Here is a 56,498-nt window from a genome sequence, read left to right as displayed (position 1 = left end):
CCCTGACGGGCGCGCACCGCGTCCCAGAGGTCCTGATCAACGATCCTGAGCGCCGGCACTTCGGTCATAACCCAGTCTTCTTGGGGCTTCAGCCGCGAGACGCGTTTGCCGGTCGAGGGGGCCTTCACAGAGGCGAGCCGGTCCCAGACCAGGCGACCGACATAGAGTTCGTTGTTGAGGATGCCGGTGCCCCGTTCCCGGTTGCCATGGATCGTCGACGCGGACCATTGCCCGCCACGCGGTCCCGGAACCCGCTCGGCGTTCAACTGCGCCGCGATCTTCCTCAGCGAGATGCCGCGCGCATAGTCGGAGAAGATCCGGACCACGACACGGGCCTCCCCTTCGTCTATTCTGCGCTCTCCCCGGACCGCTTCTCCGCGGTCATCGACCCGGCGCACGGCGCGGTAGCCGTAGCTGATTCCGCCGGCCGACCGACCCGCCAGGGCGCGTCCCTTGAGCCCGCGGTGCGTCTTCTTGCCAAGCTCCTTGAGGACCAAGGCGTTCATCGTCTAGGGCAGGCCGATGTGCAGTTCGTTGATCGGGCCTTCGCTCAGGGTCTCGATGGTGACCCCATGAAAAGCCAGCTGCTGGTGCAGGCTCGCAACGTCGGCCTGGTTGCGGCTCAGCCGGTCCAGTGCCTCGGCCACGACGACATCAAACGGTCCCGCGCCGGCGTCCGCGAGGAGTTGCTGGATGCTGGAGCGGAGCAGGCTTGCGCCTAAGGCTGCCCGGCCGGTGTAAGTCTGCACCACGATCTCATAGCCGCGGCCCTATGGGTGCCCGTGTCGATAACGTCGAAGTGGGTCTCGGGCAGGGCGACGTGGACGAAGTGGAGATCGTCATAGCCCGTGCCGCGCCAGTCCTGCCGACAGCCCCCGTTCCGACGACGGCGAGGTGGTCGGCCTTGCGGGCTTCGATGGCGAGCGGCGCGTCCTCAGCTACGCAGCACCCGGCGCAGCGGGTTGATCGCCAGCAGGACGATGCCCGCGATGGCCATGCCGGCGACGGAGAAGTTCTGGGTGCGCATGGCTTCGGCCGCGATGCCGACCAGCGCCCAGGCGACGGCTGCGGGATAGGTCGGCGTGTCCGGGCAGCGGCGCGCGACGCTCAGCGCGAGGATCAGGACCACCGGCAGCATGACCAGCGCCGCCGTCGTCGGGGCGAGGACGCCGTAGCCGCCCAGCAGCACGCCGATCGCCACCCCCGTCGCCGCCGTCAGCCACCCGGCATAGAGGCCGAGCGGCGCGCGCAGCCACAGCCGATCCTCGGGCCCTGCGCGCAGCAGCGCGGCCAGGGCCCCGGCCAGCATGACGACGATCATCGCCGTCGCCAGCGGCGGCGAGACCTGCGCGACCGCGATCCAGAACGTCCCGACCCCGAGGCTGACGGCCAGCGCGGGCCGCATCGCTGCCCAGTCCGGCGCCGCCGGCCGGCGCAGCAGCCCGAAGCCCGCGCTGGCGATCAGCCCGAGATAGATCAGCCCCCAGATCGCGAACGCCCAGCCCGCCGGCTGGATCGGCCATTCCTGATGGACAACCGGAAATTGCGACGGGGTAAAGCCGTTGAACCCGTCCGATGCCAGCGGCGAGGCGGCGAAGGCGACGGTCAGCAGCAAGATCAGGATGGCCATGCATTCCCCCACAGCCCGGACGGAAGATTGGGTCTTTCGGTCGCCCGGAACGCGGAATAGTCTGCCGCAGATGAGCGACGTTATCAACCGTGACGCGCGCGCTGTCGAGGCTGCTGCGCCCGAGGCCTGGGCCGCCGAGGCGGAGGACCACCGGCGCGCGATTGATTCGCGGCTGGCGACGCTGTGCAGCCCGTTCTTGGTCCGCGTGCCGGCGCCCGGCCAGGCGATGACCTCGATCGCGGACGAGCAGGACCGCAAGACCGGACAGCTGTTCGAGGCCGCCTTCCGGGGCGTGGCGCTCCTTCAGCGGTGCGATGCCGTCCAGACCGCCCCCCTCGGCCGGGTCAGCCGCCTGCGCCACTACCGCGCGGCGCTCGACGAGGCGCTCGGCGCGTTGTGGTTCGACGCGCAGCCGGTCGCAGCCTATGCCCGGTCGGTGCTGCCCGCCCGCCCGCCCGGATCGGTCTAAGGGCGATGCACGCGCCCGAGACTCCCGCCGTTTTGACGCTGACCGGCCTGCGCAAGAGCTTTCCCGCGCAGGGCGGGTCCGTCCCGGTGCTGGCCGGCGTGTCGCTGCGCCTCGCCGATGGCGAGACGCTGGCACTGACGGGCGAGAGCGGGTCGGGCAAGTCCACCCTGCTGCACCTGATTGCGGGCCTCGACCGCGCCGATGCGGGGACGATCACCGTCGCCGGGCAGGACGTGACCGCCATGTCCGAGGCCGAGGCCGCGCGCCTGCGCCGCCGGACCGTGGCGATGATCTTCCAGGCCTATAACCTGATCCCGTCGATGACGGTGGCCGAAAACCTCGCCTTCCACGCGCGGCTGGCCGGGCGGTTCGACCCGCGCTGGACGGACGAGCTGGCGGCGCGCCTCGGCCTTGCGCCCCTCGCCGGGCGGATGCCCGACGCGCTGTCGGGCGGCCAGCGCCAGCGCGTCGCCATCGGCCGCGCCATGGCGCTGCGCCCGCGCCTGCTGCTGGCGGACGAGCCCACCGGCAGCCTCGACGAGGACACGGCCGAGCGCATGATGGCCGCGCTGCGCGATCTGGTCGCGGACACCGGCTGCGCGCTGCTGATGGTGACCCATTCGCCCCGGCTGGCAGCGGCGCTCGACCGGCGGGTGCACCTCAGCCACGGTCGCGTGGCGGCGGCATGACGCGCGCGATCCTCGCCGCGCTGTGGTCGCACTGGCGGCGCGCCCCGTTGCAGCTGGCGACGCTTGTGGTCGGCATCGCGCTGGCGACGGGGCTGTGGTCAGGCGTGCAGGCGATCAACGCCGAGGCGCGCGCCGGCTTTGCCGCGGCGGAGGACGGCCTGCGCCTTGGGGCGCTGGCGCGGCTGGTGCGGCCGCAGGGGCCGGCGCTGACGATGGCCGATTTCGTGGCGCTGCGGCGCGCCGGTGTGCTGGTCAGCCCGATGCTGCGCGGCCCGGCGACGGTGGAGGGGCAGGCGGTCGATCTGATCGGCCTCGACCCGCTGACCGCGCCTGCCGGGCTGTGGCCGCAGGCTGGCGGGATCGGGCCGGGGATCGACCCGGCGACGGTGATCCTTGGCGCCGCAGGACCAAGCCGCGCCGGAACCCTGCGCAGCCCCGATCTGCCCCCCGGCACCGCGATCGCGGATCTCGGCCGCGCGGCCGAGCTGCTGGGCCACGAGACGCTTGACGCCCTGCTGCTGATCGCGCCGCAGCCCCTGGGCGCGCCCGATCCGGGCTCGGTGCTGCCGGGCCTGCAGCGCATCGCCCCCGCGGCGGGCACCGACCCCGCCGCCCTGACCGAGAGCTTCCGGCTGAACCTGTCGGCCTTCGGGGCGCTGTGCTTCGTCGTCGGGCTGTTCATCGTGCGCGGCACGATCGGGCTGGCGATGGCGCAGCGGCGGCGGCTGCTGGCGGTGCTGCGGGCGCTGGGGGCGCCGCTGGCGCTGGTCGGCGCGCTGATGGTGGCGGAGCTGGCGCTGATCGCGCTCGCCGCGGGGGCGGTCGGGGTGGCGCTGGGATACCTCGTCGCGGTGGCGCTGATGCCGGGCGTGTCGGCGACGCTGGCCGGGGTCTATGGGGCCGAGGTCGGCTCGGGCGTCGCGCTGCGCCCGGCGTGGTGGCTGGGCGGGATCGCGCTGGCGATCGCGGGCACGCTGGTCAGTGCCGCCGGCCCGCTGATCGCGGCCGCGCGCCGCCCGGTGCTGGCTGCCGCCGCGCCCGCGCGGGGCTGGCCCTGGGCGCTGGGCGGGGCGGGGCTGCTGGCTGCGGCGGCCGGCCTGCTGGCGCTGGGGGGCGGGCTGGTGCCGACCTTCGCCGCCATCGGCGCGCTGCTGCTGGGGGCGGCGGCGCTGATGCCGGGGCTGGTGCGCGCAATGCTGCACGCGCTGCCTGCGGGGGCCGCGCCGCTGCGCGCCTGGGCGGTGGCCGAAACGCGCGATCAGGTTCCGCAGATGGCGCTGGCGATGACGGCGCTGCTGATGGCGCTCGCCGCCAATATCGGCGTCGGCACGATGGTTGACAGCTTTCGCACGGCGTTCGGCGGGTTTCTGGATCAGCGGCTTGCGGCCGAGCTGTATGTCGCCGCGCCCGACGGCGGCACCGCCCTGCGCGCGGCGCTGCCGGCGGGTGTCCGCGCCCTGCCGATCGAGCACGTGGCGGCGCGCGTCGCGGGCCAGCCCGTCGAGATCCACGGCGTCGTCGACGACACCACCTATCGCCGCGACTGGCGGCTGCTGGCGGGCGCGCCGGGCGCCTGGGACGCGGTGCAGGCGGGCCGCGGCGCGGTCATCAACGAGCAGCTCGCCCACCGCGCGGGCATTGCCCCGGGCGCCGCGATCGCGCTGCCCGACGGCCCGGCCGAGGTTGTGGGCATCGTGGCCGACTACGGCAACCCGCTGGGGCAGGTGATCGTCTCGGACAGCCGATATCGCGCGCTGCCGGATGCGCGGCCGCCAGAACGCTTCGCCCTGCGCACGCCCGACCCGGCGGGCACGGCCCGCGCGCTGGCGGCCGCGGGCGTCCCGGCAGAGGCGGTGCAGACCCGGGCGCAGGTCCGCAACCTGTCGCTGCGCATCTTCGAGCGCACCTTCGCCGTCACCGGCGCCCTGAATGCGCTAACGCTGGCGGTGGCGGGCTTTGCGGTGCTGACCGCGCTGCTGACCATCGCCGACCAGCGCGTGCGGCGGCTGGCGCCGCTGTGGGCGATGGGCGTGCCGCGCCGCGCGCTCGCCGCGCTGGAGCTGGGGCGGGTGGTGCTGCTCGCGGTGCTGACCGCGCTGCTGGCGCTGCCGGTCGGGCTGGCGCTGGGGTGGATCCTGCTGGCGCGGGTCAATGTCGCGGCGTTCGGCTGGCGGCTGCCGTTCCAGCCGGACCTGGCGGCCTGGGCCGGGCTGATGGCCCTCGGGATCGCCGCCGCCGGGCTGGCGGCGCTGTGGCCGGCTTGGCGGTTGGCGCGGTCCTCGCCCCGCGCGCTGATCGAGGTGTTCAGCGGTGATGGATAGGCGCGCCTTCCTGATCGCGGCGCTGGCCGCGGCGCGGGTGCGGCCCGCCGCGGCGCAGGGCTTCGCCGGCCTCGGCACGGCCTCGGACGGCTATGCGCTGCCCGACCCGGCGCGGCCGATCGCCTTCCCCGCCGACCACGCGCCCCACCCGACGTTCCGCATCGAGTGGTGGTATGTGACCGCGCCGCTGTCCTTTACCGACGGCACCCCCCTCGGCATCCAGTGGACGCTGTTCCGCTCGGCGCTTGCGCCGCGCCCGGCACCGGGGGCGGACGCGCCGCCGCAGGCGTGGATGGGCCACGCCGCCGTGACGACCGCCGCGCGGCACAGCGTGGCCGAGCGCTGGGCGCGGGGCGGCACCGGGCAGGCCGGGGCCACGGGCAGCCCCTTCGCCGCCTGGATCGACGAATGGGCGATGACGGGCGATCCCGCCAGCGCCCTGCGCCTGACCGCCGGGGGCAGCGATTTCCGCTATGCGCTGGACCTGACCGCCACCGGGCCGCTGGTGCGGCACGGGCAGGACGGCTACTCGGTCAAGTCGCAGGCCGGGCAGGCCAGCCATTACTATTCGCAGCCCTTCCTGAGGGCGACCGGCACGGTCGATCTGGGGCAGGGGGCGCAGCCGGTGACCGGGCAGGCCTGGCTCGACCGCGAATGGTCGAGCCAGCCGCTCGCCCCGGACCAGAGCGGGTGGGACTGGTTTTCGCTGTTCCTCGATGACGGGCGGCGCGTGATGCTGTTCCGCCTGCGCGGGGCCGAGGATTACCTCTCGGGCACGGTGATCGGGCCAAGCGGGCAGACGGCGCTGGCGCCCGAAGACATTGCGCTGCGCCCGCTGCGCCGGCAGGGCGGCGTGCCGGTGGCCTGGCGCGTGCGGGTGCCGGCGGCCGATCTCGACCTGACGGTCGCGGCGCTCAACCCCGGCGCGTTCATGACCACGCAGGTCCCCTACTGGGAAGGCCCGGTCGGCGTCGAGGGCAGTTCCGGCGGGCGCGGCTATCTGGAGATGACGGGCTACCCGTCCCGGGGCTGAGCCGCCGCGCCGGGCGCAGGCGGAACAGTGTGGCGCCCCGGCCCATTCTGACGCAAGGTCCGGCGCGGACAGGGCGGGCGGCAGGCAACGCGATGAGACGGCTGGGCAGCCGCAATGCAGCTTACGCGGCGCGGCGCCGGGCCTTGCTGGAGGCCCTGACCCGGCGTTTGAGGGATCGCGCCAGCGGCTGGCCGACCATGCGCGAGCTTGCCATCTCGGCCGGGTGCAGCGTCTCGACCCTGCGACATTATTTCGGCCGCCGCGAGGATCTGGTCGCCGCCGTTCTGGCGCACATCGCCGACGGCACCGGCGCGCAGATCGCGGCCACGCGCCAGGCCGAGGGCGGCTTTGCCGCGTCGCTCGCGGGCGCCGTCGACCGCGCGCAGGCGGCGCTTTACGATCCCGTCATCTCCGAGTTGCTGGGCATGGGCCTGATCGAGGCCCTCAGCGCGCCGCAGCTGGGGCCGACCTTTCTCGACACGATGCTCGACCCCTTCGTCGCCGCGCTGGCCGAGCGGCTGGACGCGCATATCGCGCAAGGCGAGATGCGGCCCGTCGACACGCGCCTTGCGGCCATGGCGATCATTTCGCCCGTCCTCGTGGCGGCGCTGCACCAGACGCGGCTCGGCGGGGCGGCATGCCGGCCGCTCGACCCCGCGGCGCATGCGCGGCAGATCAGCGCGATGTTTGTCGCCGCCTACGGCACGGGCGGTGCGCCCTCGGCCGCAGCGTCGTAGCCGCGCAGCGCGCCCAGATGCGCGGCCGCGGCTGCGCGCAGGGCGGCCTGCTCCTCCGCCGGCTTGGCCGCCCAGGCCTTGACGATCACCGCCATGCGCGGATTGCGCGCCCAGCGGTCCGCATGGCGCGCGATGAAGTCCCAGTAGAGCGCGTTCCACGGGCACGCCCGCGGCCCCAGGCGCATTTTCGGATCGAACCGGCAGCCGCGGCAGTAATCCGACATCCGGTTCACATAGGCGGCGCTGGCGGCATAGGGCTTGGTTGCCAGCAGGCCGCCATCGGCAAACTGCGACATGCCGAGGGTGTTGGGCAGCTCGACCCATTCGTAGGCGTCCACATAGACGCCCAGATACCAGCGGTGGACCTGCACCGGGTCGGCGCCGATCAGCAGCGCATAGGTTCCGGCGATCATCAGCCGCTGGATGTGGTTGGCATAGCCGGTCGCGATCGTCTGGCCGATCACTTCGGAAAGGCAGGCCATGTCGGTGCGCCCGGTCCAGTAGAAATCCGGCAACGGCTGGCGCGCGTCCAGCGCGTTCGTCGCCGCATAGCCCGGCATCTTCAGCCAGTAGACCCCGCGCACGTATTCGCGCCAGCCGATGATCTGGCGGATGAAGCCCTCGACCGCGGCAAGCGGCGCCCGGCCGGCGCGCCATTCCGCCTCGGCCCGGCTGCACAGGTCGAGCGGGTCCAGCAGCCCGAGATTGAGGTAGGGCGAAAGCAGGGCGTGGTGCATCCACGGCTGCCCGGCCAGCATCGCGTCCTGCGTCTCGCCGAAATGGGGCAGTGCCTCGGTCAGGAAGCGGTCACGCGCGGCCTCGGCCCCGGCGCGGGTGACCTGCCAGCGGAACGGGGTCAGCGCCCCGAAGCTGGCGGGGAAGCGGTCCGCGACCAGCGCCAGCACCTCGCGCGTGACGGGATCGTCCGCGCCGGGCAGCGGGGCGGGCAGGAACAGGCTGGGCCGCGCGGGCTTGCGGTTTTCGGCGTCAAAGTTCCAGCGCCCGCCGACGGGCGCCTCGCCCTCCATCAGCAGGCCCGTGCGCCGGCGCATGACGCGGTAGAAATGCTCCATCACCAGCGTGCGGCGCCCCTCGGCCCAGGCGGCGAAGTCCTCGCGGGTGCAGAGGAACCGGCGGTCCTGGCGGATCAGGACGGGCAGGCCGAGGCGGTCCTCCCACCCCTCCATCTCGGCCTGCAGGCGATACTCGCCCGGCTCGGTCGCGATCAGCAGCGCGGGGCGGTGGCGGGCGATGGCTTCGGCGGCGGCGGTGGCGAGGTCCGCCAGCCCCTCGGGCAGGGCGCGGTAATCGACGGTCCAGCCGGCGGCGCGCAGCTCGGCCGCGAAGTGGCGCATGGCGGCGAAGACCAGCGCCAGCTTCTGGCGGTGGTGATCGACATAGCCCGCCTCGGCCGCGACCTCGGCCATCAGCACGACGTCGCGGGCGGGGTCGGCGCCGTCGAAGGCCGACAGGTCCGGCGTCAGCTGATCGCCGAGGATCAGGATCAGGCGGCGCTGTGCGTTCACCATGCGATCGGCAGCCCGCGCATGTCGTAAAAGCTGCCAGTGTCGGCCGGGGTCAGCCGGTCGATGACGGCGAGCAGCCCGGCGGCAGCCTCGGCCGGGGCGAGGCGCGGGCGGTTCGCGGCATAGCGGTCGGTCATCGGCGTCGCCACCGTGCCGGGATGCAGGGCGACGACCACGCTGCCGGGGCGGGTGCGCGCCAGCTCGACGCTGGCCGTGCGCAGGATCTGGTTCGCCGCCGCCTTGGACGCCCTATAGGCCATCCAGCCACCCAGCGCGTTGTCGCCGATGCTGCCAAGCCGCGCCGTCAGGCCCGCGAATACCGGGCGCGGGGCGCCCAGCAGCGGGGCGAAATGGCGCAGCGCCAGCGCCATGCCGGTGGCGTTCAGCGCGAACTGGGCGGTGAAGGCTTCGGCCTCGATGTCGGCGAGGCGTTTTTCCGGGCCGCGGCCCGCAATCTCCAGCGCGCCGGCGGCGTTGACGATCAGGTCGAACGGCGGCGAAAGCTGGGCCGCCGCCCGCGCCACGCTGGCGGCATCGGTCAGATCAAGGCCGGTGGCGCTCCGCGACAGGCCCGTGACCGCGCTGCCGCGCGCCTCCAGCGCCGCGACCAGCGCCGCCCCGATCCCGCCCGAGGCGCCGAGGATCAGCGCCCGCCTCACCCGTCGTGCCCCGGCGCGAGGGTGCTGCCCATTGCGGCCAGCGCCGCCCGCGCCCGCGCCCGCCCCTCGGCCAGCCCGATCAGCGGGCGCACGGGCGCGGCCGGATCAAGGCCCCAAGCCCGCGACCCCGCCTCGAAATACCCCGAGGCGGGGTCGAGCCAGCGCCGGCGATAGGCGCCGGCCGGGTCGAACTTCTCGGCCTGCAGCGCGGGGTTGAAGACGCGGAAATAGGGCGCGGCGTCCGGCCCGCTGCCCGCGACCCACTGCCAGTTCATCGCGTTGCTGGCCGGGTCCCAGTCGGTCAGGCAGTCGTCGAACCACGCCGCGCCAACGCGCCAGTCGGTCAGCAGGTGCTTGGTCAGGAAGCTGTCGACGACCATGCGCACGCGGTTGTGCATGGTGCCTGTCACGAACATCTCGCGCAGGCCGGCATCGACGAGGGGGATGCCCGTCATCGCACGGCGCCAGCCCTCGGCCTGTGGCCCGTCGCCCTGCCAGCCGAAGCGGTCCCAGTCAGGGCGATAGTTCGCGCGCGGCAGGTCCGGGCGGTCCGCCAGCAGCGCCCAGGCGAAGTCGCGCCAAAGCAGCTCGGACAGGAACTTCTCGGCCCCGCGGCCGGGGACGGCGCGGGCGGCGGCCCAGATCGTGCGTGGCCCGATCTCGCCCACCGCCAGCGCCTCGGAGAGGCCCGAGGTGCCGCCCGGCAGGTCGATCCGGTCGCGCGCGGTGGCATGGTCCTGCACCGGGCGGTCAAGGAACTGATCTAGGCGGCGCAGGGCCGCGCGCTCGCCCGCCTCGGGCGCGTGGGCGGCAAGGACGGCCGCGCCGCGGCGCATGTCGGGGGCTAGGTCGGCCAGCGCCTCGCCCGGCGCGGGCCGCCAGTCGAGGCGGGCGGGGGCCGGGGCGGGGCCCGGGATGCCGAGGGCGCGGGCGGCGCGGGCGAAGGCGGAATAAACCTTGAACGCTTGGTCCTGCGCGCCCCGCACCGCGCCGGGCGGCAGCAGCGTGTGCCCGTCATGCAGGACCAGCGCCACGCCGCGCGCCGCCAGCGCCTCTGTCGTGCGGGTGTCGGCGGCGAGGCGTCCGGCCTCGGGCCAGGCGAGGGCGTGCACCTCGGCCACGCCGAGTTCGGCGGCGAGGGCGGGCAGCACCGCCTCGGGCGGGCCGCTGCGGATCGTCAGCGCGCCGCCGCGCGGTGCAGGCGCCAGCGCGTCGCGGCGCCCTGTGCGGCCAGCAGCGGCTCGCGCAGGAAGACGGCCGTGACCGTGCCGGCCGCGGTCAGGGCCGCGTTGTCGGCAAGGCGCGCATCGCGGCGCACCCCCCAGATCGAACCCTGCGCCACTCCGATCCCTCCCTCGCCCGCGTGCCAAGGATCGCAGGATGCCGGCCCAGCGCAAGGACCTGCAGAGCGCGTGCGGTTGTTTTTGACATGTTTGTGAGATGATCCTGTTTACCAGCCTGCCATCTGGTCCGCGACAGTGGAGCGGATGTCCCCAAGGTCGCGCCCCTCATGCTGATGCAGCAGGTTGATGGCATCCGCGTCGTAGAGCCGCTTTCCCTTCATCGGCATGGCCATTGCGATCAGGGTGCTGCAAACCCCCTCTGCGATGAAGCCCAACTCGGCACCAGACCCGCTGCCCGGCGGGTTAGGGGCGGTTCTTCCAGGCATTCATCCCGAGGCTGCGCGCGGCCGCCGTTTCAAGCGGGATCAGCATGCCCGGAAAAGCCGCAGCCTGCATGGCTGGGCGATCTTGCAACTCCAAACGTCAAGGCGCACCAACAAAAAGCTTCTTGCCCCAGGCTGGTCCGGCTCATACTGCATGGGCATCTTTTCCTTTGCGCCTTGGCGGGATATGGTGCGCCCTGACATGGCAGCGATCCCCCTTGGGGCGCAGCGCCAGGGCTGTCAAAGCCCGTGGGCAAGCCTTGGTGACATATTTCAGGCGGACCAGATGAACGATTCGATGATCGCGGCGCCACTGGCTGGCGCGCTGGCCGCGCGCGGCTATGATACCCTGACCGCCGTGCAGCAGGCGGTGCTCGGGCCCGAAACCGCAGGGCATGACCTGCTTGTTTCGGCGCAGACCGGGTCGGGCAAGACCGTCGCCTTCGGCATTGCCGCGGCCTCGGACCTGCTGGACGAGAACGGTCTGCTGCCTGTGGGAACCCCGCCGCTGGCGCTGGTGATCGCGCCCACGCGCGAACTTGCGCTGCAGGTCGCGGCCGAACTGCGCTGGCTTTACGCCGATACCGGGGCGGGCGTTGCCACCTGCGTCGGCGGGATGGATTACCGCACGGAACGGCGCGCGCTTGAGCGCGGCGCGCAGATCGTCGTGGGCACGCCGGGACGGCTGCGCGACCATGTCGAACGAGGCGGGCTGGATCTTTCGGCGCTGCGGGTCGCGGTGCTGGACGAGGCCGACGAGATGCTCGACATGGGCTTTCGGGATGATCTTGAATTCATCCTGGGCGCCGCGCCGGCCGATCGGCGCACGCTGATGTTCTCGGCCACGGTGCCCCCGGCGATCGAAAAGCTGGCGCGCGATTTTCAGCGCGATTCCCGGCGGATTTCCGCGATGGGCGAGGCGCGCCAGCATGGCGACATCGACTATCGCGCCCTGTCCATCGCCACCCGCGACCGCGAGAACGCGATCTTCAACCTGCTGCGCTATTACGAGGCGCAGACTGCCATCGTCTTCTGCAAGACGCGGGCCAATGTGAATCATCTGCTGGCGCGGATGGGCAATCGCGGCTTTCGTGTCGTCGCGCTGTCGGGCGAGCTGTCGCAGCAGGAACGCACCCATGCGCTGCAGGCGCTGCGCGACGGCCGGGCGCGGGTCTGCATCGCCACCGACGTGGCGGCGCGCGGCATCGACCTGCCGGGGCTTGAGCTGGTGATCCATGCCGACCTGCCGACCAATCACGAAACCCTGCTGCACCGGTCGGGGCGGACGGGCCGGGCGGGCGCCAAGGGCGTTTCCGCGCTGATCGTCGCGCCTGCCGATTACAAGAAGGCGCAGCGCCTGTTGCAGGCGGCCGGGGTGGTGGCCGACTGGGGCAAGGCCCCCTCGGCCGAGGAGGTCAGCGCCCGTGATGATGTCAGGATGCTGGACCATCCGGCCCTGACGACGCCGCTGGAGGATATGACGCCTGCCTTGGCCCTGCTGGAACGCGTGGGCCCCCAGCAGGTCGCGGCCGCCTTTGTCCAGCTGTGGCGCGAGGGCCGTCCCCCGCCCGAAGAGCTGACCGACACGGCCCCGCCGCCCGAGGCTGGCCCCCGGCCGGCCCGCGTCTTTGGCGAGGCGGTGTGGTTTGCCCTGTCGGTCGGCCATGCCGGGCGGGCCGAGGCGCGCTGGCTGCTGCCCAAGATCTGCGAAGCGGGCGGCATCACCCGCGAGGCCATCGGCGCGATCCGCGTGCGCGAGAGCGAAACCTTCGTCCAGATCGCGACCGCTGATGCCGCCCGCTTCAGCGCGGTGACGGAACTGGAGCCGGGCCTGTCGATGCGCCGCCTGGCGGGCGAGCCGATGCTGGACAGCGCCGCAGGCGCAAGGCCGCGCCCCCGATCAGGGGGCAAGCCTGCCGCCATGCCGCCCGCCGGGCGCAAGGCCGCCTCGGCCGCATCGGCCCCGCAGGGCGAGCGCGCCGAACAGCTCGTCCCCGGCAAAAAGCCGCGGTGGACGGCAGATGCCAAGGCGGCCAGAAAGGCCGGTCCCGGCGCCAGAGCCGAGGGCAAGCCCGCGCGGGAGGGCAGGCCGGGCGGCGCGGGCGATGGCAGGCCGGGCCCACGCGGGCGCAAGGGGCGCGGCTAGCTGCCCGCCCTCGGGGCCGGCCGGGCAGCGGCGCTGTCGATCAGTCGAGGGGCCGTGGCAAACCCCGGATCTGCCCCGCAACCCGCGGGGTCAGCCGACTGCCCCAGGGCGACCCGTGGGTTGGGGCATCGGTGACGCGCCCTTGCGGCTGCATCGGAACGGCGCCTCATCACAGGCATCCTGCGCAGCCCTGTCCGGGCGGCCTTCGCGGCCGGCGGGGCGCAGCGCCTCGATAACCAGCAGCCCGATTGGCCCTGCCCCGAACACCGCGGCGCTGTCGCCAGCGCGGATCGAGGACAGCCGCACGGCGTGCAGCGCGACCGCCGAATGCTCGACCATCGCGCCCTGTTCCAGCGACAGCCCTTCCGGCATCTTGTGGACCATGCGCGCCGCCACGACCGAATAGGCGGAAAAGCCGCCATGCCCCCCGGACAGCCCGACAAAGCCCAGCTTGTCGCACAGGTTGTACTTGCCCTCGCGGCAGGCGGGGCAGGCGCCGCAGGCAAAGATCGGCTCGATGGCGACGCGCTCGCCCACCGCCAGGCCCTCGACCCCCTCGCCCAGTTCGGTCACGGTGCCGCAGAACTCGTGTCCCATGACAATGGGGGCCCGGTCATGGCTGAGCGGGTGGTCCTGCCCCGCGGGTATGAAGATCGGCCCGGCCATGTATTCATGCAGGTCGCTGCCGCAGATGCCGGCCCAGGCGAGCTTCAGCTTGACCTCTCCGGGTCCGAAAACGGGTTCGGGAACATCCTCGACCCTGATGTCCCTCTGTCCGTGCCAGCGTGCTGCCTTCATCTGTCATGCTCTCTTTAGGGATCGTGTCGGTCGCCCGCCTGCTTTGGCGGCGGGCGCGCCGATACCAGGGGAGGTGCCGGCCGGTTACAGCCACAAACCCCGACAGGGAAGGGGGCTGCGCCCGCCTTGCGGCCAGCGCGCTTCTGCGGCTGGGCGGTGGTGGGGCGCGATTGCGGCGGCCCGGCGAGGAAGATAAGGTTGCAACCATTGGCTGTGCCGGGCTGTCATGACCAGGGACCAACCGCATCGCGGCGCCCTGCCGCAGGGGAACGACCCTCTGACGATCCGGCGCGCTGGCGACCGGATCGCCTTGGCAGGCCGGCTGGGCATCGCGGCGCTGCCTGCGCCCGCCTCCCTTGCTGGTGCCGCCGAGGCCGATCTGTCCGGCCTGACCGGGCTGGACACCGCCGGGGCCTGGCTGCTTGACGATCTGCGCCGGCGGGGCATGCGGCTGACCGGCCTGCCCGATCGCTTTGCGCCCCTGCTGGCGGCTGTCGCCAAGGCCGTGCCCGAGATTCCGCCGCCCCCCTCGCGCCGCATGCGCCTGCGCGATCTGGTCGAGGGCTTGGGCCGCTGGGTCGTGGGGGCGGGTGCGGGGGCGGCTGGGCTGGTCGAATATCTCGGCCGCTTTCTGGCCGCGCTGGGCCGCACGGTGCTGCATCCGCAGCGTTTTCCGCTGACCGCGCTGGCCCATCATGCCCAGCAGGTCGGGCTGGACGCCGTGCCTATCGTCGCCACGATCTCGTTCCTGATCGGGGTGGTGCTGGCCTATCAGGGGGCCTTCCAGCTGCGCGCCTTCGGGGCCGAGATCTTTACCGTCGATCTGGTCGGCATCGCGGTGCTGCGGGAAATGGCGATCCTGCTGACGGCCATCGTCGTCGCCGGCCGCACGGGCGCGGCCTTCACCGCCGCCATCGGCGCCATGAAGATGCGCGAGGAGATCGACGCGATGCGCACGCTCGACCTTGATCCCGACACGGCGCTGATCCTGCCGCGGGTGCTCGCCCTGGTGCTGATGATGCCGATTCTGGCGCTGATCGCGGACATTGCCGGGCTGTTGGGCGGGGCCGTGATGTCCTGGGGGGCGCTGGACATTTCGCCGGCGATGTTCATGGCGCGCCTGCGCGACAACGTGGCGGTGCAGCATGTGCTTGTCGGCCTGGTCAAGGCCCCCGTCTTTGGCCTGCTCATCGGCATCATCGGCTGCCGCGGCGGGATGCAGGTGGGCGGCGACACGGAATCGCTGGGGCGGCTGACCTCGGGATCGGTCGTGGGCGCGATCTTTGCGGTGATCCTGGCCGATGCGGGGTTCTCGATCTTCTTCGCGCAGGTAGGATGGTGAGCGACCCGATCATCCAAATCCGCGGCCTGCGCACGCAGTTCGGGCCAAAGGTTATCCATGACGGCCTCGACCTCGACGTGATGCGGGGCGAGATCCTGGGTGTCGTCGGCGGGTCCGGAACGGGCAAGTCGGTGCTGCTGCGCAGCATCGTGGGGCTGCTGCGCCCGGCAGCGGGGACGATCACGGTGGACGGCATCGACGTGTTGGCCCCCTCGGCCGAAGGCCGCGCCCGGCTGGGCGGGCTGTGGGGGGTGATGTTCCAGGACGGCGCGCTGTTTTCCACCCTGACCGTGTGCGAGAATGTCGAGGTGCCGATGCGCCCTCTGGACCTGTCCCCTCCGGTCCGGCGCGCGTTGGCCGAGCTGAAGATTTCCATGTCCGGCCTGCCGCCCGATGCGGGCGACAAGTTTCCCTCCGAGCTGTCGGGCGGGATGAAGAAGCGCGCCGGGCTGGCCCGCGCGCTGGCGCTCGACCCGGCGATCGTCTTTCTGGACGAGCCGACCGCGGGCCTCGATCCGATCGGCGCCGCCGAATTCGACCGCCTGATCCGCGGGCTGACCGACGCGCTGGGGCTGACGGTGTTCCTCGTCACCCATGACCTTGACACGCTGCATGCCTGCTGCGACCGCATTGCGGTGCTGGCGGAAAAGCGGGTGCTGGCGACCGGCACCATCGCCGAGTTGCGCCGCCTGTCCCACCCCTGGGTGCATGATTATTTCAACGGTCCCCGCGCCCGCGCGGCCTTTGACCCCGCAACAAAGGCGTGAGCGATGGAAACACGGGCCAATTTCCTGCTGATCGGGGCCTTTGCGCTGGCGGGCTTTCTGGGGCTGCTGGTGTTCCTGATGTGGTTCGCCGGGCACGAGGCGAACCGGCGCTATGACTATTATCAGGTGCTGTTCCCGGAAATCTCGGGCATCTCGGCCGGCACGCAGGTGCAGTTCTCGGGCGTTCCCGTCGGGCAGGTGATCGACCTGGCGCTTGACCCCGATGGCCGAGTCCGCGTCCAGCTGGAGCTGCGCGAGGGCACGCCGGTGCGCGCCGACAGCGTGGCGACGATGGTGCCGCAGGGAATCACCGGCCTGTCCACGCTGGCGGTGTCATCGGGTTCGGCTTCGGCGGCGCTGCTGCGCGAGGGCGGCGATCCGGTGCCGGAAATCCATGCCGGGCGATCGGCCCTGCAATCCATCACCGAAAGCGCCCCGGCGCTGGTCGAACAGCTTTCCGACGCCGCGGCCCGGCTCAACGCCATGCTGGACGAGGGCAACAAGGCCCATGTAGACAGCATCCTGCGCAACGTGGACGACGCCACGGGGCAGCTGAAAACGGCGATAGCCGACATCTCGCAGGCGACGCAGGGGATCGGGGCGGTGGGCAGAACGCTGCAGGATTTTGCCGGCCAGTTCGACGGGATCGGGCCGCGCACCACGGCCGCGCTGGACAGCGTCAGGGGCGCCGCCGACCAGCTTGCCCGCGCCGGCAAGGCGGTTGAGGACATGCGCCTGCCCGCCATCTCTGCGCAGGCCGAGGGCATCCTGGCCGACCTGCGCCGGATGCTGGGCAGCGAGGATGCCGCCGCCCTGCCGCGCTCGCTGTCCGATGTCCTGGCCTCGGCCAAGGCGCTGCTGGACGATCTCCATGCCGCCGGCTCGGCCCGGAACCTGAACGAGATGATGGCCTCGATCCGCCGGGCGGCGGACGGCGTGGCGGGCATGACCCAGCCCTTGGCGACGCGCATCGGGCGCGCCGCGGGGGCGATCGAGACGCTGGCCGGGGGCCTGGGCCAAAGCAGCGCGCTGCAGACCGACATCCGCCGCGCGGCGCGCGCCATCGGCAGCGCGGCCGCCGACCTCGGTTCCATGGCCCGCAGCATCGAACGGCGGCCCAATTCGCTGCTGTTGGGGCGCTGAGCGCCCCTGCGCCGCACTGGAAAGGGCGGGCCGGGCTGTGCCGGCTCTCGCGCAGGGCCGCCCTTTTCCCTTGGACAGACCTGCGCCTTTGCAGGGGCGAGCGGCTTGGCCTTGCCCGCGCAAAGGGCGGCCCGACCGGCTGACCGGCGACCGCGCGCGCCGGTCGGCGCGGCGGATGCTTTGCCCCCTCGTGGAACCCGATCGCTTTGGCGCGTTTGTCTAGCGCCGCCCTGCGGGGCCACAATGGAGCCATCATGACCACATCCCCTGCCGCGCACGCCGAACGTCCCGGTGAAGCCGAAATTGCCACCGCGCTTGCGGCGCTGCTGGCCGAGGGTGACGTGATCCATGTGGCGCCGGCCGAGGGCGCGGCGATCGCGGTTTACCGGGCGCTGCAGATCGCATGCCCGGCCGCCTCATGCGTGCTGGTCCCCGAGGCGGATGCGCTGCCGGGATCAGGCATCCGGGCCACCCCTGCCAATGTCGGGCTGCGCGCAGCCGGCCTTGCAGGGCTGGCCGAACGCGGCGAGGCAGGGCCGGTCGCGCTGATCACCACCGCCGAGGCGCTGGCGCAGGGCTGGCCCGCGCCGCAGGCCGCCCCGCGGATGCTGGACGTGCAGGTGGGCGAGCAAACTCCGCTTGAATCGCTGCGCGATACGCTTGTGGCGATGGGCTACAGGGATGATGACCGCGTGGACGAGCCGGGCGAGGTTGCCCTGCACGGCCGGGTGCTGGATGTCTTTCCGACCCAGGCCGCAAATCCGGTCCGCATCGACGCCGAGGATGGCCGGATCGCGGCGATCCGGCGTTTTGACCTGCTGGATCAGCGCACCCTGAACATGATCGACATGGCGCGGATCGCCCCCGCCGAGGACAGCCCGCGCGAGGGGCCGGCGGTGTCGCTGCTCGATCATTTGCCGGGTGCGCGCCTGGTGATGGATGATCTGGCCGATACCCGGCGCCGGAACATGCTGGCACTGGCGCGCGATATCGGCGGCACGGTCGCTGCCGGCGTGCTTGCGGACGAGGCGTGGGAGGCGGCGCTTGCCGGGCATGAGCGGGTTGCCCTGCCCCCTGCCGGCAAGGCGCCGGATCGTTTCGTAGAAGGGCGCCGTCCGCTGGACGCATTCGCCCAGGCGGCGCGGGCCGCTTTTGATGCGGGCGAAAAGGTGGCGCTGGTCGGGGGCGAACGCGACCTGCGCTTTATCGCGCGCCGTGCCGGGCAGGCGCTGGGCTGCGCCGCCACCCCCGCGCAGGACTGGGCGCAGATCGTCGCGGCCGATCCGGGGACGCTGTGGACGCTGCCCATGCCGGCAGGGCGCGGCTTTCACCGGGACGGCGTTCTGGTGGTGGCGGCGGCCGATCTGCTGGGCAGCCGCGCGCAGCGGGGCGACGCGGCCGTGGCGGGCCTGAACGGCCTGCTGGATGTGGCCATGATCCGCATCGGCGATGTGGTGGTTCATACCGAACACGGCATCGGCGTCGTCGAGGGGATCGAGCCGCTGCCCTCGGCAGACGGGACGGATGGGGGCGATGCAATCCGCCTGACCTATCACGATGGCGGGGTGCGGCTGGTTCCCGTCCTGCAGGCCGATCGCATCTGGCGCTATGGCGGAGAGCCGGAATCCGTGACCCTCGACAAGCTGGACGGGTCAAGCTGGCTCAAGCGCCGGGGCGAGGTCGAGGCCGCGGTCGCGCAGACCGCTGCCGCCCTGACCGAACTGGCCGCCGAGCAGGCGCAGATCGAGGCCCCGGTACTCGACCCCGAACCGGCTGCCTATGAACGCTTTGCGGCCGGCTTTCCCTATGCCGAAACCCCTGACCAGTCGCGCGCGATCGAGGCGGTGCGAGACGATCTTGCCTCGGGCCGGCCGATGGACCGGCTGGTGATCGGCGATGTGGGCTTTGGCAAGACCGAGGTCGCGCTGCGCGCCGCGGCGCTGGCGGTGCTGGCCGGCAAGCAGGTCGCCGTTGCGGTGCCCACGACCGTGCTGGCCCGCCAGCACCTGGACAGCTTCACCCGCCGCTTTGCGCCGCTGGGGGTTGCGGTGGGTGGCCTGACGCGCCTTGACAGCGCGGCCGAGAAGAAGCGCGTGAAGGCTGGCCTCGCCGATGGCAGCATCCGCATCGTGATTGGCACCGCGACGGTGGCGGGCAAGGGGATCGCCTATGACGATCTGGGCCTGCTGGTCATCGACGAGGAGCAGCGATTCGGCACCGCCGACAAGCGCAAGATGCGCGCGCTGGGGGCGAAACATGTTCTGACGATGACGGCAACGCCGATCCCGCGCACCCTGCAACAGGCGCTTGTCGGGCTTCAGCAACTGTCGGTGATCGCAACCCCGCCCGCGCGGCGCCAACCCATCGCCACGCGCGTCGCCCCCTATGACACTGGGGCGCTGCGCACGGCCCTGCTGCGGGAAAAGGCGCGGCAGGGGCAAAGCTTCGTCGTCGTCCCCCGCATCGGCGACATGGAGGCCATCGCCGCAACGCTGGCCCGGCTGGTCCCCGAACTGACGGTTCTTCGGGTCCATGGCGAAATGCAGGCCGCCGAAATCGACGACGCGATGATCGGTTTTGCCAATGGGGACGGGGATGTTCTGCTGGCGACCAACATCATCGAGGCGGGGCTGGACGTGCCGCGCGCCAACACCATGATCGTGACCCGCGCCGACCGCTTCGGCTTGGCGCAGCTGCACCAGCTGCGCGGGCGGGTCGGGCGGGGCGCGCAGCGCGGCCAGATGCTGATGTTCACCGATCCGGGCGCGCAGATACCAGAGCGCACATTGCGCCGCCTGCAGACGCTGGAAACGCTCAGCCATCTTGGCGCGGGCTTCGAGATCAGCGCCCGCGATCTGGATCTGCGGGGGGCCGGCGATCTGCTGGGGGCCGAGCAGGCCGGGCACATGAAGATGATCGGCATCGACCTTTACCAGCAGCTTTTGTCGGATGCGATCCGCGCACAGCGGGGTGAGCCCCCGGCCGGTCGCCAGCCCGACCTGCAACTCGGCAGCGAAGGGCGCCTGCCCGAGGACTGGATCGCGGATGCCGATACGCGGCTGGGCGTCTATATGCGCCTGTCGCGACTGAACGAGGCGGATGAGATAGACCTGATTGTCGATGAGCTTGAAGACCGCTTCGGCCCCTTGCCCGAGCCGGCCGAGCGGCTGATGGCGACCGTCCGCATCCGGCTTGAAGCCCGTGCCGCCGGGGTCGAGCGGGTGGCGGCCGGGCCGGCCGGCATTTCGATCTATCCGCGTGAAGGCCTTGTCCTGGATACCCAGGGGCTCGAGCCGCGCGAGGGGGGTGTTTTCGTCCTGCCCGAGGCGATCGACGATCCTGCGGCGCGCTTTGCGCGCGCTGGCGCGCTGATGCGGGGCCTTGCCGAACGCGCCGAGGCCTGATCGCGGCCCGGTGCCGCCGGTCGGCCCCTTGGGGACGAGCGGTCGGCGCCGGCCTGGGCGCGGCCTGGGGCGGATGGCCCAAGGGCTGCTGCGGCGGTTCTGGCGGGCTCAGGTCCTGGGCGCTGGCGCCGGGGCGCGGCGGCGCTGCCTGGTTGCCCCCGCGCCCAGCAGGTCGGCCAGTTCGGCCTCTGCCTGGGGCGGCAGGTAGAGATAATCCCATTCGAACTGGCCTACACTGGCCAGCAGCCGCAGATCGTGGATCACGAGCCTTCCGTTTTCCAGCGTGCAGGTGCCTTCCTCGCGCAGCTCGCCCAGCATCCGGTTGGCATGGACAGGCGTCATGCCGCAGGCCTCGCCGATATCGGCCTGCGTCAGCGGCAGCGTGAAACCGTCGGTGCCGCACAGCTTGCGCGCGAACATGCGGGCAAAGATCTCGGCAAAGAAATTGGCGATGCGCGCCCGCCCGACCAGCCGCCCCACCCGGAACGCCCAATAGCGCTGGATCGCGGAGTCCATCAGCGAGATGCGCCAGAAGCAGTCGTAAAGATGCGGCATGGTCACGCGCATCTGTGCAATCCGGTCATGATGCAGGCGGGCGCATGTGATGGCGTTGAAGCTGTCGATGTCATGGTCGAGCCGGAACAGCATGAAGCTGGGCAGGTCGATGAAATCGCCGGGGATGTGCAGCGACAAAAGCTGCCTGCGCCCGGTCCAGTCGGCGCGAAAGCGCCCCGCAAAGCCGCTGGTCAGATAGGCGGCATGGCTCAGCGGCTCTCCGCGCAGGGTCAGGGCATGACGGGGCGGGATGGAAACCGGATCATCCTCAAGCGCCCGGACGAATACCTGATCTTCGGGGGTGAACAGATTGGGATAGGACTGATCCAGTGATATTCCAGCAGACACGTATTCCTCCGGTCGGGCGAGGTTGGCTGCTCGCTAACAGATTATCGACCCATATCCCATCATTTCCGTCAGGTCAGTCCCCTGACCGACTCCGCCGGACAGCCTGGCCCGCATCCGCAGGGCCGGCGGATCCATGAGGGCAGGGGGCGCGTTCACCTTTGGTATTCCCAAGCGAGGTCCGTCATGTCCAACCCCGATCCGTCCCGCCCCGCCAGCCCGCCCGGCCCGACCGCCGCCCAGCAGCGAGAGGCGATCGCCCGCTCGCATGAGCCCGATGATATCCACGGATCGGAAATCGCCGCGGCCCCCCTTGGGACCGATGCCGAGGCCGGCAGCACAGGCCCGGCCAGCGCCGCCCAGCGTGCCCATGCCGAGGCGATGATCCGCCAGAACGCCCCGGAGGCTTCGTCCGGCACGGCCGGCAAGCCCGACCCCGCGGCCAAGGGCTGACGCGGCGTCCCGCCCGCCTCAGCGCTGGCGGGCGGGGACGATGCGGCGGCTCAGCCTGGTTGACAGAAGCAGCGCCGTCAGGGCCAGGCAGATCACCGGCATCGGCTCGATCACCTTGCCGGACAGCAGCGCATGCAGGCCCGCCAGGGGAACGGCCAGATACACCAGCCGGTGCAGCCGCCGCCATGCGGCTGCGCCGAGCCGGCGGATGGAAAGGTTGTTCGATGTCAGCGCCAGAGGCGCCAGCGCCAGCGCCGCGCCCATCCCCAGCGTCAGCCAGGGCCGCTTGAGAATGTCGCGGCCCATCAGGGACCAGTCAAGACCCATGTCCAGAACGGCCCAGGCCGACAGGTGCGCGGCGGCATAGCTGGCCGCCAGCAGGCCGATAGGCCGGCGGAACCGTGCAAGATTGATCCGCGACAGCCGCGACACCGGCGTCAGCGCCAGCCCGGCGACCAGCAGATAGAGCGCCCAGTCGCCCAGCCGGTGTTCGATGGTCCGGACAGGATCGACGCCGAGCCGGCCCTGCATCAGGTCCAGAACGATCCATCCCGCCGGCACCAGCCCGATCGCCCAGACAAGCGCGATGGGCACACGGCGCAGGGCCGTGCTGATGCGGGCAGCCAAGGCGGGGTGCATCAGTAATCCCGCGCCAGGTCCATTCCCGCATAAAGCGAGGCCACCTGATCGGCATAGCCGTTGAACATCAGGGTCGGGCGACGGCCGCCCAGCAGCCCGCCGCCGATCCGCCGCTCGCTCGCCTGGCTCCAGCGCGGGTGATCGACATCGGGATTCACATTGGCGTAAAACCCGTATTCACGGGGCTGCAGCATGTTCCAGGTCGTCGGCGGGCGGGTGTCGGTCAGGGTGATGCGGGTGATCGACTTGGCCGACTTGAACCCGTATTTCCACGGCACCACCAGCCGGATCGGCGCCCCGTTCGCCACCGCCAGCGGCTTGCCATAGACCCCCGTCGCCAGCAGGGTCAGCGGGTGCATCGCCTCGTCCAGCCGCAGCGCCTCGACATAGGGAAAGTCCAGCACGCCGCGCCGCTGGCCCGGCATCTGCTCGGGCCGCAGGACCGAGGTGAAGGCCACCCATTTCGCCCCTGCCTGCACGCCCGCAGCCTTCAGCACCCCTGCCAGCGGGACACCGTTCCACGGGATCACCATGGACCAGCCCTCGACGCAGCGCAGGCGATAGATCCTGTCCTCGACCGCGCGGGCCGGGGCGATCTCGTCCAGGGCGCGGCTGCCGGGGCGGTCCACCAGACCGTCCACCTGCACCGACCAGGGCAGGGGCTGGAAGCTGCCGCCATATTCGGCCGGATCGGTCTTGCCGGTGCCGAATTCATAGAAATTGTTGTAGTGGGTGATCTCGTCCAGCGTATTGGGCTTGTCCTCGGCCGGCGCCCCTGCGGCCCCCGCGCCCTGCGGCAGCGCCAGCGTCGCGCCTGCCGCCGCCAGGAAAGCGCGGCGATTCATGAAGACCGCCTCGGGCGTCACGTCTGACCAGTCGAGCCTCATCGGTTCATCCTTCCAAGATGCCTGACCGGATGCCGGGCGCGCGGCCATTGTGGCCCTTGGGCCTGCGCAGCCAAGTGCCCATCGGCCCTTCCTGGCACACGCCCCTTCAAACCTGTGTGAGCCGGCGGCCGCCGCCCTGCCGCGCAAGGCGCCATGGCCCTTGTGCAAGGGACGGCCCCCCGACCCGCCGCTGCCCGCCCCGCCGGCGCCTGTCCTGCACGGTTTTCCGACTGGCCGGGCCGGGCGTTTCCGTTGGCAACACAATTGTCTGCAGCGCCCCGGCCGCCGGGGCGCGCCGCCCTGCCGGGCCATGTCCGGCCCCCTTGCCGCGGCATGGACAGCCTGTCGGGGGCCGGATGACCGTCCAGCGCGACATCATCTTGAAGGAGGCCGCGATGGGGCGATTTCTGCGCGACAACGGGCTGAGCATCGCCCTTGGGCTGCTGTTCCTGGGCAGCCTGGCCGGCATGATCCTTGCCGGCTGGCACCAGGACATCGACGAGGCGCTGCGCGACGGTGCGCCTCTGCCCACGCTCGGCGGCTATATCGTCAGCGCGGGCTTTGTGTCGGCGCTGTTCGAGAACTGGGAAAGCGAGTTCCTGCAGATGGGCGTCTATGTCGTGCTGACGGCGATGCTGTTCCAGCGCGGCTCGGCCGAATCGCGCGACCCCGATGATCCGGGCCGCGGCAATGACCAGCCCGGCCCCGGCATCGGCGGCTGGCTTTACGCCCATTCGCTGGGGCTGGCGCTGGGCGCGCTGTTCATCCTGTCCTTCGTGCTGCACCTGCTGGGCAGCTGGCGCGACTTTCTAGAGGAAGCCATGCGCGAGGGCGAGGCGCCGCAGACAATGTGGCAATATCTCGGCTCATCCCGGATGTGGTTCGAATCGATGCAGAACTGGCAGTCCGAGTTTCTGTCCACGGGGGTTCTGGTGCTGCTGTCCATCATCCTGCGGCAAGTGGGATCGCCCGAATCCAAGCCTGTCCAGGCCCCGGACGCGCAGACGGGCGGCTGACCGCCTGCCCCTTGGCCCTGCGCCCCGGCTTCGCTAAGTCCGGTGCAAGCCAGGGGACGATGAGCATGGACAAGACTTTCGACGCCGCCGCCGCCGAGGCGCGGATCGCCGCGCAATGGGAACGCACCGGCGCCTTTGCCGCCGGGGCCAATGCAAGACCGGGGGCGCCGGCCTTTTCCGTGGTCATCCCGCCGCCCAACGTCACCGGCAGCCTGCATATCGGGCACGCGCTGAACAACACGCTGCAGGACATCCTGGTGCGCTGGCACCGGATGCGCGGCCATGACGTGCTGTGGCAGCCGGGGCAGGATCATGCCGGCATCGCCACGCAGATGGTCGTCGAGCGCAAGATGGCGGCCGAGGGCAAGCCCCCGCGCAAGGACTGGAAGCGCGAGGATTTCACCGCCGAGATCTGGAAGTGGAAGCAGGAATCGGGCGGCACGATCATCGGCCAGCTCAAGCGCCTAGGCGCCAGCCTCGACTGGGACCGCAATGCCTTTACCATGTCCGGCGCCCCCGGCGCCCCGGCGGGCGAGGAAGGCAATTTCCACGACGCCGTGATCCGCGTCTTCGTGGACCTGTATGACAAGGGGCTGATTTACCGCGGCAAGCGGCTGGTCAACTGGGACCCCCATTTCGAGACCGCGATCAGCGATCTCGAGGTCGAGAACCGCGAGGTTCCCGGCCATATGTGGCATTTCAAGTATCCGCTGGCCGGCGCCGAGACGTATGAATATGTCGAACGCGACGCCGACGGAAACGTGACGCTGCGCGAGACGCGCGATTATATCGCCATCGCCACGACGCGGCCCGAAACCATGCTGGGCGACGGCGCGGTGGCGGTTCATCCCGACGATGCGCGCTATGCCCCCATCATCGGCAAGCTGGTGGAAATCCCGGTCGGGCCAAAGGAACACCGCCGCCTGATCCCGATCATAACCGACGAATACCCCGACCCGCATTTCGGATCGGGCGCGGTCAAGATCACCGGGGCGCATGACTTCAACGACTATGGCGTCGCGCAGCGCAACGGTATCCCGCTGTATGCGCTGATGGACGGCAAGGCGCGGATGCGGTCGGACGGGCTGTCCTATGAGGAATCGGCCATGATCGCGGGTCAGATCGCGCGGGGCGAACGCGAGGCTGGCGATGTCAGCCAGATCAACCTCGTCCCCGAGGATCTGCGTGGCCTAGACCGCTATGAGGCGCGCAAGGCTGTCATCGACCAGATCAACGCCGAGGGGCTGGCGGTCTGGTATCTGCACAAGGAAATCGACAAGGAAACCGGCGCCGAGCATCTGGAACGCCGCCCGCTGGTGGACGCCAAGCCGATCATGCAGCCCTTCGGCGACCGGTCGGGCGTGGTGATCGAGCCGATGCTGACCGACCAATGGTTCGTGGACACGGCCAAGATCGTGCAGCCCGCCATCGACGCGGTGCGCGAGGGGCGCACCCGGATCATCCCCGAGCAGCACGAGAAGGTCTATTTCCACTGGCTCGAGAATATCGAGCCTTGGACGATCAGCCGCCAGCTTTGGTGGGGGCATCAGATTCCGGTTTGGTATGGGCCCAAGCTGCATGATGGCGCCGACCGCACCAAGCTGCGCTTCAGCGATATCGTTGACGCGAAAGGGCAGCAGTTCTGCGGCCCTTCATGGAACGAAGTGTCTGAAGCGGCTCGGCAGTACTACGGTCCTAACGTCCAGATTGACGAAACGCAGCACGGCCATGAGGGTGTGCTGCCCGGTTTTCCCCCGTCGGCTCTGCCGGGTGCTGGGGGCGGGGGGTTTGGGAACGACGACACACTTCGTCGAGTGCGGATCGAACGCGACCCCGACGTCCTCGATACCTGGTTCTCGTCCGGCCTGTGGCCCATCGGCACGCTCGGCTGGCCTGAACAGACCGATGAACTCAAACGCTATTTCCCCACCGACACGCTGATCACCGGGTTTGACATCATCTTCTTCTGGGTCGCCCGGATGATGATGATGCAGCTGGCGGTGGTGGATCAGGTGCCGTTCCGGAACGTCTATGTCCACGGGCTGGTGCGCGACGAAAAGGGCGCCAAGATGTCCAAGTCCAAGGGCAACGTCATCGACCCGCTGGACCTGATCGACGAATACGGCGCCGACGCGCTGCGCTTTACGCTGGCCTCCATGGCCGCGCAGGGGCGCGACCCCAAGCTGGGGCCGAAACACGTCGAGGCGAACCGCAACTTCGTCACCAAGATCTGGAACGCCGTCCGCTTTGCCGAGATGAACGGCGTCTTTCCCGGCGCGCCCACCCGCCCCGACCCCCAGCACACCGTCAACCGCTGGATCATGGGCGAGACGGCGCGCGTCCGGCTGGCGCTGGACGAGGCGCTTGAAGCCTATCGCTTCAACGATGCGGCGCTGAGCCTTTACGGCTTTGTCTGGGGCAAGCTGTGCGACTGGTATGTCGAGCTGGCCAAGCCGCTGTTCGACGGCGACCATGCCGCGGAAACCCGCGCCACCATGGCCTGGGTGATCGAGCAGGCGATCACCATGCTGCACCCGGTCATGCCCTTCGTGACCGAGGAAATCTGGGCGCTGACCGGCACGCGGGGCAAGATGCTGGTGCATGGCGACTGGCCCGAATACGGGGCGGAGCTGATCGACGAGGCGGCTGACCGGCAGATGAACTGGGTCATCGGGCTGATCGAATCGGTGCGGTCGGCCCGCGCACAGATGGGTGTGCCGGCCGCCGCCCGGCTGGACCTGATCGTGACCGAGGCCGACGAGGCCGCCCGTGCCGCCCTGGCGGCCAATGGGCCGCTGATCGAACGGCTGGCGCGGGTGAACGCCCCCCGTGACGGGGCGGCGGGGCGCGGCATGATCGCCGTTGCGGCGCCCGGCGCGTCCTTTGCGCTGCCGATCGGCGATGTGATCGACGCCGGCGCGGAAAGCGCGCGGCTGGAAAAGGCATTGGGCAAGGCCGACAAGGATGCCCAAGGGCTGCGCGCGCGCCTGTCCAATCCTCGCTTTGCCCAGAATGCCGAGCCGGAGGTGATCGAGGAAACCCGCGCCCGTCTGGCCGAGCTGGACGAGGACATCGCCCGCATCCGCGCCGCGCTGCAGCAGCTCAAGGCCCTTTAGGGAAACACGCGATGCACTGGTTCGAACGGATCGCCCTGCGCCGCACCGACGAGGCCGCCGCAAAGGGGCAGTTGTCGGGCCTTGCGGGCGAGGGGCGGCCGCTCGACCCGGTGCGGCTGCGCGAATCGGCCGATGACGTGTTGCACCGGATGATGGCCGATGGCGGCTTTCTGCCGCCCGAGATGCAGCTGGCCAAGGATATCGCCGTCCAGCGCGCCGTGATGGATCAGATCGAGGATGAGGCCGAGCGCCGCGCCTTGGGGCGGCGAATCGCGCTGATGGAGCTCAAGCGCGGCGTCATGGCCGATGCGCGCAGGCGCTCTGCCCGCGGATAAGCCGTCCGCCCGGTGTTTGTCAGCACTGCACCGGGGCCGGGGTGCCGTCAGGCACGGGCGGGCATCTGCCGCCGCCGCCCCGGCCGGTTCATCCACAGGAATGACAGCAGCCACAGCGCGGCGATTGTCCATATGTCGATGCAGATCCGGCGCAGCGCCCCTGCGCCCGGCGGGTTCATCGCCAGCGCATCGCCCAGCACCGAAAGCAGCACGCAGGCGACGAACGAGAACAATCCTCCGCGGCCGATCAGCGCCGCGGCCCGGCCCAGCCGCGTGCCCGCCATCATCGCCAGCGCAGGCGCACAGGGAACCGCAACCAGCCAGCTTGCGGCGATGATCGCCGCGAAGCGGACCCCGTCGAGCGACCATTTGTCCACCACCCCGACCGCGTTCCACATCACGTCTGCCAGCCGCTTGCCCCCCGGACCCAGCCGCCACAGCGCCGCCATGCCCAGGCTGTAGAGCGAGACGCCAGCGGCCAGGGCCGTGATCCAGCCCGCCCGGCGCAGCAGCGCAGGCATGAAGCGGCGGCGGAACGCGCCCATCGCCACGCCGGCAAAGAACAGCATCTGCCAGCCGAAGGGATTGAACAGCAGCCCGCCCTCGACCCGCTGATTGGGCAGCGCCGCGTTCAGCGGCACCGCCGCCAGCCACAGCGCGAGCGAACCCGCACCGAACCACAGGGGCCTGTTCAGCAGCATCGGAACCGTAACCGGCGCCAGCCCCAGCAGGATGACATACAACGCCAGCACGTCCAGCAGGTTCGGCTGCATCCACAACAGGGCCAGCGTGCCGATATAGGGCAGCGGATATGTCACGATCCAGCGCGCATATTCGGACCAGATCGCGGTATGGTTCAGGCCCAGCGCGAACAGCCCCCGCGACAGCAGCGCCAGCAGCACCCCGCCGATCACCAGCGCCAACCAGACCTGCGCGGCCCGGCGCAGAAAGCGCCACTGGGCGGTCCGCCGGCCGTCCTGCGCCTCGACCTTGATCCAGACCAGCCCGACCAGAAACCCCGACAGCAGGACGAACAGCTCGGCCGCGTCGAACACCGCGAAATTGCCCAGCGTGAACTGGCGCAGCCAGCCCAGCGGCATGTGGTTCAGCATGATGCAAAGCAGCGCATAGCCGCGCAGCATGTCCAGCCAGGCGATCCGGCTCATCGGGGCAGGGCGGCCCAGGCGGCGAGCAGATGGGGATCGGATAGCAGGGCAGCCTTTTCGCCGCGGTCCAGGAATGACAGCGCCTCGGCCTGCGAGGATGCGGCGGCGATCTTGGCGGCCGCGGCGATCGCGGGCAGCCGCTCGGCCGCCGGACGCGCCGGCAGCGGCGCCAGCAGCGCCCTGTGGCGCGCCATCGCCGCCGGATCGGCGCCAAGCGCCAGCGTCGCCGAGCCGTCCTGCCGAAGGCGGCGGATCTGCGCGCCCGAGGCAACCAGCAGCTCGGGGGTCTGCCGTTCCTCGGGGGTGACCAGCAGGCCCGCCATCCGCGCCCAGCGTCCGAACACGGGCGAGGCTGTCCAGCGCGAGATCGCCGGCGACAGGATCAGCCCGGCCAGGATGGGCGACAGCCAGATCAGCTGGCCCGGCGACAGCATCGCCACGACGGCCAGCACCGCCAGCCCCGAGGCGACATGGATCCAGTGCCGGCTGAGAACCAGCCGCCAAGGCGGCATCGAGCCCTTGCGGACCTGGCTTTCCCAGCCCGAGTTGCGGCCGCGCAGGATCTCGGCGATCTGGCGGGTCTGGATCAGCATCTGGACGGGCGCGATCAGGGCCGACAGCACCGTTTCGAACAGGGCCGAGGCAAGGATACGCGAGCGTCCGCCCGCATTGGCCGCCAGCGGCCGCCGCCAGGCGCGGATCACGGCGACGAATTTGGGCACCAGCAGCAGCCCCATGGCGGCGGCCAGAAGCCATGTCATCCGGGTTGAATCGAATGTCGGCCAGTCGGGGAACAGCTGATAGCTGTTGGGGAAATATTCGGGCTTTGACAGGATCACCTTGGCGGTCAGCGCCAGCCCGACCAGGATCATCGCCAGCCAGACCGGGCTCATCAGGAAGCCAAGGATTCCGATGGTGAAATGCACCCGGCTGATCCAGCTGAAGCCCCTTGCCCCGATCAGCCGCAGATGCTGCAGGTTGCCCTGCGCCCAGCGCCGTTCGCGCACCGCCATGTCCAAGAGCGTCGGGGGGCTGCCCTCATAGCTGGCGCGCAGGTCCCAGTCGAGCCGGACCTTCCAGCCCGCCCGGCGCAGCAGCGCCGCCTCGACGAAGTCATGGGACAGGATGGTGCCGCCGAAGGGCGGATTGCCCGGCAGCTCGGGCAGGCCGCAGCAGGCCGCGAAGGCCCGCACCCGGATCATCGCGTTATGGCCCCAGAAGTTGCCGTCATCCCCCGACCATGCAGCAACGCCGCGGGCGATGGGCGGCCCATAGACGCGGCCGGCGAACTGGATCACGCGGGAAAACAGTGTCTGCCCGCCGACCAGCATCGGGATCGTCTGGATCAGCGCCAGCGCCGGGTCGGCCGACATCCGCGCGCTCATCTCCCGGATCACGGTGCCGCCGACCACGCTGTCGGCATCCAGCACCACCATCTGGTCATAACACCCGCCCCAGCGGCGCACGAACTCGGCGATGTTGCCTGCCTTGCGGCCGGTGTTGTCGGTCCGGCGGCGATACCAGACCGGCAGGGGGCAGGTCTCGCGCAGCGCGGCCACGGCCAGCGTCTCGGCCGCGAAGAAATCAGGATCGCGGCTGTCGGACAGCACGAAGATTTCCGCCCGGTCCGCCATGCCGGCCGCCGCCAGCTCGTCCGCCAGCGCCGCCAGCAGGCCCATGCTGTCGGCCGGATCCTCGTGATAGACGGGCATGACCACCGCGATGCGCGCCTCCCCCGGATCGGCCGGAGTCTGCGGTTGCTGCGCGATCAGCCCGGCCAGAAGCGAGCAGAAGCTGAACCCCACCCAGCCGAATGTCAGCGTGAAGAACACCAGCAGCGCCCATTGCAACGGCTGCACCTGGCCGCCGAAGACCAGCAGCATCTGCCAAAAGCCCAGCGCCACGATCAGCGCGCAGCCTCCAAAGGCGATCAGCCGTGCCAGAAGGACGGATGGGGCAGGCCGCTCGCGCGCGGGGCCGGGGGGCGGGGGGGCCGCAAAATCCTGGACTGGCATGGCCAGGGGCGCCTCGGGGGGGACCGGCGGCAAGAAGGCGCGGTCGCCCGCAGCGCCGGACATGGGCGCAGAACCTGCGGCGCGCGTTGCCGTTCCCGCCTGCAAAGCCGCGGTGCCTGCCCAGCCCGGATCGGCCGCCTGTTCGGGGTTCACGGCGTTATTCCCTGGTCCAGCGATAGAGCCAGGTCTCGCTCATGCGGACATTGCCGCTGTCGAGGCGCGCGGTCAGTTCGGCCAGCTCGGCCCGTTCGGGCCGGAACTCGAAGGCAAGGCGCATCACCCCCGCCTCGGGCAGGCGCATGACATAGGCATGGTCAATGGCCCCGTCCGAGGCGGTCACGCTGGCGACCGGATCGGGCTGATCGACAAAGGGCGCAAGGTCATAGTCGATCAGGAAGCTGCGCGTTGCGCGGCCGTTAACGGCCAGCCCCGATCGGGTCTGCACCACCTGGGCGATCGGCGTTCTGGGCGCGGGCGCCATGCCGATTGCCATGCGGTAGGCGAAATCATGCCGCACCCCTGCGGCGAGCGGCTGGGCCGGCTGCCAGAAGCTGACGATATTGTCGTTGAATTCGGTATCGACCGGGATCTCGATCAGCACCACGCTGCCCTGGCCCCAGTCGCCCTCGGGGGCGATCCAGGCCGAAGGGCGGTCCTGATAGCGCGTCTCGGCATCCTCAAAGGACGAAAAGCGCCGGTCCCGCTGCATCAGGCCGAAGCCGCGGGGATCGCGATCCGAAAAGGCGGAAATCTGCAGCGCCGCCGGGTTCGACAGGCTGCGCCACAGATGCTCGCCCCCGCCGGTCACCATCTGAAGGCCGTCGCTGTCATGAACGCCGGGCCGGTAATCATCGACATTGCCGCGATCGCCCGGCCCGAACCAGAACATCGAGGTCAGCGGCGCAATGCCCGCATCCGCCATCTCGCGCCGCGGGAACAGCGCAAGGCGCGTGTTCACGACCGTATCGGTCCCCGGCGTCAGCACGAATTCATAGGCGCCGGCCACCGACGGGCTGTCCAGCAGTGCCAGAACCGTGAGCGATTCGCTGTCCGGCGTCGGGCTGGTGATCCAGAACTCGCGAAAGGCGGGAAACTCCTCGCCCTGGGCGCTGCCGGTCCCGATCGCCAGTCCGCGCATCGACAGGCCATAGACATTACCGCGGCCGATCACGCGGAAATAGCTGGCCCCCTGGAACACCGCCAGCTCGTCCAGTAGGCCGGGGCGGTTGAGCACCGTGCGCAGGCGGAACCCCGACCAGCCCATGTCGCCGGGCGCCGCCTTTGCCGCATCGGGCGGAAAGCCGTTCGGGGAAAATTCGAACACCGAAGGGTCGAACGGCAGGTTCCGCGGAACGCCGTTCTCGACCAGGTTGATCCGCACCGGCACGTTGAAAAGCATCCCCGGCGGCAGCAGATCAAGGCCGAAGCGGCCCAGATCCCGCCAGGGATCGGCCTCGCGCCTGAAGCGGATACCGCGATAGGCATCATAGCCCAGATCGGCGAAGGGCGGCTCCAGCCTTTCCTGCGGCGGGGCAAAGCCGGCGCGCGCCAGATCGGCGGCCAGCCGCGCGACCTCCTCAAAGCCGAAGGGCGCGGCCGTCTGGGCGCGCGCCCCGACCACCCCGCCGGCCAGCGCCGCGGTCATCGTTCCCAGAAAGACTCGACGTTCCACGGTGACCCCGCCCTTACAAATGCCTTCGGTTGTTAGTCAAAGCCGGGTCAGCCTGCAAGAATGCTGTCAGCAGCCCTGCTGCCCGCCGCATGGGCTGGCGGGCAGCAGGGTAATTGGAATGATGCCGATGGCGGCAGATGCCTCGAATCCAGCCTGTCCGGGATTTCCCCTCAGGGCGGCGCGCCCGTCAGGCACGGGATCAGGCAGTCCGCGGGCATGCCCGGATGCGGCGCCCTTGTCTTGCCGGTGGCGCCATCCCGGGCGCCTTTTGCGATGACTATTCTGCCGCGGCCCTGGGCAAGACGGCCCAGCGCCTGCCGGAGAGCGATTCGCCCGCAAGAGCCTGCGTTGTTCCGCCGGCCGGCGCCACAGCGCGGCGGCCGGCGGGCTGATCGGCGCCCACAGGCCGCCCCCTGCATCTGCACCCTGGCCTGAGGCGAATCCCCTGCTGCGGGGTGGTCAGTAATCCCTTTCATAGAACAGCCCGAGCGTGCTTTCCCCGTCGCTGGCCATCGACCCGCGCGCCGTCACCTTGTCGTTCACGTCGAGGTTGAGGTTGATGCGCGACTTGCCGTCCGCGTCCACCGACACGTCGGTATAGACATTGCGCGAGATGTATTTCCCCGCCCTGACCGAGACATTGCCCTCATCATCGGTCGCCAGGTCCAGATCGTCCAGCCCGACCGAATTGCGCAGGCTCGACACGATGCCCTCGCTGCCCCGGCCGGCCAAGACGGCGACGGCATTGGCCAGCTGCGCCGCCTGCAGGGCCGAGATGCTGTCCAGCCCCCGCCCGAACAGCAGATGGGACAGCACTTCCTCCTGCGGCAGTTCGGGATCGGATTCGAAGGTAATGTCGGGGTCGCGGATGTCGCCGTCCACGATGATGCGGGTGGTGATCGAATCCTGCACGGTCTGCGCGACCAGCCGCAGCACCGGGACCATGCTGCCCTGCAGCTCGATCAGCCCCTCGGTCATGTCGAAGCGCTTGCCCAGCAGGTCGATCCGGCCGCGGATCAGCTCAAGCTGCCCCACCGGGATCATGGCGCGCGCATTGCCCGTCAGGCGCAGCGCGCCGCCCAGCTCGGCATCGATTCCCCGGCCGCGCACAAAGACCTGGTGGGGGGCGTTGATCGTCAGGTCCAGCCGGGCCGGATTGGCGGGCGGCGTCGCCGGGGGTGCGGTCATGCCGGCGATGCGGCTGTCGGCAGAGGGAAACGGCAGCAGCCCGGCCTTGGCGCGGGTCGCGCGCACGGGGGGGCGGTCCTTCAGATGGACCATGTCGGGGATCGTCTTGGCGCCGCCGAACCCGCTCGCGGGGATGCGGATCTCTGTCTCGCCCAGGTTGATTGTTCCCGATACCAGCGGCCCCTGCGCCGGATCGCCCGAGATCCGCACCGTGCCATCAACCGTCGTCTGATAGAGGTTCGGATCGCGCAGCGTGACGCCGTCCAGCCGGGCCGTCAGGTCCAGCCGCGTGCCGCCGCGCAGGTCCACCGGGCCGCTGACCGTCAGACGCCCGCCCCCCGAGACATTGCCCGAGGCATTGACCTGGATGAGGCCGCCGTTCAGCTCGGCGCTGCCCGACAGGTTTTCCACCCGCAGGCCCAGCTTGGGATCGGAAAGCTGGGCATCGGGCAGCCTGACCCGCCCGGTCACATTGGCCAGCGAGGGCGCACCGTTCAGCCGCAAATCGAAATCGACCGGGCCTTCGATGGACCGCACGCGCAGCAGCGGATTGACCAGCGCGGCATCGCTGACACCCGAGACGCGGATATCGGCCGATGAAAGGTTGCGCGCCACCGATCCGGCGATGTTTGCCCGCGTCCCGCCGGGGGCGGTGGCGGCCAGGTTCACCTCATAGGCGGCGGCGCCCTGGCGGACGGTTCCCTTGACCGTGGCGGGGCCGGGCAGGCCCGGCACCAGCAGCGCCAGATCGGACAGCCCGGCATCCACGGCCAGCCCCGTTCCGGGATTGCCGTTCGCCGCGATGCGCAGCTGCCCGTTCGCGGCGTTCATCCGCTCCAGCGTGATCGCCCCCTGGGACGAGCGAACCGCCGCCAGGTCAAAACGCGTCTGCCCCGACAGCAGCGGATCGAGTTTGGCATTGCCGACCCGCAGCCCGCTGGCCGTCCCCTCGGCCGTGATCCGGCGCCCATCGCCGGCGTCGGTCAGACGGGCGCGGGCATCGACCGACCCGCCGATGCCGCGGCCAAGGAATGCAAGGCTCTGGGCCTTCAACGCTGCGGTCAGGTCGGTCCCCCGGGCTGCGAGCTTGCCCTGCGCCGAGGCGCTGAGCCGGGCGTTCTCGGCCCTCGCCTGCTCGATGGTCAGGATGCCGCCCTGTTCGCTGCCGCGCAGCGTCAGCCGCGTGGGGCCGGCCAGTGCCGCATCGGCCTGGGCCTGGCCCAGCGACAGGTCATTGGCCGTCCCGTCCACCGCCAGCCGCCGCACGCCGGTGCCGTCATCGCCAAAGCTGCCTTTTGCATCGATCGATCCGCGCCAGCCCAGCCCCAGTGCCGACAGGTCAGCCAGGTCCACCGATCCGCGCAGGTCGGTGCGCCCGCCCCCGACCGTCCCGGTCAGTTCGGCCCTGGCCTTGGGGTTGTCGATCGCGGCGCGGCTGATGTCCAGCACACCGTTCCGTTCGGTCCCCCGCACGTTCAGCCGGGTTTCCCCCGACAGCATCCCGTCCATGTTGCGCTGTCCCAGCGACAGGTCCTGCCCGGTGCCGTCCAGCGCGATCACCCGCGTGCCGGTGCCATCGTCGGTCACGCTGCCGTCAAGCCGCAGCGCCCCGCGCCAGCCCCGCCCGAAGGCAGCAAGCGAGCGGATTTCGGCATTGCCGGTCAGGTTCGTTCCCGTGTCTGCCAGCAGCCCCTGCACATGGGCTGCCATCTGCTCATTGGTCAGGCGCAGGTCGCGGATGGTGATCGCCGATCCCTTCTGTTCCGCCGACAGGCGGAAATCGGTGGTCCCGGTCAGCGCGCCGTCCACGTCCTGCTGCCCCAAGCGCAGATCCTTGCCGGTGCCGGTCGCCTCGATCACCCGCACCCCGCCGCGTTCGCTGGCATTGGCGCTGGCCTTGAGCGAGCCTTGCAGCCCCATCCCGAAGGCGCGCAGATCGGGCACGTCGAGATTCAGCGCCGCATCCAGCGCGCCCGCGGCAAAGCTGCCCTTGCCATCCGCCGTGATCTGCGGATTGGCCAGGCGCAGCGTCTCGACCGCAAAGGCCCCGTCCTTTTCCTGCGCGATGGCGGTCAGGCTGGTGCGGCCCTTCAGGGCCGTGTCGAGCCGCTCGACCCCCAGCGCCAGATCCGTCGCCTCGCCGGAAAGGGTGATCCGGCGCCCGCCCTCGGCCCCTGTCATCGCCGCCTCGGCGGTCAGGGCGCCGGCCATCGCCGGATCGGCATCGGTCAGGCTGGAGAGCCGGAGGCTTGCCTTGAGGTCGGAGGCCGCGCTGGAAACCAGCCCCTGCGCCCGGGCGGTCAGGCGCTGCGCGTTCACCGTCAGATCGCGGATATCGATCCCGCGTTCGTCCCGGCGGGCGCTGAGGACGATGCTGGACTGCCCGCCCAGCAGACGGTCGATCTGCGGCTGGTTTACGGTGATGTCATCGCCGGTGATCTGCGCCTCGGCGTCAAAGCCGTGCGTCAGCACCGTGTAAAGCCCGCGCATACGGGCATGCGCCCTGCCGGCCAGCGGCCGCCCCGCCAAGGTGGACAGGCGATCCAGCGCGCCGAGATCGGCATCAAGCTCACCCGACAAGGTGATGCCCGACCGCAGCCCGTCGGCGCGGATATCGCCCTTCAGGCCGAAGCCCTCGCCCCTGATGGTCAGCCCCGACAGGTCAAGCGCGTTGCCCTGGGCCAGATCAAAGCCCGTCTCGCCGCTGATGGCCGTGCCGAGCGCCTGCTGCAGGCCCGCATCGGCCAGTGCCAGCCCCTCGATGCCGAAGCGCAGCCGGCCCAGCGCCTGGACGGGGTTGCCCTCCACGATGGCCACGGTGCCGCCCCCGTCAAGGGTCAGCGCGCCGATCCGGTTGCCGTTCTGGGCGACATCCCCCAGGCGCCCGGTCAGCGTCCATGCGTCCGAGCGGGCCGCGTCATAGCCGATCTGAAGGCTGCCCGAATGGACATAGGTCGGCTCGCCTCCAAAGGGCAGGCGCACGGGCAGCGTGGGTGCCCCGGCATCCTGGCCCAGCTTCATCTGCAGGGCCACCGCCTGCGGCGCGCCCTTGTCATTGGTGCTGACCGATCCGGTCAGGTCCAGCGCCTCGGTATGGACCAGCAGCGAGGGGACCGAGATGCGCCCGCTCTCGCCCCGCCAGCCCTCGGCCTCGAGCCGCGAGGTGGTGCCGAAGAAAGGCCGGTTGTCGGGGGGCAGCAGGCTGGCCACGTCGCCGCTGAGCTGCAGCCGGAAGGCCGTGCCGGGGGTGCCGTCAGGCCCTGCCTGCGCGGCGGCCGAGGCGCGCCCGGTGACGCGGTCCACCCCGTCGGTCGCCAGTTGCAGGTCAACCCCGAACTGCCGCAGCGGTCCTTCGCCGCTGATCCGCGCCTTGACCGCCGGGCGGTCGTTAAGCTTGACGATATTGGCGAAAAGCCCGCCCTCTTCCTCGTCCAGCGCCAGATCGAGCCGCAGATTGGTGGTCGCGTTGGAATAGGCGGTGTCCAGCGCAAAGACGCCGTGCTTGCCGTCCACGCGGTTGATCGCCAGCCGGGCCGCGCCCTCGCCCCCTGCCAGGTTCATCGAGCCGTCGATCGAGACATCCGCCGCCTCGCCGAAGACAGGCTGCCCGATCGACACGCGCCCGGCAGCGATGCGGTCGATGGTGATGCCGACCGGCAGCGTCGGCAACGCGAATTCGCGCACCTCGGCGGTGCGGGCGCGGCTCTGGCCGGCGGGCAGGCGCGGCAGCACGATCTCCTCGGCCGACAGCTCCTGAATCTCGATCCGCCGGGCGAACAGGGCCGAGCGGTTCCACTGGATCGCGCCGTTGCGCAGGGTGATCCACACCCCGTCGGCATCCGCGATGGTCAGTTCGGCAAAGGTCGCGCGCGAGGACAGCGCGCCTTCAAAGCCGCGGATGATCACCTGCCGGCCGGCGCCGGACAGGTTGCGTTCCAGAAAGCGGGTGATGAAGCCCTTGTCATCCTCGGCCGACAGCGCGGCCGCAGCGGCAGCGATGTCGCGGCCGGCGGCATCCGCGCCGCTGTCGGTCCCCTGGGCCGCGGCCGGCGGCGGGACAGGGGCGTCCTGCGCGATCGCCGGGCCGGGCAATGCCACGGGCAGCGACAGGGGCAGGGCCAAAGACAGGGCCAGCAGGATGCGTTTCATCAGAATGCCTGTCCCAGTCCGAGATAGAATTGAACGCCCTCGCCCGTGTCGCCCGCGACCGGGCCGGCGATGTCCAGCCGGATCGGGCCGATGGGCGTCTTGTATCGCACCCCCAGCCCCGCGCCGGCGTGCCAGTCGGTGTCCCCGCCAAAGCCGCTGTCCGTCCAGACCTCGCCGGCATCGGCAAAGGCGACGATGCCGATCTTTTCGCGCACCTGCATGCGCAACTCTCCGGTGACGTTCGCCACGCTCATCCCCCCGGTCTTGACCGGGCCATCGGGCCCCTGGATCACCTGCGCGCCCAGCGATTCATAGGGCTGCCCGCGCACCGAACCGCCGCCCCCCGAATAGAACAGGTAATCGCGCGGCGTACGGGCAAGATCGGATCCCAGGATCGAGCCGGCGCGTGCCCTGCCGGCCAGGGTGAACCGCTCGGCCGCGCCGAAGCTGCGATAGGCCCGCCCCTCGCCCACCATGCGCAGCCCGCTGCCCGTGTCGCCCAGCCCCAGGAAGGGGGTGGCGGTGGCCGCCAGCCAATAGCCGCGCCGCGGATCGGTCGTCTCGTCCTTGCGCCGGTCCAGCGTCAGGCTGGCGGGCAGGGCCAGCACGGTGAAATCCTCGGTTCCCGCGTCGTCCACCACGCGCGAGCGGCGGTATTCCAGCCGCGTCTCGCCCAGCACCCGGTCATTGGGCATCCAGGACAGCCCCACGCCCAGAACGCCCAGGTCTAGGTCATAATCCTCCTCGCGCAGCCGTTCGGTGCGGGCATCGACAAAGCCGGTCACGTCGGGATGGATGGTCGCGGGACGGTCCAGCCGGATGCCCAGCTTGTAATCGCGCCCCGAGGTGCCGGACCCCATGTCCTTGACCTCTGCATCCACGCGCAGCCGCTCGCCCCCGCCCAGCAGGTTCCGGTGCAGCCAGTAGCCGCTGACCGCCGCGCCATCGACGCTGGATATCTCGAACCCGCCGCCGATCCGGCGCAGCTTCTGCTCGATGACGGTCAGCTTGACATCCAGCGCATCGCCGGGGCCGAGAACCGGGGCTTCTTCCAGGGTGATCGCCGAGAAGATGCCCGACCGGCGCAGCCGCTTGCGCACCTCCTCGAGCTTGTCGGGATCATAGCGCTGACCTTCGGGAAAGCCCGCGATCTTGAGCAGGCGGCGCGTGGAAAGGCGCTTGTTGCCGCTTGCCGCCAGCTGCCCGAACCGCACGAGCGGACCGGGGGTGAGGGCGATGCGGCTTTCCACGCTGTGCGCCTCGTGGTCGGCGATGATGTCGGTCGATGCGACATCGGCCTTGGCGTGGCCCTGCTCGCGCCAGCCCGTGACCCCGGCGCGCGCCGCGCTTTTCATGTCCGAGGTGCGCGCCACCTCGCCCCGGCGATAGCCCGAGGGCAGCGCGGTGCCCGGTGCCACCGGCGCGATCTCGGCGCGGGTATAATGAAAGGGGCTGCCGGGATCGACGGTGACGACGACCTGATGGACAAAGCGGGGCGCGTCCAGCGGCGCGATGCCTGCCGCCTCGACCCCGTCCAGCCGGATGTCGATGACGGCGTCATAGCGCCCCTCGTCGAACAGAGTGCCCAGCAGGCGCGAATAATCGGCCCGCGCGGCCGCCAGCATGTCCTGCCCGCTGCTGCGCCCTTCGGCCAGCGCGCCGGTCAGAAGCGAGGTCTGGCGCAGCTTTCGTGCCAGGGCCGCATCGTTGTCGGTGACGCGGAACACCAGATCGACCGGCGCATTGGCAACCCTGTCGCCGCCGCCGAAAAGCCGCGACAGCGGCGAGGATGCCGATGATGCCGACCCCGATCCCGACCCGGACACCCCGCCCGATGCCGAGCCGGACGCGGCTCCTTGCGTGCCGGTCTGCGCGCCTGCGCCCGCCGTCAGCAGGCACCCTGCCGCCGCCGCCGCGACCCCCCTGGTCCACCAGTTTGCCATCTGCCTGCCCGCTCGTGCCCGTTATGCCGGTGCCTGTCGTTGGCCTGTTGTGGCAAAGAAAAGGCAGCCGCGCTACCCTGAACGATGCAGCGCAAGGCATCCGGCACCCCTGGGCTGTCGGCCAAGCTGTTGAGCAGTGGCGATTTTTGCCGGCGCCGGGCGCGTCCTCACGCAGAAGTCAAGAGCGTTGGGAAAAACCAGGGGGGAACCCATTACCGCCGAGCGGGTTGGGATGATGCAGCACAGCCTGCGATCCGCAATGTCAAGTATAAAGTTTGTCCAATGTCCGGTTTTCGTCACCTGCCCGCCTTCGCCGCCCTTGCCGTGACGCTGCTGTGCGCGCCCGTCGCCCAGTCCTCTGTCGAGCCTGCGGTGCTTCAGTCTGCGCCCATCAAGGGCTGGACGGCGGTTGCCGGGCTGACGGGGCCGGCCGTCCTTGAACTTGCGCGCACGCTGCCCCTTTCGGCCGAGGCGAGCAGCGACCAGCCTTGGTGCGACAGTGCCGCCGCGGTCGCCCATTCCCTGCGCTCCGAATTCGACGAACAGCCCGTCACGCACCGGGCCGACGGCACGCAGCTGTGGGGCTCCGATCTGATGGGAACCTGGACGCTCGTGCTGGGCCGCAATGATGGCACGCAATGCGTTATCGCATCGGGAATCGGCTATCAGGACGGAACCAATCCGCTCGCGTTCTACGCCAAAGTCGATCTGGGCTGAGCGGGCTGCCCCGCAGGCCGCGCCTGCATCTGCAGAACATGCTGCAAAGCGCGTTGCCTTTGCAGGCCGTTCGTGACAAGGCGCGGCGAACAATCCTGCAGGGGCACGCCCATGACCGAAGCCGCTCACGATCATCTGGTCCGTGACCTTTCGCTGGCTGATTACGGCCGCAAGGAACTGGACATTGCCGAAACCGAAATGCCGGGCCTGATGGCCCTGCGCTCGGAATATGGTGCCAGCCAGCCGCTGAAAGGCGCGCGGATCGCCGGATCGCTGCACATGACGGTGCAGACGGCCGTGCTGATCGAGACGCTGGCGGCGCTGGGCGCCGATCTGCGCTGGGCGTCCTGCAACATCTATTCGACCCAGGACCATGCCGCCGCCGCCATCGCCGCCGCCGGCATCCCCGTCTTTGCCGTCAAGGGCGAGACGCTGCCCGAATACTGGGCCTATACCGACCGCATCTTCCAGTTCGCCGAAGGCACGGCGAACATGATCCTGGACGATGGCGGGGATGCGACGCTGTATATCCTGCTGGGCGCGCGGGTCGAGGCGGGCGAAGCCGGGCTGATCGCCGCCCCCCAGTCCGAGGAGGAGGAGGCGCTGTTCGCCCAGATCCGCAGGCGCCTGGACCAGTCGCCCGGCTGGTTCACCGCCCAGCGCGATGCGATCCGGGGCGTTTCCGAGGAAACCACCACGGGCGTCCATCGCCTCTATGATCTGCACAAGCAGGGGCTGCTGCCCTTCCCGGCGATCAACGTCAACGACAGCGTCACCAAGTCGAAATTCGACAACAAATATGGCTGCAAGGAATCGCTGGTGGACGGCATCCGCCGTGCCACTGACGTGATGATGGCCGGCAAGGTCGCGGTCGTGTGCGGCTATGGCGATGTTGGCAAGGGATCGGCGGCCAGCCTGCGCGGCGCAGGCGCCCGCGTCAAGGTGACCGAGGTTGATCCGATCTGCGCGCTGCAGGCCGCCATGGACGGGTTCGAGGTCGTGCGGCTGGAAGATGTCGCCGCCACCGCGGACATCTTCGTCACCACCACCGGCAACCGCGACGTGATCCGCATCGAGCATATGCGCGCGATGAAGGACATGGCCATCGTCGGCAACATCGGCCATTTCGACAACGAGATCCAGGTCGCCGCCCTGCGCAACCACAAGTGGACCAATGTCAAGGATCAGGTGGACATGATCGAGATGCCTTCGGGCAACCGGATCATCCTGCTGTCCCAGGGGCGCCTGCTGAACCTCGGCAATGCGACGGGGCATCCCTCCTTTGTCATGTCGGCATCCTTCACCAACCAGGTTCTGGCCCAGATCGAGCTTTGGACGCGCGCCGAGGAATATCGGCCGGGCGTCTATATCCTGCCCAAGGCGCTGGACGAAAAGGTCGCGCGGCTGCATCTGGACAAGATCGGTGTCCGCCTGACAGAGCTGAGCCCCCAGCAGGCCGACTATATCGGCGTGCCGGTCGAGGGGCCTTTCAAGCCGGATCACTACCGCTACTGACATGCGTGCATGGTTCTGGTGGATGGTGGGGTTTGCGGGGTTGGGGCTGGCGATCGTCGGCACGGTCCTGCCCATCATGCCGACGGTGCCGTTCCTGATCGTCGCGGTCTATGGCTTCAACCGCTCGTCCCCACGCTTTCGCGACCGGCTGCTGAACCATCCCGTGTTCGGTCCGCAGATCCGCGACTGGCAGGAACACCGGGCGATTGCGCCGCGGGTCAAGCTGCTGGCGGTGGGAAGCATGGCGGCAGGGCTGTCCATCAGCTTTTTCATCCTGGCCTTTCCGTGGTGGCTGGCGCAGGTTGCAGTGCTGACGCTGGTCAGCGCCTATGTGCTGTCCCGCCCCGCGCCGCCGGAACACTGACCGCCGCCGCGCAAGCGGGGGCGGCGATCCGGCAACGTCATGCGCTCAGGCCATGAGGCGCGGAGCGATCCCTTGCCGGCGCGTTTCTTTGCCGCGCCTCGTTCCGTGATCCCGTGATCTGCCCTGCTGCCGCCGGGCAGCAGCGGCTATCCCGCGCCGCGGCAGGAAGCGAACAGGAAGGGGTGCCATAAGGGCCGGTCGCCTATGCTTTGGGGTGCCCGATCAAGGGGGCAGCTGCTGGTACGGGGCAGCCTGTTCCGGTGCTTTGGCCAGGCTGCGATGCTGTGCCGGCAGGCAAGCGCGTTGGCCCACACGGGATCGCTGCTCCTGATCGAAGAGGCAACGCTGCCTGCGATGCCTGGCCTCTCCGGCAGCCCGCTCCGGGTCCGGCAGCAGGCGCCGATCCCAAGCCTTTCGGCGCATCGCCAACAGGTGCGCAAGGCACGGCCCGTTCCCTTTTCACCCGCAGGCACTGACCCAGCGGCGTTGCTTCTTGTTGATCTGCTTCAACTAAAGGCAGCCCTGCCTGAGTGGACGCGCATTCGGCGGGCCGCAGGCAGGGTATGGCGCGGCCGTGCGCGCCGCCTATGCCCTTGGCGGGCGGGCGCCGAAGATGGCGCTGCCGATCCGGACATGGGTCGCGCCTTCGGCAATGGCGGCTTCGAAATCGCCGCTCATCCCCATGGACAGGCCGCTCAGCCCGTTGCGCCCGGCGATCTGCCGCAGCAGGCTGAAATGAGGGCGCGGATCGGTGTCGTCGGGCGGGATGCACATGCAGCCCTGCAGGTCCAGCCCCAGATCCCGGCAGGCATCGATCAGGGCATCCGCCTCATCGGGCGCAACGCCGGCCTTCTGCGGCTCGGCGCCGGTATTGACCTGGACGAAGATGCGGGGCGCAAGGCCCAGTTCCTGCGCCGCGCGGGCAAGCCGGCTGGCAAGCGACAGGCGATCGACGCTGTGGATGGCATCGAACAGCTGAACGGCCGCGCGCGCCTTGTTCGATTGCAGCGGACCGATCAGGTGCAGTGACACCCCCGGCCAGCGGGCTGCCCAGTCCGGCCACTTGCCCTGCGCTTCCTGCACATAGTTTTCGCCAAAGACGCGCTGGCCGTGATCAAGCACCGCTTCGACCTGCGCGGCGGGCTGCAGCTTGCTGACGGCGATCAGGGTGACGCTGCCTGCCGGGCGGCCGGCGGCGGCTTCGGCATTCCGGATACGGCGGAGGATGTCGTCCAGTCCCATGCGCGGTCCTTCTGCCCGGTTCCGATGATCTGCGGGGTCGCAAATGGAAAGAGCGGGCGCAAGGCCCGCTCGATCCGTGATCCGTTCCCGAGCGGGATCAGAACTTGAATTTCACACCCATGTCGGCGCGGGTTTCGTTGTCGCCGTAGAGTTCGTTCTTCATGACAGCGCCAGCCAGGGTCGCGCCGCCGCCCAGGTCATAGGACGCACCGATGCCATAGGCATCGAAGTTGTCCGGGGCGCCTTCCCATTTGCTGCCGTTGAAGTCCAGCTCGCGGGTGATCCACTCGGCGGTCAGGCCGACGCCGTTCGCCAGCGTATAGCCGACCGACAGGCCATAAGCCGCGTTGTATTCGGCGCCGGGCGGCAGGTCGAAATCGCCGAAGTCATCGTCACCGACGATTTCGTTGCCGACGACGCGATTGTCATACTTGGCGTAGAAACCCTGGATCTTGAACGCGTCGATCGCAGCGTTGCCGCCGATCATGATCTCGCTCTGGTCGCCCCATTTCGAATAGGCCAGCGCGATGTTGTAGGCGCCGAATTCATAGCCGGCGGCCACCGAGTAGGCGAGATCGGAATCCTTGTCCGACTCGAAATCGTAGCAGCCCAGCGCACCGACGGTGCCGTCGCAGGCGCGCTGCGAGCCGTCCGACAGCGACGCGAACAGCTTCACGCCGTTGAAGGTGTATTCATACAGCGCCGAGGGGCCCTGGTTCTCGTTGGCGCCGTCGCCGGTCAGGTAGTCGATTTCCTCGGGGTCGCCCGCGAATTCACCGGCGGTATAGCCCAGTTCCGGCAGGTCGCCCATCGCCGCTTCGGCGGCCGACAGAACGTCGCCCATCGACAGCTTGCCATAGGTGCCCGAGATGAACACCGAACCGGCGGTGCCCTTGGCGGCCGAACGGTGCAGCGGGTCGGCGCGGTAGTTTTCCTGGTCCACGCGGAACGAACCGCCGAACGACAGGCCCGAGTCGGTCTCGCCGGTCATGGTGAACTTGGCGCGCGCACGGCTGTGCATCTGGATGTCTTCGCCGTCCCAGATCATACCCATCCGGCCGTCGCCGGTCACCGCGACCTCGGCCGAGGCGACGTTCGCAAACGCGACCAGGGCGCTGGTGGCGAAAAGAACCTTTTTCATGGCTTCCCTCATGTCTCTCTGACACCCTGCCGGTTTTCCGGCTTGGGTATGAAGCATCAGTCGCGCGAATCCCCCCTTCATTGCAACGATGGCGTCCGGCAGGCCGGCCGATGAAAAAGCTGTGATGCACAAGCGCCACAGTCGCTTAGAGGGCGAGCGCGCCGCCCCGGGACGGCCTGCGCGGCCTTGCCGGGTGGTGCCGGCGCTTGTCGCCCCGGCGGAATCCGCGCTATGGCTCGGTTATCGGCGGTCCGCCGTTCTCAGGGAAACTCTCGCCATGATCTTCAGCGCCGTGCCCGTCCGTGCCGCCCGCCGAACAGCACTCATCATCCTGGCCCTCTCGCTGGCGGCCTGCGGGGGCGGGCAGGGCGACAAGCAGGGGCTGTTCAGCATGGCGCCCCGGAACGAGCAGCGCGCCGGCGCGGGCGAGCAGCGCGAATCGACCATCTGGGATCTGTTCTCGAACCGCGACACCGGCAACCAGCAGGTCGGCGTCAACCGCTACCTGTGGAATGCCAGCCTCGATATCCTGGATTTCCTGCCGATCCAGACGGTCGATCCCTTCACCGGAGTGATCGTCACCGGCTATGGCACGCCGCCCGGCGGCGGGCGGGCCTATCGCGCCACGGTCAGGATCAGCGATCCGTCCCTGGATGCGCGCAGCCTCAAGCTGTCGCTGCAGGGACCGGGCGGCGCAGCCGTCGCGCCCGATACCGTCCGCACCGTCGAGGATGCCATCCTGACGCGGGCCCGCCAGATGCGCGTGCGGGACGGCCAGCTCTAGCAAGACCCGCCGGCCTGCACGCCTTGGGCTTCGCGGGGCCGGGGCGCTGGGTGACGGCCGTTCAAGGCCCCCAGGCGCTGCCGGGTGCAGGCCGGGACGGGGGTATTTACTGAACAGAGCCGCTGCGGATGCCCCTTGCCGGAGGGCTGCGGCGCGCCTTTCAGCCGTTTTCCGGGCGGAAGGCGGCGGGGATGCTGTCCCGGCCTTCCAGCAGCAGATCGGCGATCATTGCGGCCACGACAGGCGCCATGCCGAAACCGATCTTGAAGCCGCCATTGGCGATCAGGTGGCCGGGCCGGCCGGGCCAGGGGCCGACCAGGGGCGCGCGGGTGCGGGCGCGCGGCCGGATGCCCGCCCAGCGGTCCAGCACCGGCGCCTCAGCCAGCGCCGGGCACAGCGCCCTTGCGCCGGCGATCAGCCTGTCCAGCCGCTCGTCGGGGGCGGCATCCGAGAAGTCGTTTTCCGAGGTCGAGCCGACAGCCACCGTCCCGTCGGCATGGGGGACGATGTGCAGCCCCCCCGCATAGACCTGCGGCGCATCCGGCGCGGACAGGCCCAGCAGCGCCGACTGCCCCTTGACGCCCGCGCCCATCGGCCGGCCCATATCAGCCGACAGCGCCTGCAGCCCGCCGGCCCCCGTCGCCCAGACGGCGGGGCCGGGCAGGGTATCGGGATGCAGCGGGCCGGCGCCTTCCTCGATCTCGCCGCCCGCGGCGCGAATGGCGGCGGCCAGCGCGGCCAGCGCCCGGCGGGGCGCGATCCGCGCCGTCAGATCATCCACCAGCCACAGCCCGTCCGGGCTGGGCGGCACCAGCGGCCCCGCAGGCGTCCGGCAAGGCCGCATGGCAAAACCTTGCCAGTGAAGGGCCGCGGCCGCGATGCGGCTGTCCAGCGCAGGTCCGGGGATCGCGGGCTGCAGGCGGCCGCTGCGCGCATATCCCGGATCGATGCCCCCCGCCGCCGCGATGCCGCCCCACCACCCCTGCGCCGCCACCAGCGCATCACGCTGCATCGCCTTCTTGTCGTTCCAGTTCTCGGGGGCATGGGGCGCCAGCGCGCCCACCGTGCCGCCCGAGGAGCCCGCGCCGATCCGCGCGCCCTCGATCACCCGGACGGGCGCGCCGCGCCGCGCCAGTTCCCATGCGCAGGAAAGGCCGAAGATGCCCGCCCCGATCACCCAGATGCTGCTTGCCACCGCCGCGCTTCCCCGCCACTGGACCGGAAAACGGGGTAGCGCGGATGACCGGGAACGACCAGACTGACGCGGTGGAGGGCAGGGCGGCGTTGGAGTGGCGCGCGGCCGGGGGAGGAGAGGTGCCCGTCTCGCGCCGCTTTGACGACCCGTATTTCAGCCTTGCCGGGGGGCTTGCCGAAACGCGGCACGTTTTCCTGGGGGGCAACGGGCTGCCGGCCCGGCTGGTGCCGGGGTTCCATGTCGCCGAAACGGGTTTCGGCACCGGGCTGAACCTGCTGGCGCTGGCGCAGGTCGCGGCGGTGCCGGTGCGCTTCACCAGCTTCGAGGCCTTTCCGATGACGACGGCCGAGCTGGCCCGCGCCCATGCCGCCTTTCCCGAACTCGCCCCGCTGGCCGCGCAGCTGCGCGCGGCCTGGGGCCGCGATCAGATCACCGTGGGGCAGGTCACGGCCCGCATCGTGCCGGGGGATGCGCGCCTGACGCTGCCGACATGGGACGGGATGGCGGATGCGTGGTTCCTCGACGGCTTTTCCCCCGCCCGCAACCCCGAGCTGTGGTCAGGTGATCTGCTGGCCGCGGTCGGGGCGCATACCGCGCCGGGGGGCAGCTTTGCCACCTATACCGCCGCGGGCCATGTCCGCCGGGCACTGGCCGCGGCGGGCTTTGAGGTCGAGCGCGCGCCCGGGTTTGCCGGCAAGCGGCACATGAGCCGCGGCCGGCGCCCTTAGCGGCGCACCGGCGGGATGCGGGTCGGCGCATAGTCCAGCGGCAGGTGGGGCGGCTTGCCGCTGGTGCGCAGCCAGAAGGCCCGTCCGCCGCGGCGCAGGAACACCGGCCCGGTCAGGACCAGCCCGGCGGCGAATCCGCCCGCATGCGCCCAATAGGCGATGCCCGCCTCGCCCCCATGCATGGCATAGCCCGAGAAAAGCTGCACCGCGAACCACACCGCCAGCATTACCCAGGCCGGGATGGTGAACACCTTGACCAGGATCACGATGATCGCGATCACGTCCACCCTGGCCTTGGGGAACAGCAGCAGATACCCCCCCATGACCCCCGCGATCGCCCCCGAGGCGCCGACCATCGGCACCCCTTCGGCAGGATTCGCAAGGATCTGGAACCCCGCCGCCGCCAGCCCGCAGCACAGATAGAACACCAGAAATCCAAGATGCCCCATCTGGTCTTCCAGATTGTCGCCGAAGATCCACAGGAACAGCATGTTGCCGCCCAGATGCATCAGGCCGGCATGCAGGAACATGTGCGTCACCAGCCCATGCAGATGCGATCCGTTGACCACCGCGACGGGATAGAGGGCCAGATCCTCCCACAGCCCGTCCATGCCCCCGCCCCAGGGTGCGGTCAGCAGGAACATCGCCACGTTGACGAAGATCAGCCCGATGGTGACATAGGGCGTCCCCTCGGACGGGTTATGATCGCGGATCGGGAACATCAGGGCCTCGGGGCGGCGGCGGGCGCGGGGGCGCGCCGGACAGGCATGGGGGCCGCAGGGCGCAGCGCGGCGATGGCGGCGGAACGGCGCAGCCGGGTCATGGGGCGATCCTTCGGGACGGGGCCTGCAAGACGGCAGGACATAGGGGGCAAGGTGATGGCGCCGGCCGCCATGTGCAAGGGCCGTTGCCCGCGCCGCGCCATCGGGTAAGAACGTCATGGCCGGGGCGGCCTCGCTGTGGATGGACGCCGGTCGCGATCCGAGGAGGAACCACATGACCACGATGACCGACCGCAAGAATGCCGCCATCTCGCGCGGCGTCGGGATGACGACGCAGATCTATGCCGATCGTGCCGAGAATGCGGAAATCTGGGACAAGGACGGCAATCGCTATATCGACTTTGCCGCCGGCATCGCGGTCGTGAACACCGGGCACCGTCACCCCAGGGTCGTGCAGGCGGTCAAGGACCAACTCGACCGCTTTACCCATACCTGTCACCAGGTCGTGCCCTACGAGAACTACGTCAGCCTGGCCGAGCGGCTGAACGCCCTGGTCCCCGGCGATTTCGAGAAGAAGACGATCTTCGCCACCACCGGCGCCGAGGCGGTCGAGAACGCCGTCAAGATCGCCCGCTATGCCACGAATCGTAGCGCGATCGTCGCCTTCACCGGCGCGTTCCACGGGCGCACCTTCATGGGCATGACGCTGACCGGCAAGGTCCAGCCCTACAAGGCGGGCTTCGGGGCGATGATGCCCGATGTCTATCACCTGCCGTTCCCGAACGATCTGCACGGCGTCACGCAGGACGACGCGCTGGCGGCGCTGGACAAGCTGTTCAAGGCCGACGTGGACCCCAAGCGCGTCGCCGCGATCATCGTGGAACCCGTGCAGGGCGAGGGCGGGTTCTATCCCGTGCCCTCGGGCTTCATGCAGAAACTGCGGTCGCTCTGCGACGACCACGGGATGCTGCTGATCGCCGACGAGGTGCAGACCGGCTTTGCCCGCACCGGCAAGCTGTTCGCAATGGAACACCACGGGGTTGCCGCCGACATCACCACGATGGCCAAGGGCCTGGGCGGCGGCCTGCCGATTTCCGCCGTCACGGGCCGGGCCGAGGTCATGGACGCCCCCAACCCCGGCGGTCTGGGCGGCACCTATGCAGGCAACCCGCTGGGCGTTGCTGCCGCCCATGCGGTGCTGGACGTGATCGAGGAGGAGGGCCTTGCCGAGCGCGCCGAACGCCTTGGCCAGCGGCTGAAGCAGCGCCTTGCATCCCTGCGCGACGACGTGCCCGAAATCATCGACATCCGCGGCCCCGGCCTGATGAACGCGGTCGAGTTCAACGTCGCCGGCACCGAGAAGCCCAGCCCCGATTTCACCAACAAGGTGCGCGAGGAGGCGTTGTCGCGCGGCCTGATCCTGCTGACCTGCGGGGTCTATGGCAATGTCATCCGCTTCCTGCCGCCGCTGACGGTGCCGGACGCGGTGTTCGACGAGGCGCTGGACATCCTCGAGGCGTCGGTGCGGGCGGCGCGGGGGGCGGGGGGCAAGGCCCCGGCAATCGATGGAAACGCCGGTCCCGGACAGCAGGAGGCCTGAGCGGCCCCTTGCCTTCCCGGCCGGGGCGGCGGGGCCGAACCAACGGACCCGTCGCGCGTTTGCCTTTTGCGCCGGCTCGATCCGCGGGCGCAAAAGGAGGATGTTCCAATGCAGAACGACGGTTATCGCAACGATCGCTACAGGCGCCACGATCCGCGGCCGCATGATCGGGACGAAGAGCTTCGCGCGGCGCGGGGTTACGGCCAGGACGACCGTGAACACCCCGGCATCGTCAGCGACCGCGACTGGGCCGGACCTTCGGATTACGGGCGCGGGGATTACGAACGGCGCGATTACGGGCCGGGGGATTACGGGCGCCGCGACTACGGGTCGGACGACGACCGGTTGCGCAGCCATCGCCGCGGCGGCGAGGCGTTTTACAGGGACGAACCTTCCCGCTGGGGCCGGGACGATGAGCGCGGCAGGGGCCCAGGCGGCTTCGGCAGTGCGGCCTATCGCGACGAAGGCTCCGGCCGGCGCGGTTATGGCGGCGGGTCCGAGTATCGTCCACAGTATTTCGGCGGCGCAGGCTATGGCGAGGGCCGGCATGAAGGCCGCGCCCCGGATGCGGGCGGCTGGGGCCGCGGCAGGCCCGGCGCGGGCCGCATGGACCACGGCCCCGGCGGCAGCCAGGGCCGGCCGGGCGGGGGTCATGGCGGCGGCTATTACGGCGCGGCCGGTTACAGCCAGAACGACGCCTATGCGCAGGGCGGGCAGCATCGCGGCCGCGGCCCCAAGGGCTATTCCCGGTCGGACGAGCGGGTGCGCGAGGATGTCTCGGACCGCCTGGCGGACGACGACATGGTCGATGCCTCCGATATCGAGGTGCAGGTCAGCCAGGGCGAAGTCACGCTGAGCGGGCATGTGGACAGCCGCGAGGCCAAGCGCCGCGCCGAGGATTGCGCGGAGAGCGTCTCGGGCGTCCGGCACGTGCAGAACAACCTGCGCGTCAAGACGGATGGCTGGGCATCCGGCGCGTCCTCGTCCGGCCCCTCTTTGTCCGGTTCGACCGGCACGGGCTGGTCCGGTTCGTCATCGTCCGGTTCGTCATCGTCCAGTTCGGGCCTGTCCGGTTCGGGTCTGTCTTCGCCGGGCACCGGCTCGGCCGGCAGCGGGGCGGAGTCCGGGGCTGCGGGCGGCGCGTCCGACAACGATACGACTTCGGCGCCGCGCAGCTGAGGCCGGCCCTGCGGGAATGGAACGGGCGGCCCTGCGGCCGCCCGTTCGTTCATGAAGCGCCCGCCAGTGCCTCGCACAGCGGATGGTCCGCCTCGGCCAGTCCGGCGATCACGTCCATGTGGTGCCGCCCCGGCTCGACCGTCAGGCGCGTCTCGTGCGGGATCCCGGCCCAGGTCTCGAAGAGCAGCCGCGTCTGCTGAAGAAACACGGGCCGTTCGTCCGCGCCGACCCACAGATGCAGGTCGATGCCGGGCAGGGGGTGGTGGAACAGCGGGCTTTCCTGCGCTGCCGTTTCGTCGTCCAGCCCCAGCGGCTCGCGATAGGTAGTGCGCTGCAGTGGGCGCAGGTCGAACAGCCCCGACACCGGCACGCAGCGGCGCAGGCGCGCGACGGTGGCGGGTGACAGGGGCGTGTCCTCGCAGGCCAGCCGGGCGGCAAGATGCCCGCCGGCGGAATGGCCGCCCAGCACGACCGGGCCGGGGATGCCTGCCGCGGCCGCCTCGATCTGGGCGGCGATCTCGGCCCGCATCTGCGCAAGCCGCCCTTCGGGGGCAAGCGTGTATCGGGGCAGCAGCACCGCCCAGCCCCGTGCCAGCGGCCCGGCTGCCAGATGGGAAAACCACTGCGGGCCGAACTTCATCCAGTAGCCGCCATGGATGATGACCGCGAGCCCGCGGGGGGTGCCCTGCGGGCGGTAAAGTTCGCCCATCCCCAAGGCTTCGGGCGGGCGGGTTGCGCGAAAGGATGCCGCCTCGGCCAGCCACTGGTCCGGGAAGGCGGCCCCGCCCGGAATGTGGATGATGTTGGCATAGGCGTCATCCCAGTCCGCTATCCGGGCGGCGATGAGCGGGGTCACTGCGGCTTGACCTTGGCTGCGGTGCCCTTGGCGAAGGCGTCAAGGCGCGCCTTTGCCGCCTCTTGCGTATTGACCACGCCGGCAACCGCCGCCTCGGCATAGGCGGCGTCCAGCGCGCTCATGTTCTGCATGTGGCTGATGGCCGAGCAGATGGCGAAGTTGGACAGGGGCGGGTTCTGCGCGGCGGCGCGGGCGATCTCGTAGGCCTTGGCCTCGCTGTCGGGGACAAGATACTGCGCCAGCCCGACCTGAACCGCCTCGGCCCCGCGATAAAGGCGGCCCGACAGCATCATGTCGATCATCCGCGCCTTGCCGATCAGCCCCGCGACGCGGATCGTCGCGCCGCCCCCGGTGAACAGGCCTCGCTGGCCTTCGGGCAGGCCGAAATAGGTCGTCTCGTCGGCGACGCGGACATGGGCGGCCGAGGCGAGCTCCAGCCCTCCCCCCACGACCGCCCCTTTCAGCGCCGCGATGATCGGCACGCCGCCATATTCCATGCGGTTGAACGCCTCGTGCCAGCGCAGGCAGACCTGCATGAAATCGGCCGCGCTGCGGTCGGCGCGGTGATGTTCGACCAGATCCAGCCCGGCGCTGAAATGCGCGCCCTCGCCGCGCAGCACGCAGGCCCGCACGCCCGCGCGGGGCAGCAGGGTAAAGACGGCGGCCAGTTCCTCGATGGTGGCGATGTCCAGGGCGTTGCGCTTGGCCGGCCGGTTCAGCGACACGGTGGCGATGCCCTCCGCGTCCAGCGCGAGTGTGAGGTTTGCCAATGGCAGGTCAGAGAGAGGCTGCATGGTTCAACCCTTTGCAATCAAGGTGATGACGATGGGAACGGTCAGGATGCTCAGCGCGGTCGAGAACAGGATGGCAGCCGATACCCGTTCCACGGCAAGGCTGAAATGATCGGCCAGCATATAGACGTTGCCAGCCACCGGCAGGGCGGCTGCCGCGACCATGACCCCGGCGGGGACCGGATCGACTGACAAGGCCATCGCCGCCGCCCCCACGGCGGCCGGGTGCAGCACCAGCTTGGCAAGGCTCAGCGACAGGGCGGGCACGGGACGGCGGGCCGGGCGGATGGCCAGCGAGGCGCCGATCGCAAACAGCGCCCCCGGCGTGGCCGCGCCGCCCAGCAGGGCCAGAAACGCATCCACCGCCTGGGGCACGGGCAGGCGCAGGCCCGACCAGGCCAGCCCCGCCAGAACCGACACGATCATGGGGTTCGCGGCCAGCCCGCGCAGGATCGGGGCGAACATGCCGGGGGCGATGCGGCCATGGCCCGCGGCGGCCACGATCAGCGTGATCAGGGTCGAGAACACCACCATGTCCAGCGTCAGGACGATCAGCAGCGGCGCGATGGATGCCGGCCCCAGCAGGACGGCCAGCATCGGAACCCCCAGAAAGCCGGTATTCCCGACGATGGCCGCATGGGCCAGCATCGCCGCCTCGGGGACGGGCGCGCCGCGGGCGCGGGCCAGGCCGATCACCGCCGCCCACACCGCCAGCGATCCGGCCAGATAGGCCGTGACGAAGCGCCAGTCGAACAGCCCGGCGATGTCCAGCCCCATCGCAAGGCGCAACAGCATGGCCGAAAGGGCAAAGTAGAAGACGAAGCGCGTCAGCCAGACCGTGGCATCGGCGGGAAAGAACCCCCGCCATCCCGCCAGCCAGCCCGTCCCGATCAGGGCAAAGAACGGCAGGGTCTGCACAAAGATCGCCAGCACGCGGCACTCGCCTCCCTCTCGCTGCTTGCGTCTTGCCGGCGGCGAGGAAACCATCCCCGCGCGGCGGGCGCAAGCTCAGCCGCGTTCGACGAGATAGCGCCGTGCCCCGTCCGCCAGGACCGTGACCTCGACAAGGCGGTGCCGCCCCTGCGCGCAGAAATGCGGCACGTCGAGGACCGCGGCGCCATCCGTGGCCGTCAGGGCCGCCCGCCCCCTTGGCGGCAGCGCCATCAGTGCCTTGCGCAGGCGCAGCACCGGCAAGGGGCACAGCAGGTTCCGGGCATCGATCTCGACCGGCAGGAGGGCAGGGTCTGCGCCGGCGGGCTGCCCCGCCGTCATGCGGCGGCGCCGCGCGTGCCCCGGCACCAGTCAGCGGCGTCCCACCAGTGCAGTTGCGCCGCCGTGTCCCCTGCAAAGTCAAGGAAGGCCCCAAGATAGGCCGGCGCCACGGTGGTCAGCACGGGGATGCCTTCGCCGATCGCCAGCGCGATGAGATCGCGAAAGCCCCGGCCCGACGCCTCCTGCTTGCCGAACTTGTTGACGATCAGCAGATCGGTGCCGAGCGTCAGCCTGCCCGCGACCCGTACCACCGCACCTTCGAGCGCATCGCCGTTCAACCGGCAGCCCTGCGCCCCGCTGCCCAGCGATTGCGAGATGACGATGGGCGCCCCCCCCGCGCCCAGGATCGTCAGTTCGACATCGCAGCGCGAACCGGCCCGTGTCTGATTCGTCTGGACGGCGCCGGCAAGCTTCATCCCGTCGGCCATCAGCGACATGGCGATTTCCGCCATGCGCCCGTTGTGATCGTCCCGGCCGTCGTGGATGATGTAACCCAGCATGACGCCGATGCTATGCCCCGCCCTGCCATGCGGCAAGGGTCTTGTGGGCGGCGCCCGCATGATCGCTTGCACCGGAACGGGCGCCCCCTCATGCTGGGATGATGAGCAAGCGCCTCGATCCTGCCCCCTTTGCCGCGGCCCCTCGCGCCGCAGCCCCTCCGGCAGGGGGCGGGCCTGCCGGTGTCGTGCTGGCAGGGGGGCTGGCGCGGCGCATGGGCGGGGGCGACAAGCCGCTGAAGGATCTGTGCGGCCGTCCCATCATCGCCCATGTGATCGCCCGGCTGGGCTGCGCGGCGGCGGTGAATGCCAATGGCGATCCGGCCCGGTTCGCCGCCCTGGGCCTGCCGGTCGTGCCCGATTCGCTGCCCGGCCATCCCGGCCCCCTCGCCGGTGTGCTGGCGGCGCTGGACTGGGCGGCAGGGCGCGGCCTGCCCCGTGTCGTCACGGCGGCGGGCGATACCCCCTTCTTCCCCGAGGATCTGGCCCGGCGCCTGTGGTCGGCGGGCGCGCCCGTCGCCATGGCCGCGCATGACGGCCGCGACCACCCCGCCTTTGCCGCCTGGGACACCGCCCTGCGCGAGCCGCTGCGCCGGGCGCTGGCGCAGGGCACGCGGCGCATGCGGGAATTCATGGACGATCACGGCGCGGCCCGCGTGATCGTGCAGGGGCGCGATCCCTTCTTCAACATCAACACGCCGGACGATCTGGCCGAGGCGCGCCGCAGGCTGGCAGCGGGGGACGCATGGATCTGAAATCGGCGCTGATGGGAATATCCTTTGCCACGATCTGGGCGGCAGCGTTCACCGCCACGCGCGTCGCCGTGGTGGAGATGCCGCCGCTGCTTGCGTTGATCATGCGCTTTGGCATCTCGGCCGCGATCGCGATGGGGCTTGCGGCGGCGCTGGGCCAGAGCTTGCGGCTGACACGGGCGGAATGGCGGACGGTGGTCGTGTTCGGCCTGTGCCAGAACGCCCTCTATCTCGGCCTGAACTGGACGGCGATGCAGCGGGTCGAGGCCTCCGCCGCCGCCATCATCGCCTCGATGATGCCGCTGATGGTCGCCTTTTTCGGCTGGGTTTCAGGACGAGAGCGGCTGCGCCCGCGGGCGGTCGCGGGCCTCGTCCTCGGCATCGCCGGGGTCACGCTGATCATGAGCGTGCGGCTGCGCCACGGGCTCGACCTGGCCGGCACGCTGATGTGCGTCGCCGCGGGGGTGGCGCTGACGGTCGCCACGCTGGCGGTGCGGGGGGCAGGGGGCGGGTCGAACGTGCTGATGATCGTCGGGGCGCAGATGGCGGTCGGGGCGCTGGCGCTGGTGATTCCCTCAGCCCTGCTGGAATGGGGCCGCCCGGTCCACTGGTCGCCGCGGCTTGCCTGGGCGATGGGCTTCTCGATCCTGCTGCCGGGCATCCTGGCCACCTTCATCTGGTTCCGGCTGGTCACGCGGATCGGCGCGGTCAAGGCGGCGGCATTCCATTTCCTGTCGCCGCCCCTTGGCGTGGCGATCGCCGCCCTTGCGCTGGGCGAGCGGTTCGGCTGGACGGATGTGGTCGGCTCGCTGATCGTGGCGGCGGGCATCCTGCTGGTGCAGCTGGCCCGCGTGCAGCCCCGCCCCGCCCAGGGCCGCCCCGGCATCTGAGGCCGCGGCCTCTGGCCGGTCCGGCGCCCGCGCTCCGCTCCGGCCTGGCCTTGTGCGGGCCAGGCGCGGCAGGCCCGGCATGGTCGGCCCGATCAGGGATCCGGCCGGCCGTGAACCAGGCGATGCGGCGCAGCGTTGGGCAGCATGCAGGCCGACCAGTTCCTCTTTCCCACCGATGCGGGGCTTTACTGCCCGGCAGGTGATTTCTTCATCGATCCGGTGCGCCCCGTGCCGCGGGCGCTGATTACCCATGGCCATGGCGATCATGCGCGCGCCGGCCACAAGGCGGTCATGGCGACGGCCCGGACGCTGGACATCATGGCGATCCGCTATGGCGCCGACTTCACCGCCCAGCGCCAGATCGCAGATGGCCCGGTGCGGGTGGGCGGCGTCACCGTCAGCTTTCATCCGGCCGGGCATGTGCTCGGCTCGGCCCAGATCCGG

General features: G+C 70.4%; 49 protein-coding genes (2 of these 49 cut by a window edge). 24 read left to right on the top strand and 25 right to left on the bottom strand.

Translation table 11 applies throughout. The annotated features are described in order from the left end of the window. The 3 genes from B0A89_RS05170 to B0A89_RS05160 all read right to left on the bottom strand — a co-directional run. Positions 1-506 carry the 5' portion of a recombinase family protein gene (locus B0A89_RS05170; protein ID WP_085377223.1) on the bottom strand. It extends 631 nt beyond the left edge of the window, so only the first 506 of its 1,137 coding nucleotides appear in the window; the start codon lies at positions 504-506; the stop codon falls past the left edge of the window. Positions 507-509: 3 nt separating this feature from the next. Next, entirely contained in the window at positions 510-749 is a 240-nt protein-coding gene (locus B0A89_RS05165; RefSeq protein ID WP_169712135.1) for a recombinase family protein, read from the bottom strand. Between the two features lie 185 nt (positions 750-934). Next, on the bottom strand, positions 935-1,630 hold the full coding sequence (locus B0A89_RS05160) for a tryptophan-rich sensory protein (protein WP_085377221.1): 696 nt from the start codon (positions 1,628-1,630) through the stop codon (positions 935-937). A 70-nt stretch (positions 1,631-1,700) separates the two neighbouring features. On the opposite strand from B0A89_RS05160, the gene B0A89_RS05155 reads away from it, so the two are divergent. From B0A89_RS05155 to B0A89_RS05135, 5 genes are all read left to right on the top strand, one after another. Further along, positions 1,701-2,099 carry a hypothetical protein gene (locus tag B0A89_RS05155; protein WP_157115250.1) on the top strand — a complete coding sequence of 133 codons (399 nt, stop codon included), beginning with the start codon at positions 1,701-1,703 and terminating at the stop codon, positions 2,097-2,099. A 5-nt stretch (positions 2,100-2,104) separates the two neighbouring features. Continuing rightward, complete coding sequence (locus B0A89_RS05150; RefSeq protein WP_085377219.1) at positions 2,105-2,788, top strand: ABC transporter ATP-binding protein; 684 nt, start codon at positions 2,105-2,107, stop codon at positions 2,786-2,788. After that, positions 2,785-5,109, top strand: coding sequence for an FtsX-like permease family protein (locus B0A89_RS15310; RefSeq protein ID WP_085377218.1), 2,325 nt, complete (start codon positions 2,785-2,787; stop codon positions 5,107-5,109). The genes B0A89_RS05150 and B0A89_RS15310 overlap by 4 nt, the downstream gene beginning before the upstream one ends. Next, positions 5,102-6,142 (top strand): lipocalin-like domain-containing protein, encoded by a 1,041-nt coding sequence (locus tag B0A89_RS05140; RefSeq protein WP_085377217.1) that lies wholly within the window; start codon positions 5,102-5,104, stop codon positions 6,140-6,142. Before B0A89_RS15310 ends, B0A89_RS05140 begins: the two co-directional genes overlap by 8 nt. Before the next feature lie 92 nt (positions 6,143-6,234). Then, positions 6,235-6,879, top strand: a complete 645-nt coding sequence (locus B0A89_RS05135; protein ID WP_085377216.1) for a TetR/AcrR family transcriptional regulator — start codon at positions 6,235-6,237, stop codon at positions 6,877-6,879. On the opposite strand, the gene B0A89_RS05130 is transcribed toward B0A89_RS05135, so the two are convergent. From B0A89_RS05130 to B0A89_RS15110, 4 genes are read right to left on the bottom strand one after another with little or no spacing between them, the layout of a single operon-like run. Continuing rightward, a complete protein-coding gene (locus B0A89_RS05130; protein WP_085377215.1) occupies positions 6,840-8,408 on the bottom strand; it encodes a cryptochrome/photolyase family protein in 1,569 nt (522 codons plus the stop codon). The genes B0A89_RS05135 and B0A89_RS05130 overlap by 40 nt on opposite strands. Beyond that, positions 8,402-9,064 carry an SDR family NAD(P)-dependent oxidoreductase gene (locus tag B0A89_RS05125; protein ID WP_085377214.1) on the bottom strand — a complete coding sequence of 221 codons (663 nt, stop codon included), beginning with the start codon at positions 9,062-9,064 and terminating at the stop codon, positions 8,402-8,404. Before B0A89_RS05125 ends, B0A89_RS05130 begins: the two co-directional genes overlap by 7 nt. Further along, a complete protein-coding gene (locus B0A89_RS05120) occupies positions 9,061-10,215 on the bottom strand; it encodes a cryptochrome/photolyase family protein (protein ID WP_240558647.1) in 1,155 nt (384 codons plus the stop codon). Before B0A89_RS05120 ends, B0A89_RS05125 begins: the two co-directional genes overlap by 4 nt. Before the next feature lie 26 nt (positions 10,216-10,241). Then, positions 10,242-10,406 carry a deoxyribodipyrimidine photo-lyase gene (locus tag B0A89_RS15110; protein ID WP_240558646.1) on the bottom strand — a complete coding sequence of 55 codons (165 nt, stop codon included), beginning with the start codon at positions 10,404-10,406 and terminating at the stop codon, positions 10,242-10,244. Between the two features lie 610 nt (positions 10,407-11,016). On the opposite strand from B0A89_RS15110, the gene B0A89_RS05115 reads away from it, so the two are divergent. Continuing rightward, on the top strand, positions 11,017-12,876 hold the full coding sequence (locus B0A89_RS05115) for a DEAD/DEAH box helicase (protein WP_157115249.1): 1,860 nt from the start codon (positions 11,017-11,019) through the stop codon (positions 12,874-12,876). A gap of 90 nt (positions 12,877-12,966) precedes the next feature. Here B0A89_RS05115 and B0A89_RS05110 read toward each other — a convergent pair whose 3' ends face one another. Further along, positions 12,967-13,674 carry an alcohol dehydrogenase catalytic domain-containing protein gene (locus tag B0A89_RS05110; protein ID WP_276207447.1) on the bottom strand — a complete coding sequence of 236 codons (708 nt, stop codon included), beginning with the start codon at positions 13,672-13,674 and terminating at the stop codon, positions 12,967-12,969. Between the two features lie 226 nt (positions 13,675-13,900). Between B0A89_RS05110 and B0A89_RS05105 the strand changes: the two genes are divergently transcribed. The 4 genes from B0A89_RS05105 (at position 13,901) to B0A89_RS05090 (ending at position 20,330) form a co-directional block, all read left to right on the top strand. After that, entirely contained in the window at positions 13,901-15,016 is a 1,116-nt protein-coding gene (locus B0A89_RS05105; RefSeq protein ID WP_085377213.1) for an ABC transporter permease, read from the top strand. Continuing rightward, positions 15,013-15,783: an ABC transporter ATP-binding protein gene (locus B0A89_RS05100; protein WP_420814420.1), complete on the top strand. Its 771-nt coding sequence runs from the start codon at positions 15,013-15,015 to the stop codon at positions 15,781-15,783. Before B0A89_RS05105 ends, B0A89_RS05100 begins: the two co-directional genes overlap by 4 nt. A 3-nt stretch (positions 15,784-15,786) precedes the next feature. Beyond that, the gene (locus B0A89_RS05095; RefSeq protein ID WP_085377211.1) at positions 15,787-16,926 is read left to right on the top strand and encodes an MlaD family protein; all 1,140 of its coding nucleotides are present in this window, start codon (positions 15,787-15,789) and stop codon (positions 16,924-16,926) included. A gap of 254 nt (positions 16,927-17,180) precedes the next feature. Then, positions 17,181-20,330 (top strand): TRCF domain-containing protein, encoded by a 3,150-nt coding sequence (locus tag B0A89_RS05090; RefSeq protein ID WP_085377210.1) that lies wholly within the window; start codon positions 17,181-17,183, stop codon positions 20,328-20,330. Between the two features lie 108 nt (positions 20,331-20,438). Here B0A89_RS05090 and B0A89_RS05085 read toward each other — a convergent pair whose 3' ends face one another. Then, on the bottom strand, positions 20,439-21,233 hold the full coding sequence (locus B0A89_RS05085) for a Crp/Fnr family transcriptional regulator (RefSeq protein ID WP_085377209.1): 795 nt from the start codon (positions 21,231-21,233) through the stop codon (positions 20,439-20,441). Positions 21,234-21,416: 183 nt separating this feature from the next. Between B0A89_RS05085 and B0A89_RS05080 the strand changes: the two genes are divergently transcribed. Continuing rightward, a complete protein-coding gene (locus B0A89_RS05080) occupies positions 21,417-21,683 on the top strand; it encodes a hypothetical protein (RefSeq protein ID WP_085377208.1) in 267 nt (88 codons plus the stop codon). An 18-nt stretch (positions 21,684-21,701) separates the two neighbouring features. Here the strand turns inward: B0A89_RS05080 and B0A89_RS05075 are convergent, their stop codons facing one another. Both B0A89_RS05075 and msrP read right to left on the bottom strand, forming a co-directional pair. Then, positions 21,702-22,322: a protein-methionine-sulfoxide reductase heme-binding subunit MsrQ gene (locus B0A89_RS05075; RefSeq protein ID WP_085377207.1), complete on the bottom strand. Its 621-nt coding sequence runs from the start codon at positions 22,320-22,322 to the stop codon at positions 21,702-21,704. Next, positions 22,322-23,209: a protein-methionine-sulfoxide reductase catalytic subunit MsrP gene (gene msrP / locus B0A89_RS05070; protein WP_157115248.1), complete on the bottom strand. Its 888-nt coding sequence runs from the start codon at positions 23,207-23,209 to the stop codon at positions 22,322-22,324. Before msrP ends, B0A89_RS05075 begins: the two co-directional genes overlap by 1 nt. A 356-nt stretch (positions 23,210-23,565) precedes the next feature. On the opposite strand from msrP, the gene B0A89_RS05065 reads away from it, so the two are divergent. From B0A89_RS05065 to B0A89_RS05055, 3 genes are read left to right on the top strand one after another with little or no spacing between them, the layout of a single operon-like run. Further along, positions 23,566-24,225 (top strand): DUF6766 family protein, encoded by a 660-nt coding sequence (locus B0A89_RS05065; RefSeq protein WP_205949776.1) that lies wholly within the window; start codon positions 23,566-23,568, stop codon positions 24,223-24,225. Positions 24,226-24,284: 59 nt separating this feature from the next. Further along, complete coding sequence (locus B0A89_RS05060; protein ID WP_085377205.1) at positions 24,285-27,341, top strand: valine--tRNA ligase; 3,057 nt, start codon at positions 24,285-24,287, stop codon at positions 27,339-27,341. 11 nt (positions 27,342-27,352) lie between these two features. Next, on the top strand, positions 27,353-27,676 hold the full coding sequence (locus tag B0A89_RS05055; protein WP_085377204.1) for a DnaJ family domain-containing protein: 324 nt from the start codon (positions 27,353-27,355) through the stop codon (positions 27,674-27,676). A 47-nt stretch (positions 27,677-27,723) separates the two neighbouring features. Here the strand turns inward: B0A89_RS05055 and opgC are convergent, their stop codons facing one another. The 5 genes from opgC to B0A89_RS05030 all read right to left on the bottom strand — a co-directional run bounded on the left by opgC (position 27,724) and on the right by B0A89_RS05030 (position 39,809). Next, entirely contained in the window at positions 27,724-28,842 is a 1,119-nt protein-coding gene (opgC, locus tag B0A89_RS05050) for an OpgC domain-containing protein (RefSeq protein WP_085377203.1), read from the bottom strand. Further along, the gene (mdoH, locus tag B0A89_RS05045) at positions 28,839-30,857 is read right to left on the bottom strand and encodes a glucans biosynthesis glucosyltransferase MdoH (protein ID WP_240558645.1); all 2,019 of its coding nucleotides are present in this window, start codon (positions 30,855-30,857) and stop codon (positions 28,839-28,841) included. Before mdoH ends, opgC begins: the two co-directional genes overlap by 4 nt. Positions 30,858-31,014: 157 nt before the next feature. Beyond that, a complete protein-coding gene (locus tag B0A89_RS05040; protein ID WP_157115247.1) occupies positions 31,015-32,529 on the bottom strand; it encodes an OpgD/OpgG family glucan biosynthesis protein in 1,515 nt (504 codons plus the stop codon). A gap of 459 nt (positions 32,530-32,988) precedes the next feature. Next, entirely contained in the window at positions 32,989-37,866 is a 4,878-nt protein-coding gene (locus B0A89_RS05035) for a translocation/assembly module TamB domain-containing protein (protein ID WP_085377201.1), read from the bottom strand. Beyond that, complete coding sequence (locus tag B0A89_RS05030) at positions 37,866-39,809, bottom strand: autotransporter assembly complex protein TamA (RefSeq protein ID WP_085377200.1); 1,944 nt, start codon at positions 39,807-39,809, stop codon at positions 37,866-37,868. Before B0A89_RS05030 ends, B0A89_RS05035 begins: the two co-directional genes overlap by 1 nt. 282 nt (positions 39,810-40,091) lie before the next feature. On the opposite strand from B0A89_RS05030, the gene B0A89_RS05025 reads away from it, so the two are divergent. The 3 genes from B0A89_RS05025 to B0A89_RS05015 all read left to right on the top strand — a co-directional run bounded on the left by B0A89_RS05025 (position 40,092) and on the right by B0A89_RS05015 (position 42,405). Beyond that, positions 40,092-40,526, top strand: coding sequence for a hypothetical protein (locus B0A89_RS05025; protein WP_085377199.1), 435 nt, complete (start codon positions 40,092-40,094; stop codon positions 40,524-40,526). A 111-nt stretch (positions 40,527-40,637) separates the two neighbouring features. Beyond that, positions 40,638-42,041, top strand: coding sequence for an adenosylhomocysteinase (gene ahcY, locus B0A89_RS05020; protein ID WP_085377198.1), 1,404 nt, complete (start codon positions 40,638-40,640; stop codon positions 42,039-42,041). A 1-nt stretch (position 42,042) separates the two neighbouring features. Beyond that, positions 42,043-42,405 carry a YbaN family protein gene (locus tag B0A89_RS05015; protein WP_085377197.1) on the top strand — a complete coding sequence of 121 codons (363 nt, stop codon included), beginning with the start codon at positions 42,043-42,045 and terminating at the stop codon, positions 42,403-42,405. Between the two features lie 585 nt (positions 42,406-42,990). Here the strand turns inward: B0A89_RS05015 and B0A89_RS05010 are convergent. After that, positions 42,991-43,647 carry a YggS family pyridoxal phosphate-dependent enzyme gene (locus B0A89_RS05010; protein ID WP_085377196.1) on the bottom strand — a complete coding sequence of 219 codons (657 nt, stop codon included), beginning with the start codon at positions 43,645-43,647 and terminating at the stop codon, positions 42,991-42,993. Positions 43,648-43,744: 97 nt separating this feature from the next. Continuing rightward, entirely contained in the window at positions 43,745-44,788 is a 1,044-nt protein-coding gene (locus B0A89_RS05005) for a porin (protein ID WP_085377195.1), read from the bottom strand. A 277-nt stretch (positions 44,789-45,065) separates the two neighbouring features. Between B0A89_RS05005 and B0A89_RS05000 the strand changes: the two genes are divergently transcribed. After that, a complete protein-coding gene (locus B0A89_RS05000) occupies positions 45,066-45,572 on the top strand; it encodes a DUF3576 domain-containing protein (RefSeq protein WP_085377194.1) in 507 nt (168 codons plus the stop codon). 160 nt (positions 45,573-45,732) lie between these two features. Here the strand turns inward: B0A89_RS05000 and B0A89_RS04995 are convergent, their stop codons facing one another. Further along, positions 45,733-46,767: an NAD(P)/FAD-dependent oxidoreductase gene (locus B0A89_RS04995; RefSeq protein ID WP_085377193.1), complete on the bottom strand. Its 1,035-nt coding sequence runs from the start codon at positions 46,765-46,767 to the stop codon at positions 45,733-45,735. A gap of 44 nt (positions 46,768-46,811) precedes the next feature. On the opposite strand from B0A89_RS04995, the gene mnmC2 reads away from it, so the two are divergent. Continuing rightward, positions 46,812-47,495 carry a tRNA (5-methylaminomethyl-2-thiouridine)(34)-methyltransferase MnmC2 gene (gene mnmC2 / locus B0A89_RS04990; protein WP_085377192.1) on the top strand — a complete coding sequence of 228 codons (684 nt, stop codon included), beginning with the start codon at positions 46,812-46,814 and terminating at the stop codon, positions 47,493-47,495. On the opposite strand, the gene B0A89_RS04985 is transcribed toward mnmC2, so the two are convergent. Next, positions 47,492-48,217 carry a rhomboid family intramembrane serine protease gene (locus B0A89_RS04985; RefSeq protein ID WP_085377191.1) on the bottom strand — a complete coding sequence of 242 codons (726 nt, stop codon included), beginning with the start codon at positions 48,215-48,217 and terminating at the stop codon, positions 47,492-47,494. The genes mnmC2 and B0A89_RS04985 overlap by 4 nt on opposite strands. Positions 48,218-48,491: 274 nt before the next feature. On the opposite strand from B0A89_RS04985, the gene B0A89_RS04980 reads away from it, so the two are divergent. Together B0A89_RS04980 and B0A89_RS15105 are read left to right on the top strand one after the other, a co-directional pair. Next, entirely contained in the window at positions 48,492-49,817 is a 1,326-nt protein-coding gene (locus B0A89_RS04980; RefSeq protein WP_085377190.1) for a 4-aminobutyrate--2-oxoglutarate transaminase, read from the top strand. Between the two features lie 108 nt (positions 49,818-49,925). Continuing rightward, entirely contained in the window at positions 49,926-50,996 is a 1,071-nt protein-coding gene (locus B0A89_RS15105) for a BON domain-containing protein (protein ID WP_240558644.1), read from the top strand. Positions 50,997-51,045: 49 nt separating this feature from the next. Here the strand turns inward: B0A89_RS15105 and B0A89_RS04970 are convergent, their stop codons facing one another. The 5 genes from B0A89_RS04970 to B0A89_RS04950 form a co-directional block, all read right to left on the bottom strand. Continuing rightward, positions 51,046-51,852, bottom strand: a complete 807-nt coding sequence (locus B0A89_RS04970; RefSeq protein ID WP_085377189.1) for an alpha/beta hydrolase — start codon at positions 51,850-51,852, stop codon at positions 51,046-51,048. Beyond that, entirely contained in the window at positions 51,849-52,646 is a 798-nt protein-coding gene (locus B0A89_RS04965) for a crotonase/enoyl-CoA hydratase family protein (protein WP_085377188.1), read from the bottom strand. The genes B0A89_RS04970 and B0A89_RS04965 overlap by 4 nt, the downstream gene beginning before the upstream one ends. 3 nt (positions 52,647-52,649) lie before the next feature. Then, positions 52,650-53,576 carry an AEC family transporter gene (locus B0A89_RS04960; RefSeq protein WP_085377187.1) on the bottom strand — a complete coding sequence of 309 codons (927 nt, stop codon included), beginning with the start codon at positions 53,574-53,576 and terminating at the stop codon, positions 52,650-52,652. Positions 53,577-53,651: 75 nt separating this feature from the next. Beyond that, positions 53,652-53,915, bottom strand: a complete 264-nt coding sequence (locus B0A89_RS04955) for a sulfurtransferase TusA family protein (RefSeq protein WP_085378761.1) — start codon at positions 53,913-53,915, stop codon at positions 53,652-53,654. After that, a complete protein-coding gene (locus B0A89_RS04950; protein ID WP_085378760.1) occupies positions 53,912-54,415 on the bottom strand; it encodes a DUF2478 domain-containing protein in 504 nt (167 codons plus the stop codon). The genes B0A89_RS04955 and B0A89_RS04950 overlap by 4 nt, the downstream gene beginning before the upstream one ends. 101 nt (positions 54,416-54,516) lie before the next feature. Between B0A89_RS04950 and mobA the strand changes: the two genes are divergently transcribed. The 3 genes from mobA to B0A89_RS04935 all read left to right on the top strand — a co-directional run. Continuing rightward, positions 54,517-55,167 (top strand): molybdenum cofactor guanylyltransferase MobA, encoded by a 651-nt coding sequence (mobA, locus tag B0A89_RS04945; RefSeq protein ID WP_085377186.1) that lies wholly within the window; start codon positions 54,517-54,519, stop codon positions 55,165-55,167. Then, complete coding sequence (locus B0A89_RS04940) at positions 55,158-56,054, top strand: DMT family transporter (RefSeq protein WP_085377185.1); 897 nt, start codon at positions 55,158-55,160, stop codon at positions 56,052-56,054. Before mobA ends, B0A89_RS04940 begins: the two co-directional genes overlap by 10 nt. A gap of 144 nt (positions 56,055-56,198) precedes the next feature. Then, a protein-coding gene (locus tag B0A89_RS04935; RefSeq protein ID WP_085377184.1) for a ligase-associated DNA damage response exonuclease crosses the window boundary here: on the top strand, positions 56,199-56,498 show its beginning. It continues 696 nt past the right edge of the window; 300 of the gene's 996 nt are visible here — the first part of the coding sequence; the start codon lies at positions 56,199-56,201; the stop codon falls past the right edge of the window.

The sequence above is a fragment of the Paracoccus contaminans genome, from assembly GCF_002105555.1.
In the GTDB taxonomy this organism is placed as follows: domain Bacteria; phylum Pseudomonadota; class Alphaproteobacteria; order Rhodobacterales; family Rhodobacteraceae; genus Paracoccus; species Paracoccus contaminans.
Note: the sequence above shows the minus strand (reverse complement) of the source record. Positions and strands in the feature narration are given on the sequence as shown.

Bases quoted from the DNA above. Each gene is read 5' to 3' on its own strand.
- B0A89_RS05005 (WP_085377195.1), bottom strand. From the start codon at position 44,788: ATGAAAAAGGTTCTTTTCGCCACCAGCGCCCTGGTCGCGTTTGCGAAC.
- B0A89_RS05025 (WP_085377199.1), top strand. From the start codon at position 40,092: ATGTCCGGTTTTCGTCACCTGCCCGCCTTCGCCGCCCTTGCCGTGACG.
- B0A89_RS05140 (WP_085377217.1), top strand. From the start codon at position 5,102: ATGGATAGGCGCGCCTTCCTGATCGCGGCGCTGGCCGCGGCGCGGGTG.
- B0A89_RS05135 (WP_085377216.1), top strand. From the start codon at position 6,235: ATGAGACGGCTGGGCAGCCGCAATGCAGCTTACGCGGCGCGGCGCCGG.
- B0A89_RS05105 (WP_085377213.1), top strand. From the start codon at position 13,901: ATGACCAGGGACCAACCGCATCGCGGCGCCCTGCCGCAGGGGAACGAC.
- B0A89_RS05000 (WP_085377194.1), top strand. From the start codon at position 45,066: ATGATCTTCAGCGCCGTGCCCGTCCGTGCCGCCCGCCGAACAGCACTC.
- B0A89_RS05010 (WP_085377196.1), bottom strand. From the start codon at position 43,647: ATGGGACTGGACGACATCCTCCGCCGTATCCGGAATGCCGAAGCCGCC.
- B0A89_RS05065 (WP_205949776.1), top strand. From the start codon at position 23,566: ATGACCGTCCAGCGCGACATCATCTTGAAGGAGGCCGCGATGGGGCGA.
- B0A89_RS04950 (WP_085378760.1), bottom strand. From the start codon at position 54,415: ATGCTGGGTTACATCATCCACGACGGCCGGGACGATCACAACGGGCGC.
- ahcY (WP_085377198.1), top strand. From the start codon at position 40,638: ATGACCGAAGCCGCTCACGATCATCTGGTCCGTGACCTTTCGCTGGCT.
- B0A89_RS05115 (WP_157115249.1), top strand. From the start codon at position 11,017: ATGAACGATTCGATGATCGCGGCGCCACTGGCTGGCGCGCTGGCCGCG.
- msrP (WP_157115248.1), bottom strand. From the start codon at position 23,209: ATGAGGCTCGACTGGTCAGACGTGACGCCCGAGGCGGTCTTCATGAAT.
- B0A89_RS05155 (WP_157115250.1), top strand. From the start codon at position 1,701: ATGAGCGACGTTATCAACCGTGACGCGCGCGCTGTCGAGGCTGCTGCG.
- B0A89_RS05035 (WP_085377201.1), bottom strand. From the start codon at position 37,866: ATGAAACGCATCCTGCTGGCCCTGTCTTTGGCCCTGCCCCTGTCGCTG.
- B0A89_RS05150 (WP_085377219.1), top strand. From the start codon at position 2,105: ATGCACGCGCCCGAGACTCCCGCCGTTTTGACGCTGACCGGCCTGCGC.
- B0A89_RS05095 (WP_085377211.1), top strand. From the start codon at position 15,787: ATGGAAACACGGGCCAATTTCCTGCTGATCGGGGCCTTTGCGCTGGCG.
- B0A89_RS04985 (WP_085377191.1), bottom strand. From the start codon at position 48,217: ATGTTCCCGATCCGCGATCATAACCCGTCCGAGGGGACGCCCTATGTC.
- B0A89_RS05110 (WP_276207447.1), bottom strand. From the start codon at position 13,674: ATGAAGGCAGCACGCTGGCACGGACAGAGGGACATCAGGGTCGAGGAT.
- B0A89_RS05055 (WP_085377204.1), top strand. From the start codon at position 27,353: ATGCACTGGTTCGAACGGATCGCCCTGCGCCGCACCGACGAGGCCGCC.
- B0A89_RS05080 (WP_085377208.1), top strand. From the start codon at position 21,417: ATGTCCAACCCCGATCCGTCCCGCCCCGCCAGCCCGCCCGGCCCGACC.
- B0A89_RS04965 (WP_085377188.1), bottom strand. From the start codon at position 52,646: ATGCAGCCTCTCTCTGACCTGCCATTGGCAAACCTCACACTCGCGCTG.
- mdoH (WP_240558645.1), bottom strand. From the start codon at position 30,857: ATGCCAGTCCAGGATTTTGCGGCCCCCCCGCCCCCCGGCCCCGCGCGC.
- B0A89_RS15310 (WP_085377218.1), top strand. From the start codon at position 2,785: ATGACGCGCGCGATCCTCGCCGCGCTGTGGTCGCACTGGCGGCGCGCC.
- B0A89_RS05060 (WP_085377205.1), top strand. From the start codon at position 24,285: ATGAGCATGGACAAGACTTTCGACGCCGCCGCCGCCGAGGCGCGGATC.
- B0A89_RS04940 (WP_085377185.1), top strand. From the start codon at position 55,158: ATGGATCTGAAATCGGCGCTGATGGGAATATCCTTTGCCACGATCTGG.
- B0A89_RS05030 (WP_085377200.1), bottom strand. From the start codon at position 39,809: ATGGCAAACTGGTGGACCAGGGGGGTCGCGGCGGCGGCGGCAGGGTGC.
- B0A89_RS04980 (WP_085377190.1), top strand. From the start codon at position 48,492: ATGACCACGATGACCGACCGCAAGAATGCCGCCATCTCGCGCGGCGTC.
- B0A89_RS05160 (WP_085377221.1), bottom strand. From the start codon at position 1,630: ATGGCCATCCTGATCTTGCTGCTGACCGTCGCCTTCGCCGCCTCGCCG.
- B0A89_RS05015 (WP_085377197.1), top strand. From the start codon at position 42,043: ATGCGTGCATGGTTCTGGTGGATGGTGGGGTTTGCGGGGTTGGGGCTG.
- B0A89_RS04955 (WP_085378761.1), bottom strand. From the start codon at position 53,915: ATGACGGCGGGGCAGCCCGCCGGCGCAGACCCTGCCCTCCTGCCGGTC.
- opgC (WP_085377203.1), bottom strand. From the start codon at position 28,842: ATGAGCCGGATCGCCTGGCTGGACATGCTGCGCGGCTATGCGCTGCTT.
- B0A89_RS05130 (WP_085377215.1), bottom strand. From the start codon at position 8,408: ATGGTGAACGCACAGCGCCGCCTGATCCTGATCCTCGGCGATCAGCTG.
- mnmC2 (WP_085377192.1), top strand. From the start codon at position 46,812: ATGACCGGGAACGACCAGACTGACGCGGTGGAGGGCAGGGCGGCGTTG.
- B0A89_RS05075 (WP_085377207.1), bottom strand. From the start codon at position 22,322: ATGCACCCCGCCTTGGCTGCCCGCATCAGCACGGCCCTGCGCCGTGTG.
- mobA (WP_085377186.1), top strand. From the start codon at position 54,517: ATGAGCAAGCGCCTCGATCCTGCCCCCTTTGCCGCGGCCCCTCGCGCC.
- B0A89_RS15105 (WP_240558644.1), top strand. From the start codon at position 49,926: ATGCAGAACGACGGTTATCGCAACGATCGCTACAGGCGCCACGATCCG.
- B0A89_RS05090 (WP_085377210.1), top strand. From the start codon at position 17,181: ATGACCACATCCCCTGCCGCGCACGCCGAACGTCCCGGTGAAGCCGAA.